Annotated in this window: 45 protein-coding genes and 6 pseudogenes (1 of these 51 running past the window's edge); 21 read left to right on the top strand and 30 right to left on the bottom strand. The window is 70.3% G+C overall.

Features of this window, described 5'->3' with window-relative positions; all coding sequences use genetic code 11:
• Positions 1–513, top strand: a pseudogene (locus tag ACFWBB_RS05930) (transposase); the annotation flags it as partial.
• A gap of 191 nt (positions 514–704) precedes the next feature.
• On the opposite strand, the gene ACFWBB_RS05935 reads toward ACFWBB_RS05930, so the two are convergent.
• From ACFWBB_RS05935 to chvE, 6 genes are all read right to left on the bottom strand, one after another.
• Positions 705–1175 (bottom strand): VOC family protein, encoded by a 471-nt coding sequence (locus ACFWBB_RS05935; RefSeq protein WP_385267502.1) that lies wholly within the window; start codon positions 1173–1175, stop codon positions 705–707.
• 62 nt (positions 1176–1237) lie between these two features.
• Positions 1238–1732 carry a helix-turn-helix domain-containing protein gene (locus ACFWBB_RS05940; protein ID WP_385267777.1) on the bottom strand — a complete coding sequence of 165 codons (495 nt, stop codon included), beginning with the start codon at positions 1730–1732 and terminating at the stop codon, positions 1238–1240.
• Positions 1716–3137, bottom strand: a complete 1422-nt coding sequence (locus tag ACFWBB_RS05945; RefSeq protein WP_385267779.1) for an MDR family MFS transporter — start codon at positions 3135–3137, stop codon at positions 1716–1718. The genes ACFWBB_RS05940 and ACFWBB_RS05945 overlap by 17 nt, the downstream gene beginning before the upstream one ends.
• A gap of 253 nt (positions 3138–3390) precedes the next feature.
• Entirely contained in the window at positions 3391–4311 is a 921-nt protein-coding gene (locus ACFWBB_RS05950; RefSeq protein WP_385267505.1) for an MBL fold metallo-hydrolase, read from the bottom strand.
• Positions 4312–4740: 429 nt separating this feature from the next.
• Positions 4741–5139, bottom strand: coding sequence for a hypothetical protein (locus ACFWBB_RS05955; protein WP_385267508.1), 399 nt, complete (start codon positions 5137–5139; stop codon positions 4741–4743).
• 762 nt (positions 5140–5901) lie between these two features.
• The gene (gene chvE / locus ACFWBB_RS05960; protein WP_385267510.1) at positions 5902–6999 is read right to left on the bottom strand and encodes a multiple monosaccharide ABC transporter substrate-binding protein; all 1098 of its coding nucleotides are present in this window, start codon (positions 6997–6999) and stop codon (positions 5902–5904) included.
• A 990-nt stretch (positions 7000–7989) separates the two neighbouring features.
• Here chvE and ACFWBB_RS05965 point away from each other — a divergent pair.
• Complete coding sequence (locus ACFWBB_RS05965) at positions 7990–9726, top strand: dolichyl-phosphate-mannose--protein mannosyltransferase (protein WP_385267513.1); 1737 nt, start codon at positions 7990–7992, stop codon at positions 9724–9726.
• Positions 9727–9906: 180 nt separating this feature from the next.
• On the opposite strand, the gene ACFWBB_RS05970 is transcribed toward ACFWBB_RS05965, so the two are convergent.
• The 4 genes and pseudogenes from ACFWBB_RS05970 to ACFWBB_RS05985 form a co-directional block, all read right to left on the bottom strand.
• Positions 9907–10803, bottom strand: coding sequence for an RNA polymerase sigma-70 factor (locus ACFWBB_RS05970; protein WP_385267516.1), 897 nt, complete (start codon positions 10801–10803; stop codon positions 9907–9909).
• A 132-nt stretch (positions 10804–10935) separates the two neighbouring features.
• Complete coding sequence (locus ACFWBB_RS05975) at positions 10936–12153, bottom strand: NAD(P)/FAD-dependent oxidoreductase (RefSeq protein WP_385267519.1); 1218 nt, start codon at positions 12151–12153, stop codon at positions 10936–10938.
• Between the two features lie 89 nt (positions 12154–12242).
• On the bottom strand, positions 12243–12953 hold the full coding sequence (locus ACFWBB_RS05980) for a response regulator (protein ID WP_385267522.1): 711 nt from the start codon (positions 12951–12953) through the stop codon (positions 12243–12245).
• Positions 12950–13654 (bottom strand): annotated as a pseudogene (locus ACFWBB_RS05985) (sensor histidine kinase); the annotation flags it as partial. The pseudogene ACFWBB_RS05985 and the gene ACFWBB_RS05980, both read right to left, overlap by 4 nt.
• Between ACFWBB_RS05985 and ACFWBB_RS05990 the strand changes: the two are divergent.
• The 4 genes and pseudogenes from ACFWBB_RS05990 to ACFWBB_RS06005 all read left to right on the top strand — a co-directional run.
• Positions 13649–14068, top strand: a pseudogene (locus tag ACFWBB_RS05990) (FtsX-like permease family protein); the annotation flags it as partial. The pseudogenes ACFWBB_RS05985 and ACFWBB_RS05990 sit on opposite strands and share 6 nt — an antisense overlap.
• Positions 14069–14210: 142 nt before the next feature.
• A complete protein-coding gene (locus tag ACFWBB_RS05995) occupies positions 14211–14726 on the top strand; it encodes a DUF4396 domain-containing protein (protein WP_385267524.1) in 516 nt (171 codons plus the stop codon).
• A gap of 102 nt (positions 14727–14828) precedes the next feature.
• Entirely contained in the window at positions 14829–15311 is a 483-nt protein-coding gene (locus ACFWBB_RS06000) for a MarR family transcriptional regulator (protein ID WP_385267526.1), read from the top strand.
• 30 nt (positions 15312–15341) lie between these two features.
• Positions 15342–16916: pseudogene (locus tag ACFWBB_RS06005) on the top strand (IS200/IS605 family accessory protein TnpB-related protein); the annotation flags it as partial.
• Between the two features lie 226 nt (positions 16917–17142).
• Here the strand turns inward: ACFWBB_RS06005 and ACFWBB_RS06010 are convergent.
• Positions 17143–18348 (bottom strand): MFS transporter, encoded by a 1206-nt coding sequence (locus ACFWBB_RS06010; RefSeq protein ID WP_385267529.1) that lies wholly within the window; start codon positions 18346–18348, stop codon positions 17143–17145.
• Between the two features lie 193 nt (positions 18349–18541).
• On the opposite strand from ACFWBB_RS06010, the gene ACFWBB_RS06015 reads away from it, so the two are divergent.
• The 3 genes from ACFWBB_RS06015 (at position 18542) to ACFWBB_RS06025 (ending at position 21245) form a co-directional block, all read left to right on the top strand.
• Positions 18542–19513, top strand: coding sequence for an ArsR/SmtB family transcription factor (locus ACFWBB_RS06015; protein WP_385267532.1), 972 nt, complete (start codon positions 18542–18544; stop codon positions 19511–19513).
• A 135-nt stretch (positions 19514–19648) separates the two neighbouring features.
• On the top strand, positions 19649–20152 hold the full coding sequence (locus ACFWBB_RS06020; protein WP_385267534.1) for a glutathione peroxidase: 504 nt from the start codon (positions 19649–19651) through the stop codon (positions 20150–20152).
• A gap of 220 nt (positions 20153–20372) precedes the next feature.
• Positions 20373–21245, top strand: coding sequence for a MerR family transcriptional regulator (locus ACFWBB_RS06025; RefSeq protein WP_385267781.1), 873 nt, complete (start codon positions 20373–20375; stop codon positions 21243–21245).
• 203 nt (positions 21246–21448) lie between these two features.
• Here ACFWBB_RS06025 and ACFWBB_RS06030 read toward each other — a convergent pair whose 3' ends face one another.
• From ACFWBB_RS06030 to ACFWBB_RS06040, 3 genes are all read right to left on the bottom strand, one after another.
• Complete coding sequence (locus ACFWBB_RS06030) at positions 21449–21640, bottom strand: DUF397 domain-containing protein (RefSeq protein ID WP_385267537.1); 192 nt, start codon at positions 21638–21640, stop codon at positions 21449–21451.
• Positions 21641–21850: 210 nt separating this feature from the next.
• Complete coding sequence (locus ACFWBB_RS06035; protein ID WP_385267540.1) at positions 21851–22720, bottom strand: helix-turn-helix domain-containing protein; 870 nt, start codon at positions 22718–22720, stop codon at positions 21851–21853.
• Between the two features lie 334 nt (positions 22721–23054).
• Positions 23055–23810: a GPP34 family phosphoprotein gene (locus tag ACFWBB_RS06040; RefSeq protein ID WP_351763262.1), complete on the bottom strand. Its 756-nt coding sequence runs from the start codon at positions 23808–23810 to the stop codon at positions 23055–23057.
• Positions 23811–24033: 223 nt separating this feature from the next.
• Between ACFWBB_RS06040 and ACFWBB_RS06045 the strand changes: the two genes are divergently transcribed.
• Together ACFWBB_RS06045 and ACFWBB_RS06050 are read left to right on the top strand one after the other, a co-directional pair.
• Positions 24034–26745 (top strand): D-alanyl-D-alanine carboxypeptidase, encoded by a 2712-nt coding sequence (locus ACFWBB_RS06045; protein WP_385267543.1) that lies wholly within the window; start codon positions 24034–24036, stop codon positions 26743–26745.
• Positions 26746–26915: 170 nt separating this feature from the next.
• Positions 26916–28922 carry an MFS transporter gene (locus ACFWBB_RS06050; RefSeq protein ID WP_385267546.1) on the top strand — a complete coding sequence of 669 codons (2007 nt, stop codon included), beginning with the start codon at positions 26916–26918 and terminating at the stop codon, positions 28920–28922.
• A gap of 128 nt (positions 28923–29050) precedes the next feature.
• Here the strand turns inward: ACFWBB_RS06050 and ACFWBB_RS06055 are convergent, their stop codons facing one another.
• Positions 29051–29974: a hypothetical protein gene (locus ACFWBB_RS06055; protein WP_385267548.1), complete on the bottom strand. Its 924-nt coding sequence runs from the start codon at positions 29972–29974 to the stop codon at positions 29051–29053.
• 77 nt (positions 29975–30051) lie between these two features.
• Between ACFWBB_RS06055 and ACFWBB_RS06060 the strand changes: the two genes are divergently transcribed.
• The 3 genes and pseudogenes from ACFWBB_RS06060 to ACFWBB_RS06070 all read left to right on the top strand — a co-directional run.
• Entirely contained in the window at positions 30052–30837 is a 786-nt protein-coding gene (locus ACFWBB_RS06060) for an SDR family oxidoreductase (protein ID WP_385267550.1), read from the top strand.
• 138 nt (positions 30838–30975) lie between these two features.
• A complete protein-coding gene (locus tag ACFWBB_RS06065; RefSeq protein WP_385267552.1) occupies positions 30976–32547 on the top strand; it encodes a sodium:solute symporter family protein in 1572 nt (523 codons plus the stop codon).
• A 164-nt stretch (positions 32548–32711) separates the two neighbouring features.
• Positions 32712–33584: pseudogene (locus tag ACFWBB_RS06070) on the top strand (IS200/IS605 family accessory protein TnpB-related protein); the annotation flags it as partial.
• Here the strand turns inward: ACFWBB_RS06070 and ACFWBB_RS06075 are convergent.
• Entirely contained in the window at positions 33581–34693 is a 1113-nt protein-coding gene (locus ACFWBB_RS06075) for an ADP-ribosylglycohydrolase family protein (protein ID WP_385267555.1), read from the bottom strand. The pseudogene ACFWBB_RS06070 and the gene ACFWBB_RS06075 sit on opposite strands and share 4 nt — an antisense overlap.
• 298 nt (positions 34694–34991) lie before the next feature.
• On the opposite strand from ACFWBB_RS06075, the gene ACFWBB_RS06080 reads away from it, so the two are divergent.
• On the top strand, positions 34992–35519 hold the full coding sequence (locus ACFWBB_RS06080; protein ID WP_385267558.1) for a DUF2165 domain-containing protein: 528 nt from the start codon (positions 34992–34994) through the stop codon (positions 35517–35519).
• A 168-nt stretch (positions 35520–35687) separates the two neighbouring features.
• Here ACFWBB_RS06080 and ACFWBB_RS06085 read toward each other — a convergent pair whose 3' ends face one another.
• From ACFWBB_RS06085 to ACFWBB_RS06110, 6 genes and pseudogenes are all read right to left on the bottom strand, one after another.
• A complete protein-coding gene (locus tag ACFWBB_RS06085; RefSeq protein ID WP_385267560.1) occupies positions 35688–36275 on the bottom strand; it encodes a hypothetical protein in 588 nt (195 codons plus the stop codon).
• 162 nt (positions 36276–36437) lie between these two features.
• Positions 36438–39032, bottom strand: coding sequence for a bifunctional FO biosynthesis protein CofGH (locus tag ACFWBB_RS06090; protein WP_385267563.1), 2595 nt, complete (start codon positions 39030–39032; stop codon positions 36438–36440).
• Between the two features lie 67 nt (positions 39033–39099).
• Entirely contained in the window at positions 39100–39966 is an 867-nt protein-coding gene (locus ACFWBB_RS06095) for an LLM class F420-dependent oxidoreductase (protein WP_385267566.1), read from the bottom strand.
• 430 nt (positions 39967–40396) lie between these two features.
• Positions 40397–41206 carry a hypothetical protein gene (locus tag ACFWBB_RS06100; RefSeq protein ID WP_385267569.1) on the bottom strand — a complete coding sequence of 270 codons (810 nt, stop codon included), beginning with the start codon at positions 41204–41206 and terminating at the stop codon, positions 40397–40399.
• 11 nt (positions 41207–41217) lie between these two features.
• The gene (locus ACFWBB_RS06105; RefSeq protein ID WP_385267572.1) at positions 41218–41751 is read right to left on the bottom strand and encodes an RNA polymerase sigma factor; all 534 of its coding nucleotides are present in this window, start codon (positions 41749–41751) and stop codon (positions 41218–41220) included.
• Between the two features lie 247 nt (positions 41752–41998).
• A pseudogene (locus ACFWBB_RS06110) lies at positions 41999–42145 on the bottom strand (endonuclease); the annotation flags it as partial.
• A gap of 64 nt (positions 42146–42209) precedes the next feature.
• On the opposite strand from ACFWBB_RS06110, the gene ACFWBB_RS06115 reads away from it, so the two are divergent.
• The 3 genes from ACFWBB_RS06115 to ACFWBB_RS06125 all read left to right on the top strand — a co-directional run bounded on the left by ACFWBB_RS06115 (position 42210) and on the right by ACFWBB_RS06125 (position 45018).
• The gene (locus ACFWBB_RS06115; RefSeq protein WP_385267575.1) at positions 42210–42620 is read left to right on the top strand and encodes a nitroreductase/quinone reductase family protein; all 411 of its coding nucleotides are present in this window, start codon (positions 42210–42212) and stop codon (positions 42618–42620) included.
• A 374-nt stretch (positions 42621–42994) separates the two neighbouring features.
• Positions 42995–43906 (top strand): hypothetical protein, encoded by a 912-nt coding sequence (locus ACFWBB_RS06120; protein WP_385267578.1) that lies wholly within the window; start codon positions 42995–42997, stop codon positions 43904–43906.
• A gap of 95 nt (positions 43907–44001) precedes the next feature.
• Positions 44002–45018, top strand: a complete 1017-nt coding sequence (locus tag ACFWBB_RS06125) for a hypothetical protein (RefSeq protein WP_385267581.1) — start codon at positions 44002–44004, stop codon at positions 45016–45018.
• A 160-nt stretch (positions 45019–45178) separates the two neighbouring features.
• On the opposite strand, the gene ACFWBB_RS06130 is transcribed toward ACFWBB_RS06125, so the two are convergent.
• From ACFWBB_RS06130 to ACFWBB_RS06150, 5 genes are all read right to left on the bottom strand, one after another.
• The gene (locus tag ACFWBB_RS06130; RefSeq protein WP_385267584.1) at positions 45179–45730 is read right to left on the bottom strand and encodes a DUF3455 domain-containing protein; all 552 of its coding nucleotides are present in this window, start codon (positions 45728–45730) and stop codon (positions 45179–45181) included.
• Between the two features lie 181 nt (positions 45731–45911).
• The gene (locus ACFWBB_RS06135) at positions 45912–47390 is read right to left on the bottom strand and encodes an aldehyde dehydrogenase family protein (protein WP_385267587.1); all 1479 of its coding nucleotides are present in this window, start codon (positions 47388–47390) and stop codon (positions 45912–45914) included.
• Positions 47387–49117 carry an amidohydrolase family protein gene (locus ACFWBB_RS06140; protein ID WP_385267590.1) on the bottom strand — a complete coding sequence of 577 codons (1731 nt, stop codon included), beginning with the start codon at positions 49115–49117 and terminating at the stop codon, positions 47387–47389. The genes ACFWBB_RS06135 and ACFWBB_RS06140 overlap by 4 nt, the downstream gene beginning before the upstream one ends.
• Positions 49118–49285: 168 nt before the next feature.
• The gene (locus tag ACFWBB_RS06145; protein ID WP_385267593.1) at positions 49286–50404 is read right to left on the bottom strand and encodes an LLM class flavin-dependent oxidoreductase; all 1119 of its coding nucleotides are present in this window, start codon (positions 50402–50404) and stop codon (positions 49286–49288) included.
• Between the two features lie 122 nt (positions 50405–50526).
• Positions 50527–51297: an SDR family NAD(P)-dependent oxidoreductase gene (locus ACFWBB_RS06150; protein ID WP_385267596.1), complete on the bottom strand. Its 771-nt coding sequence runs from the start codon at positions 51295–51297 to the stop codon at positions 50527–50529.
• A gap of 315 nt (positions 51298–51612) precedes the next feature.
• Here ACFWBB_RS06150 and ACFWBB_RS06155 point away from each other — a divergent pair, with 315 nt between their 5' ends.
• Positions 51613–52359, top strand: a complete 747-nt coding sequence (locus ACFWBB_RS06155) for a hypothetical protein (protein WP_385267598.1) — start codon at positions 51613–51615, stop codon at positions 52357–52359.
• A 44-nt stretch (positions 52360–52403) separates the two neighbouring features.
• Positions 52404–53249 carry a hypothetical protein gene (locus ACFWBB_RS06160; RefSeq protein ID WP_385267601.1) on the top strand — a complete coding sequence of 282 codons (846 nt, stop codon included), beginning with the start codon at positions 52404–52406 and terminating at the stop codon, positions 53247–53249.
• A 93-nt stretch (positions 53250–53342) separates the two neighbouring features.
• Here the strand turns inward: ACFWBB_RS06160 and ACFWBB_RS06165 are convergent, their stop codons facing one another.
• From ACFWBB_RS06165 to ACFWBB_RS06175, 3 genes are all read right to left on the bottom strand, one after another.
• Positions 53343–54011, bottom strand: a complete 669-nt coding sequence (locus ACFWBB_RS06165) for a LuxR C-terminal-related transcriptional regulator (protein WP_385267603.1) — start codon at positions 54009–54011, stop codon at positions 53343–53345.
• A gap of 77 nt (positions 54012–54088) precedes the next feature.
• The gene (locus ACFWBB_RS06170; RefSeq protein ID WP_385267606.1) at positions 54089–55012 is read right to left on the bottom strand and encodes a TIGR03619 family F420-dependent LLM class oxidoreductase; all 924 of its coding nucleotides are present in this window, start codon (positions 55010–55012) and stop codon (positions 54089–54091) included.
• A complete protein-coding gene (locus ACFWBB_RS06175) occupies positions 55009–56259 on the bottom strand; it encodes an amidohydrolase family protein (protein ID WP_385267608.1) in 1251 nt (416 codons plus the stop codon). The genes ACFWBB_RS06170 and ACFWBB_RS06175 overlap by 4 nt, the downstream gene beginning before the upstream one ends.
• 378 nt (positions 56260–56637) lie before the next feature.
• On the opposite strand from ACFWBB_RS06175, the gene ACFWBB_RS06180 reads away from it, so the two are divergent.
• Positions 56638–57671, top strand: partial view of a BTAD domain-containing putative transcriptional regulator gene (locus ACFWBB_RS06180; protein ID WP_385267610.1) — the beginning only. The gene runs 1945 nt beyond the window's last position; 1034 of the gene's 2979 nt are visible here — the first part of the coding sequence; it begins with the start codon at positions 56638–56640; the stop codon falls past the right edge of the window.

The following is a 57671-nucleotide window of genomic DNA, read 5'->3' on the forward strand; positions in this document are numbered from 1 at the left end:
GCGGCCTCACCAAAGGGGGAGCGCGCGAGGAACAAGGCGGACAGATCGACGAAAACGACCCCCTCCAAGCCGAGCGACGACGCATACGCCGCAGACGGCGGGCCCGGCTGAAGGCCGCCCTGCCCGGCCGCTCCCGCGGCGGCCTGACAGGCAAGATTCACCTGGCCGCCGACCGGCGCTGTCGCCCGATGGGGGGGGCCGTCCTGACCGCCGGGCAGGCCGCCGACAGCCCCCGGTTCATCCCGGTGCTGAACAAGGTACGGGTCCGCCTGCCGGTCGGCCGTCCCCGCACCCGGCCCGCAGCCGGCGACAAGGCCTACTCCTCCCGCACAAACCGCGCTCACCTGCGCAAACGCAGTGTCAAGGCCGTCATTCCGGAGAAGAGACCCGGCTGCCAACCGCAGGAAGAAGGGCAGCCGGGGCGGCAGGCCCGTCACCCACGACACCGGCCTCTACCGCGACCGCAACACAGTTGAGCGGGCCATCAACAAGATGAAGGACTGGCGGGGCATCGGTGAGGTCGAATCGGGGCGCCCTGCCGATGCCTCCACCAGTGGGTTTCCCCGAGCCGCCTCCCGACAACGGGCGGGGTTGCCTGTGGGTCGCAGCTGACGATCCGTCTCGGCAGTCAGCTGCTCATGAACGCAGGTGTACGCCCCCGCCCACAGCGCACCGCCCCACCAAGTGCCTTACGCGGTGGTGGGTCAGGCCGGGGTGTCGGCGTCCTGGGTGGAGGCCGCGAACGCCTCGGGGCCCTGCTCCACCGCCGCCGGGTCCATCCACATGACCTGCCAGCCGTGGCCGTCGAGGTCGAAGAAGCTGCGTGAGTACATGAAGCCGTAGTCCTCGGCGCCATCCGCCTCGGAGCCGCCCGCCGCGAGTGCAGTGGCGCTGACCGTATCGACCTCCTCACGGGATGACACGCTGAAGCAGTACAGCGCCAGCGTGTGCGTGGTGGGATCGGCCATCGGCAGTTTCGCGAACTGCGCGAACTTCTCATGGCTGAGCAGCATGACGAAGGCGTGCTCGCCGACCAGCATGCAGGCGGCGGTCTCGTCGGTGAAGTTCGGGTTGAAACTGAACCCGAGATCAGCGAAGAACGCCTTGCTGCGTTCCAGGTCCGCTACGGGGATGTTCACGAACAGCATGCGGCCGGGGTGTGCGGGATTCGTCATGGTGAGCTCCAGTCGGCGTCTCGATGGCGTACGTCCTGGTAGACCGGCCCGGCCGGTGGAACTCATCGGTGGCCGGTGCAGCCCACCTGCCCGGTGCCGGGGCCAAGGCGTCTGGAGGCGCGGGCAGCGTCTGTGCCGACGCCGTGCATCCGCCACCCGCCGCCGGTGGGGATGCGTCCGAGCTTCTTGATGTCGACGTGGACCATGTCGCCGACGCGGTCGTGTTCGTAGTGGATGACCTCGCGCAGTTGCTCGCCGGTGGGCGGATCGAGGTCGCGCAGCCGGTCGAGTCCCCGCCGGACGAGGATGCGGTGCACGGTGGCCGGCGCGACCGTGATGCCGTGCAGCCGTTGAAGATCGGCGGTCAGCCGGACAGGTCCGTACTTGGTCTGCCGTCGCAGTGCTTCCACCAGGTCCGCGATGTCCAGCGCGGACCGGGTCGGGCTCGTGACCGGTCGGGACGAGTGGTCGACCAGGCCGTTCTCCCCGTGCGCACGCCAGCGGCGTGTACCACTTGCCCAGGCAGTGCCACTGCTGTGCTCACTGTGCGTTCGAATCCGCCTTCTTGTCCGTCTTCATTGCTTTGCTGTCGGCGGGGGCCGCCGGTTCAGGGAGGCTGGGCAGGAGCAGGCAGAGCGGGACAGCGGCGGCGGTGAGGGCCACGCACCACCAGAACGCGTGGTCGAAGCCGTTGGCCAGGGCGCTGGGGGTGTGGGCGTCGCCGATGTTCTGCTGAAGGACGACGATGAGGATGGCGACACCCACTGCGCCGCCGATCTGCTGGGCGACGCGGGTAATGATGCTGGCGTCAGGGATCTCCTCGTGCTCCAGCCCTACGAAGGCGGAGCCCATGGGCGCGATCATGGCAGCGCCCGAGGCTGTGCCACGGATGAACAGCGCGGCCATGAGCAGGATTTCGCTGGTGTCGGCGGCGACGAAGGCGAACGGCACGGTGGATGCGGCGACGAAGGCGAAGGCCACGAGGGCCACCGCGCGGGGACCGACGCGGTCCATGTACTTGCCCGCCAGGCCGCGGGCGACGAGGGCGCCGAGTCCCTGGGGGATGAGCAGCAGTCCGGCGCCGAGTGGGGTCGCGCCGCGGACCTGCTGGAAGTACAGGGGCAGCAGCATCATCGACCCGAACAGGGAGATGCCACCGAGGAAGAGCAGGGTGGAGGACGAGGCCACCGAGCGGTGTCGGAACATCCGCACGTCAACCAGTGAGCCGGTGTCCCGGGCGAGCGCCCGGGCGATGAAGCTCCCGACCAGAGCGAGCCCGGCGAGCAGCGGGATGAGGACCTGGGCGCCGGCGAAGTCCGTGCTGCCGTCGACTTGGGAGAGGCCGTAGATGAGGGCTGCGGAACCCGGGCACAGCAGGAGCAGGCCGACACCGTCCAGGCGGGCGCGGGGGCTGTCGGGTGTGGGTCGGTCGTCGGGCAGGTTGTGCCGGGCGAGCCACATGCCGACGAGGCAGAAGGGGATGTTGACGAAGAACAGCCATCGCCAGTCGGCCAGATGGAGGATGAGACCGCCCAGGACCGGGCCGACGATCGGGCCGAGTGCCGTGGGCACCGTGATGATGGCCATGACCTTGCCGATGTTGCGGCCCTTGGCGGCCTGCATCAGCAGGGTGTACATAAGCGGCATCATGATGCCGCCTGCGAGGCCCTGGACGAGACGGAAGACGATCAAGCTCGTGGCACTCCAGGCCAGGGCGCTCAGGACCGAGCCGACCAAGAACCCGCCCAGGGCCGCGGTCCACAGGCGCCGACCGCCGATCCGTGACTGGGCCCATCCGGCGAGCGGGATGGTGATGAAGACGGCCAGCATGTAGGCAGTGCTGACCCATTGGATCGTCGACAGCGGGGCGTCGAAGTCTTTGGCCAGGTCGTTCAGGGCGACGCTGACGATGGTGGTGTCGAAGACGACGCCGAGGGCGCCGACGATGAGGGCGATCGCCATGCGCGACACAGCGGGGTCTACGCGGCCGGGATCGGCGGGGGCGGGCCCGGCCTCGTGGGAAGTGCTCACGGTCAGCGCCTTAAGATAGAGGAGTCATTCTTACTCTGCTGAAGGTAAGGCGATAGCGCAAGAAAGACAACTCTATCTACGACAGGGCGAGCGATGCCTCAGCGGCGCCGCGGTGCAGCACTGGAGAAGGCTCGGCCGGGCTGTCGACGTGCTCCGCGCGCCCCACGGGTTTGCGCGGTCCGGTTCACACAAGACCGGTGAGGGGGGCGCTGGGTTGCCAGGAGACGGGCAGGACGACGTCGACGCCGTCACGGCGGGCCAGGGGCAGCAGGCGGCTCATGGTGGTGTCGAGGTCGTCGAGCAGGTAGGGCATGGGGCGCAGTGGCCGGTCCAGGCCGGAGAAGAAGTCGTCCCAGTGCACCAGGATGACCCGCCTGGCCCCGGTCGTGACCACGACCTCGTCCCAGTAGGTGCGAAGGAACTCGACGGGCTGTTTACCCAGCATGCCGACGCCCAGGTAGATGACGTCGGCGCGGTGGCCGCGCAGCGCGCCGGGCCGGTAGTTGGCGCTGGCTTGCAGCAGCACGCGGCCGTGGGGGTGGGTGATGAGCACGGAGTAGGCGGTGCCGGTCTTCCAGGCGCCGGCGCGGGCCGGCGGGACCAGTGGCCGGTCGACGGTGCCGGGGTAGTGGTCGCCCGGGCTGTGCACGGAGTCCAGGAAGGTCAGCGTGAAGTTGCCGTAGGCCGCGGTGTCGCCGTCGCCGACCACCCGCAAGGACGATGCGGGGACTCCCAGGCCGCGCCCGATGTTGGCGGTGGAGTCCGACCCGACCAGTTCGGCGCCGGTCTCCAGCGCCCACACCGGTGCGTCGAGGGCGTGGTCGTAGTGGGAATGCGCGCACACCACAGCGGCGAGGGTGTCCACCCGCAGCCGCTCGATGGCGGCACGGACCAGCGCGCGGTTCGGGGCGATCCTGCCCATGCCCACACGCAGCATCCCTGGTCGGGTGACGAACCCGTCGCTGAGCACCGAGGTCCGCCCGTCCGACAGCAGTACCGAACTGGTGCCCAAGAAGTGAGCGCTCAGCCCCTCACCGTGCGCTGCGACGCGCTGCCGGTAAGGCAGGTAGGGCCGCAGACTGGGGCGACCGATCGGCACCTTCATACGAGCATCCTCGGACCCCGGGGGCAGGAGTGCCACCTCAGTGCCTCGTGTGCCCTCTCACGAACGGCCCATTCTGCGAAACCCGTTCGGCACGCGCTGGTGAGCCGCCGCGGGGGCCGGCCTTCTTCTCAGAGCACGCTCCCTACCCGTACTGGTGGTTTGCCATCGAGCCCCTGAACCACTCGGCCCACGCCCACGCCCACGCCCACCTCCACCTGCTGCGGCTCGGTGAACTTCGCCTGCGGACAGGCGCGTTCGTGGCAGCGGTACCGTCGGATGTGTGACAGACGGAACGTCCCGCCGGCTGCCAGCCGGCGGGACGTTCCCGCGCCCGATCCTCGACGGGCCGGTGACCGACCACTGTGAGGGCCGCGATGGCACGGAGTTCGCAGCGGGTCGTCTCGGTGCCGAAGCGCTCGGCGCCGGAGGCTACTTGAAATTGCGGACCAGTGGGGCGCCGTTCGCGGGCTTCGTGACCTTGAACGTCTTCTTGATCGTATGTTGATCGTTGTCACTGTCCACGCAGGTGACCACGGCGGTGGCGTTCGTGCCGTTCTTCGGGATCCCTGTGAGCACGACCGAGTACTCCTCGGTCTCGTCGTCACCGGGGAGTTCGTCCGAGCCGGCCTTCCCCTTGACGGGCGTCACCACGACGGTACTCGGTGTCGAATCACCGAACTTGGCGCAGCTCGCGGTTCCGCTGATGACCACCTTCACCCCTGCGGCGTGCGCAGTGCCGGACGCCACCAAGGGGACGGCGAGTGCCAGCGAGGCCACGACCGCGACGGAGCCGAGCGTCTTCCTTGTAGTGCTGCTGCAATTTCGCATTTCAGACTCCCACTGGTTGAAGACTGCTTTGCCGATGACGCCGGGCCGCGTAGGACGCAGGCCACGGCATCGACAAAGCGCATGTGCGGTGCGAACCGTCATGTGAGTTCATGCGCCTGCCACTGAGGGCCGCGCTCGACCCCGCGTGTCCGGGATGTGGGGGCCGGCTGCGCTTCGCGCCGGAGGGCGCCGAGCGCCATCGGGGAGACGGTTGACTCTGACTTCCGACGCCAACTCCCCTGCGTACTGAGTACTTCCAGAGGTCTGCCGTCCGTTAATCGACCCTAGCGAGCAGTGGGCGCAATGTCCACTTTTGACCTGCTGGGCGTAATTGACCCCTCAAGCACCGCGACAACACCGCGACAACACCGCGATGGCCAGGCAGATAGCTGAGTTCGAAAGTCGATGCCTATGGCAATCAAAGCAATTTCGTCCACAGAGGCCGATTCATCGGAAGCCACTCCCGTATCCCGCCGTCCCTGCGTGCACCGGCCCATGCCGGTCAACGTGACAGGGCCACCACACTGGGTAACCGCGTTTACGGCCTGCGCCTTGGCGACCGTGGCGGTCAACGTGAGGCAATACGAGCAGGGACCCTGTCGGGCGGCCGTGCTCGGGGCTGATGGGCCGCCGGCATTCATGGCCGGCATGAATTGCCGGGGGCTGGGCCGCCCGCACCCGGCCCCGGCACCATGAGGTGCCGGGGCCGGGTGTGCCGCTCGCCCACGGGGGTGCGGCGAGCGTTCCGTCCGGCTCGGGCGGCTACTTGAGTTCGGCGTCGGTGTAGTAGCCGCCCGCGACGAGTACGTACTCGTAGTTGGACTTGTCGACGGTGGTCGGTTGCAACAGGTAGGCGGGCACGGCCTTGACGCCGTTGTCGTAGGCCCTCCTGTTGTTCACCTTCGGCGTCTTGCCGTTGAGTATGTCGTCGGCCATCTCCGCGGCGACGCTGGCGAGTTGGCGGAGGTCCTTGTAGACGGTCTGGGACTGCTCGCCCGCGATGATCGACTTCACCGAGGCCAGCTCGGCGTCCTGGCCGGTGACGATGGGGAGGCGCTTGTTGCCGGAGCCGTAGCCGTCCTCCTTCAGCGCGTTCAGGACGCCGATGGAGATGCCGTCGTACGGCGACAGGACCGCGTCGACCTTCTTGCTGCCGTACGACTCGGAGAGGATGCCGGCCATGCGCTTCTTCGCGGTGGGTCCGTCCCAGCGCAGGGTGGTGACGTCCTTGAGCCCGGTCTGACCGGACCGGACCACCAGCTGCTTGGTGTCGATGTACGGCTGCAGCAGGTGCATCGCGCCGTCGAAGAAGTACTTGGTGTTGTTGTCGTCGGGGGAGCCGGCGAACAGCTCGATGTTGAAGGGGCCCGCGCCGTCCTCCAGGCCGAGCTTGTCGATGATGTAGCGGGCCTGGAACCGGCCGACCTGCTCGTTGTCGAAGGAGACGTAGTAGTTGACGTTCGCGGTGCCGAGGATGAGCCGGTCGTAGGAGATCACCGGGATGTCCGCGTCCGCGGCCTTCTGGAGCACGCCGTTCAGCGATCTGTTGTCGATGGCCGCGATGATCAGCGCGTCGACACCCTGCTTGATCAGGGCCTCGATCTGTGAGACCTGGGTCTTCGGGCTGTCCTGTCCGTAGACCAGCTTGGTCTGGTAGCCGTCGGCCTTCAGGTCGTTGACGACGCTCTTGCCGTCCGTGAGCCAGCGCTCGGAGGCCTGGGTCGGCATGGCGATGCCGATGGTGTCGCCCTTGGCGCTGCTCTCGGAACCGCCCCCGACGTTGTCACCGCAGGCGGACAGGGTGAGGGCGAGAGAGGCGGCTCCGGCCGTGGCGGCGAGGGCAGCTCTTCGGTTGCGCATGGGGATCGTTCCTCGTTCTTCTCGTCGTTGAGAGGACTGCGGCGTAGCGGTCGCCGGTGTCGGTGTGGGTGCCGGTGGGTAACCGGCGGGGCGGGGGGAGCAGTTGATGAGCGGGGCGGACGGCGAGCCGGGCGAGCCGTGTCCGCTTGTGGCCCCGCCGTCGGGTACCAGGACCGGACTCCGCGGAAGAGCAGGCGCCGTACGGGTGTTTCCCGGGAACCCTGGACGGACCGGAGTCGTGGTGGAGTGCGCGTCCCGTCGGAACGGAGTCGTGGTGGAGCGGTACGCCCCGCAGTGATCCGCTCGGCGACCTCGTGGATCCGCGGGCCGCTGTCAGGACCGTCGGGCCGTCGGGCCGTCGGAGCGTCGGAGCGCCTGGGCATCCCGCGCACGGCTTCAGGGGCGGTGAACAGGCGGCGGATCACGTGGAACTGACTGGCGGTCAGGTCGTTCGGCGCGTCGCACCCGTCGGTGCTCACACGCCCCGATGCCTCGTGAATCGCCGACCGGGGTGACGGTACGGCCCTGCGCCCGGGCCTCGGCGGCGCGCGGTATCGCGTCGTCGGCGCGCACCTGTACATACGCCGGGCCGCGCCGAGGCACTCCTGCCACGTATGTGCTGATTTCGGTGGCGCGCAGGGCACTTGCCTTTCAGCCGTTCGAAATACCGTCACGCGGTCGGAATAGTGGCGTGACAATAAGAGGGGGTGCGCGGGGTGTCAACGGTGCGAACGGAAACGGATCCAGAAGGTGATGGAGATCGCTTGCCCTCCCCGGCGGACCCTTTGCAGGCATGCCGGGAATTCACTCTGCAATTCCATGTTCCTGCTGGTCAATGGCGTTAACTGACCGCTTGGAGCAAAGCCGTGGCGCGTCGCTCCAAGCTGTGTGATTCCCATGGGAATCGTCCCGTCCAGGGAGCGCTTTCCAGCCAACTCAGCCGACACGCCGGTGTACTTGGTGAGAGAGGCCACCGTTTAGGGTCGTCCGGTGACGAGTAGCAGCGCGCCGCGCTCCCCTGTCCTCGACAGCGCATCCCCCGCTGCGGCACCCCGTGAGTGGCAGGACCGTCTGCGCCTGTTCGGATATGCCGGACGGCCCCGGGCCGGCATCCGCGAGCGCCTGGTTCCGCCCTTTCCTGAACCGTCGACCCGCGTATGGGAAATCACCGGCCTCGACCGCACCCGGGCGTATCCCGTCGCCAGGGCGGTCGCCAGGTCGATGGAATGGCTGGGGCCGGTACTTGTCGCCGTGCTGGCCGGGGTGATCCGCTTCTGGCGTCTCGGGCAGCCGCGGGACCTCGTCTTCGACGAGACCTACTACGCCAAGGACGCCTGGGCGCTGCTGCGGCTCGGCTACGAGGGCACCTGGCCGGACCGCAAGATCGCCGACCCGCAGCTGCTGGCGCACCCTCACGTGATCCCGCTCTCCGACACCGGGGCCTTCGTCGCGCACCCGCCGGCGGGCAAGTGGGTGATCGCCCTCGGCGAGTGGACGTTCGGTCTCACCCCGTTCGGCTGGCGCTTCATGACGGCGCTGCTGGGCACGCTGTCGGTCCTCATGCTGTGCCGGGCAGGACGCCGTCTGTTCCGGTCGACGGCGCTGGGCTGCCTGGCCGGGGCACTGATGGCGGTGGACGGACTGCACCTGGTGATGAGCCGCTTCGCGCTGCTGGACCTCGTCGTCATGTTCTTCGTGCTGGCGGCGTTCGGCTGCCTGCTGCTCGACCGCGACCACGCACGGGCCCGGCTCGCGGCAGCCCTTCCCGTGGACGCGGACGGCCACGCACGCCCCGACCGGGCCGCCGGCGCCCGCGCCGGGACGGGAGTACGTCCGTGGCGGCTCGCGGCCGGTCTCTGCCTGGGACTGGCGGCCGCGACCAAGTGGAACGGCCTGTACTTCCTCGCCTTCTTCGTGGTCCTCACCCTGCTGTGGGACGTCGGCGCCCGCCGCGTGGCGGGGGCCCGCCACCCGTACCGGGCGGTGCTGCGCAAGGACCTCGGCCCGTCGCTGCTGTCCGTCGTCCCGGTCGCCGTGGTGACCTATCTGACGACGTGGACGGGGTGGTTCCTGTCCGACAACGGCTACGGACGGCACTGGGCGGACGGCCGCGGTGGCACCTGGTCGTGGGTTCCGGCCGCGCTGCGCAGCCTGTGGCACTACGAGTACGGGGTGTACCGGTTCAACGTGGGGCTGCACACTCCGCACAAGTACGAGTCGAACCCGTGGAGTTGGCTGGTCCTCGGCCGCCCCGTGCTGTTCCACTACCAGTCGCCGAAGCCCGGGCAGGACGGGTGCGGCACGACGGGCGCCTGCTCGCAGGCGGTCCTCGCGCTGGGCACACCGCTCCTGTGGTGGACGGCGTGCTGCGCGCTCGTGTATCTGCTCTACCGGTGGGCACTGCGCCGCGACTGGCGCGCCGGCGCCGTGCTGTGCGCGGTGGCCGCCGGTTATCTGCCCTGGTTCCTGTACCAGGACCGTACGATCTTCTCCTTCTACGCGGTCGTCTTCGTGCCGTACCTGTGCCTGGCGGTGGCGATGCTGCTGGGCGCGCTGTTGGGTCCGCCGGGGGCGGGTGAGAGGCGGCGCACCCGTGGCTTGGTGGCCGCTGGTGCGCTGGTGCTGCTCATCGCCTGGAACTTCGTCTACTTCTTCCCGGTCTACACCGGGCAGACGATCCCGTACGACGACTGGCACGCGAGGATGTGGCTCGACACCTGGATCTGAGGCCGGCCCCGTTCCGGGGCAGGCCGCGCAGAGCACTTCACTTGCGCACGGTGAGGTACTGCCATACGCCCCAAGTGCCAGGTTGCCGGTGTCCTTGCCGCTGTGGACGTACTCGGCTCGCAGCGACTCGGACCCCCTGGCCTCCCGCGGCACCGCGACCGGGGTCCGTCCGCGCGGTGTTCAGCGCAGGGTGAGGGGGGTCTCGACCGCGACGCGGGTCAGCTTCTCGGGGTTGCGGACGTAGTAGATGCCGGTGATGCGGGAGTTCTCGACGCGGATCGCCATGACGCCGTCGTTCTCGCCGTCCTGGCGTACGAGGAGGGCCGGGTTGCCGTTGACCTGGGTGAGGTGAGCGGTGAGGGTCGTTTCGATCCTGCTGAGATTGCCGATGATGAAGCGGGCGACCTTGTCGGCGCCCGTGATCGGCCGTCGCGCGGCCTGTTTGATGCCGCCGCCGTCGCTCAGCATGACGACCTCGGGGGCGAGCACGTCGAGGAGGCTCTGCAGGTCGCCGGTGTCCATCGCGCGCCGGAACGACTCCAGGGCCTCCCGTGTCTCGTGCGGGGAGACCGCCTCGCGGGGACGGCGGGCATCGACGTGCTTGCGGGCGCGGTGCGCGATCTGGCGGACGGCCGCGGGGCTCTTGTCGACGGCGGCCGCGATCTCCTCGTAGCTGACGTCGAACGCCTCGCGCAGTACGAAGACGGCGCGCTCCGTCGGCGACAGCGTCTCGAGGACGAGCATCAGCGCCATCGACACGCTCTCGGCGAGCTCGGCGTCCTGGGCGACGTCCGGGACGGTGAGCAGCGGCTCGGGCAGCCAGGGGCCGACGTACGCCTCCCTGCGCCGCGCCATCGTGCGCAGCCGGTTGAGCGCCTGGCGGGTGGTGATCCGGACCAGGTAGGCGCGCGGTTCGCGTACCTGTGCCAGGTCGACGTCGATCCACCGCAGCCAGGTCTCCTGGAGGACGTCCTCGGCGTCCGCCGCCGATCCGAGCATCTCGTACGCGACCGTGAAGAGGAGGTTGCGGTGGGCGACGAACGTGTCGGTCGCCGGATCAGTGGCCTGGCCGCTCACAGTTCCCGTCCTCTCCCCCGTGATCGGCGCCGGTCGCCGGCGACCGTGCGCCTGTACGCGCGTGCGTGCGTGCGTCCACAGCGGCGTCCGTTCTTCCCCGTCACTACCGTCACTACCTCGTGGACCGGTCACTCATGCCTCACCGGGCGGACCGGGGGTCCGGGCGGCCGCGTCCGGCGTCTCGCCGTGCTTCGCCCGAAGCAGGTCCTGGCGCTTGCCGTCCTTGACCCACCCGGTGCGGACCCCGGGCCTGCGCGCCTCGTACGCCAGCTGCCGGACGGTGCTCCTGCACACGAGTTCCTTGAGCTTCGCGCCCAGCCGGCCCCCGACGTGGAGCCTGATCGCGACGTCGTTCCTGCGGGAGAACTGGAAGACGCCGACGCCACGCCCCAGGCTCAGGCACAGTCCGGCGAACCCGACCTCGACGGGCGCGGGCCGCTCACCCGCGATCCGGCTGAGCACCGTCTCGGCGGCCTGCGGGCCCAGTTGGACCGCGGCCTGGCAGCCGAACCGGAAGGGCAGGTCCGACGGCGTCACCGAATCCCCGGCCGCGACGATGCGCTCGTCGTCCACGCTGGTCAACGTCTCGTCCGTACGCAGACGGCCCAGGGCGTCGGTGCTCAGCCCGCTGCGCGCGGCCAGGTCGGGCACGCCGAAGCCGGCGGCCCAGACGGTCACCTCGCTCGGCAGCTCGCGGCCGTCGGCGAGCCGCACGGCATCGCGGGTCACCGCGGTCACCGTGGTGTCGGGGCCGTCGAGCACGCTCACGCCGAGCTCGGCCAGCCGCCGCGCGACCGTGCGCCGGCCCCGGGGGTGCAGGTACGGACCGAGCACCCCGCCGCAGACCAGGGTCACCGTACGGCCCGCCTCCGCCAGTTCGGCGGCGGTCTCGATGCCGGCCGGACCGGCGCCGACCACCGACACCGCGGCCGGTGCGGGCGCGGCGGCGAGGGCCTGCCGCAGCCGCTCCGCGTCCTCCAGGACGGCGATCGGGTAGGCGTGCTCCGCCACTCCCGGCACCCGCGGGTCGGCGCTGCCGCTGCCCACCGCGTAGATCAGGTGGTCGTAGCCGACGGAGCCGCCCGACGCGAGCTCGACGTGCCGTCCGGCCGCGTCGATCCGGGTCACGGTGTCGACGACCAGCCGGACGCCGTCGGCCAGCACCTTCGGGTAGTCGACGACCGCGTCGTCCGATCCGCCCACCAGTTGGTGCAGACGGATCCGCTCGACGAAGGTTTGGCGCGGATTGATCAGCGTCACGCTCACGTCGCCGCGCCGGGTGAGGCGATTGGCCGCCATGACGCCGGCGTATCCGCCGCCGATCACGACAACATCGGTGTTCTCGGCCATGCCGTCTCCTCGGTGGTGTCCAGAAGTACGGCCCTACGACACCGGGTCGCCGATCCGTGTGACAGCTGGGCGACGCGCTGTGGCACACGTCACTCCGGCCCGGCCGGGCGCCCCGCCGGGCCCGGCGCCGCCGGGGTGATCAGACCGGTCTCATAGGCCACGACGACGGCCTGGGCGCGGTCCCGCAGCCGGAGCTTGGCGAGGATGCGGGCCACGTGGGTCTTCACGGTGGCCTCGCTCAGACGGAAACGCGCGGCGAGTTCGGCGTTGCTCAGGCCGCTGCCGAGCGAGCGGAGGACTTCCAGCTCGCGGGGGGTGAGCACCGTCAGGTCGCGGTGCAGGGCGGCGGACGCCGCTGCCTCGCGCACGATGAAGCGTTCGACCAGGCGCCGGGTGATGGCCGGGGCGAGCAGCGCGTCCCCGGTGCGGGCGAGGCGGACGGCCGCGACCAGGTGCTCGGGGGTGACGTCCTTGAGGAGGAAGCCGCTCGCCCCGGCGGTGAGTGCCGCGTAGACGTAGCGGTCGAGATCGAAGGTGGTGAGCATGATGACGCGGGGCGGGTCGGGCAGCACCGCGCCGGAGAGGATGTGCCGGGTGGCTTCCAGGCCGTCGGTCCCGGGCATCCGGATGTCCATCAGGACCAGGTCGGGGCGGGTGCGGCGGACCGCTTCGACGGCCTGGTCCCCGTCGGCGGCCTCGGCGACGACGTCGATGCCGTCCGCCGCCAGGATCATGCTGAAGCCGGTGCGGACCAGCGCCTGGTCGTCGGCGATCACCACGCGCGGCGGCGGCTCGCTCACGTCAGCGCCTCGACCGGTATGACGGCGCGGACCTCGAAACCGCCGGTGGGGCGGCTCCCCGCGCGCAGGGTCGCCCCGTAGACGGCGAGACGTTCGTGGAGGCCGATCAGTCCTCGGCCGCCGCCGGGGCCGTCCGGCGCGGCGGACGTGCCGCCGGTGTCGGACACCTCGATGTGCACGGCGCCGGGAACGTGGTCGATGGCGACCCGCACCCGGCTGCCGACGGCGTGCTTGACCGTGTTGGTCAGCGACTCCTGCACCACGCGGTACGCGGCCAGGTCGGCGCCGACGGCGAGGGGGGCCGGGGTGCCGGTGACGGTCAGCTCGACGGGGACGCCGGTCTCGCGGATCCGGTCGGTGAGGGCGGGCACCTGGGCGAGACCGGGTTGTGGCGTCAGATCGGCCCGGGTGACCGGGCCGAGGCCCTCACCCGGCCGGTGACCGTCACCGGGGGCGCGCCCGAACCCGTCCGCTTCACCGGGCGCCTGCCCGTACCGGCGCCCCTCCGCGGGTCCGTACCCGTCACCGGGCGCATGCCCGTCACCCGGTCCGGCCCCGCCGTCGTAGCCGCCGTCGTCGTGGTCGTCGTGGTCGTCGTGGTCGTCGTGGTCGTCGTCGGTCATGGTGAGCAGGCCCATGACGTGGCGCAGTTCGGCCATCGCCGTGCGACCGCCCGCCTCGACGGCCAGCAGCGCCTGGCCATGGACGCGCTGATCGGGACGCTCACCCTCATGCTCGTCGTGGTCGCCGGCCTGGGAGTCCTCAACACGGTCGTCCTCGACACGCGCGACCGCGTCCACGACCTCGGCGTCCTCAAGGCCCTCGGCATGGCCCCCCGCCAGACGGTGACCATGGTCGTCACCTCGGTCGCCGGAATCGGCCTGGTGGCCGGCGCGGTGGCGGTCCCGGCCGGGGTGGCACTGCACCGGTACGTCACGCCGATGATGGGCGACGCCGTCGGCATGACCCTGCCCGCCTCGGACATCGCCGTCTACGAGCCGCCCGCGCTGGCTCTGCTCGCCCTGGGCGGGCTGGCCATCGCGGTCGCGGGTGCCCTGCTCCCGGCCGGCTGGGCCGCCAGGACGGCCACCGCGACCGCCCTGCGCACCGAGTGACCACGTGACCGCGTGAACAGGTCCTGTCCGCCCGCCGCGCCGCCGTTTCGCGCTCGCACCCGCTCGCGGGTGACGGCACCCTTGACCGGCAGCCGGGTCGGGCACCATTGCTTCAGGTACCCCCAGGGGGTATACAGGAGGCATGGACCACGACCAGAAACAGGACCAGCACCACAACCTGCACCACGAGCACGGCTCCCCGGCGGGGCACCACGGTGGGGGCGCCTCCTGGACGATGGCGGTGCGGGCGACGCTGCACTGTCTGACCGGCTGCGCCATCGGCGAGATCCTCGGGATGGCCGTCGGTACCGCCCTCGGCTGGGGCAATGTGCCGACGATGGTCGCCGCGATCGTTCTCGCGTTCCTGTTCGGCTACTCCCTCACCCTGTTCGGGGTGCGCCGGGCCGGACTGGACCTCCGGGCCGCCGTCAAGGTGGCGCTGGCCGCCGACACCGTGTCAATCGCCGTGATGGAACTGGTCGACAACGGCATCGTCGCTCTCACGCCGGGCGCGATGGAGGCCCAGTTGTCGGACGGTCTCTTCTGGGCGACCCTGCTGGGCGGCTTCGTGGTCGCCTTCCTGATCACCACGCCCGTGAACAAGTGGATGATCGGCCGCGGAAAGGGCCACGCCGTCGCCCACGCCGGGCACGCCTGACGTCCCTGGCCGCCGCCTGTCCCCCGGGCTCGGCGGACAGCCCGCCGGGCGCCAACTCCCGCACTGGTGTGTCCCCTCATGGGGAAAACCGCAGGTGGGCAGATGGCGGTCGTGACCCCGTTGGTGCGGTCGGCGTTCCTCGTGAACGCCGTGTACACCGAGTCGAGCCGCGCCCACGGCATCACTCCGCAACAGGGCCAACTGCTGTGCACTCGGACCGGACGCGACGAACGGCGCCGCGATGCTCCTCACCTCACCCACCCCGCCACCCCATCCCGACCTGAAGATCCCGTCGCCATGGGAAACGAGCACCACCCGCGAAGGTCACGCATTCGACGCAAGAACGTCAGTTCCCCACCGAGAACCAGCCCCACAGCCGAGGCGCGCGACACGACACCGACCATCGAACTCGTGGAGATGCTGGGGCTCGGCAGGTCGAGCCTGACGGGGCTCGTGGACCGGACGGCCCAGCGCGGACTGGTCCGGCGCGAGCCGGATCCGCGGGACGGGCGGGCCGTACGTGTCGGCCTCACCGAGGCGGGCGACCGGCTCCACGCTCACTCCCGCTCACCAGAACGCTCTTGAACGCACTCCAGCGGCAACAGCTCAGAACCCCTGCGCGAGGGTGTGGCCGTCCGTACCCGCCTCAAACACCTGACCGCGGACGATGAGAAGGTGCTGCGCCTGATGGGTGCGCATCTGGGGTCGTTGGCTTCGAGGGATCTCAAGGCGCGTTGCCGGGACGGTGTGTCGCATTCCGGGGAGGCGTGGGCGGTGCGTAAGCGGGAGCTGACGCCGCTGTCGTCGTCGCGCTGGGCGGGCAGCATCACCAAGGCCACGCATGACCAGTGGGCGCTGGCCCGACGCTGCCAGCTCGCGCACATCCAGAACCTGGAAGCCGGTATTCGCACTGTCGAGGACCGGCTGTCGCTGCCGGTCGGGCAGAAGGGGACGAAGAAGGCGCCCGGGGGTTACCGGTCCCAGCGGGAATGGCATGCCAAGTCCCGGCGGCTGCGGGTACTTCAGGACCGGGTGACTGCCGCGCGGGCCGACCGCGAGGCCGGCATCGTCCACGTCGTACGCGGCGGCAAACGTCTGGCCCGCACCCGCCACCACCTGGACGCCGCTCAGCTCACGGAGTCCGTGTGGCGCGGGCGGTGGGAGGCCGAGCGCTGGTTCTGCCAGGCCGACGGCGAGTCCGGCAAACGCTACGGCAACGAGACCATCCGTATCAGTCCCGACGGCGAGGTGAGCCTCAAGCTGCCCGCACCGCTCGCGTATCTGGCCAACGCCCCGCACGGGCGGTATGTCCTCGTCTGCAAGGTCACGTTCGCGCACCGGGGCGAGGAGTGGGCGGATCGTGTCGCGGCCAACCGGGTGGTCGCCTACCGCATCCACCTGGATACCGGCCGGGACCGCTGGTATGTGACCGCCTCCTGGCAGATCCCGCCCACCCCGACCCACCCCATCGAGGCCGCGCTCGCCCACGGTGTGATCGGCGTGGACATGAACGCCGATCACCTTGCCGCCTGGCACCTGGACGTCCACGGCAACCCGACCGGCAGCCCGCGCCGCTTCTTCTACGACCTCACCGGCACCGCCGAACACCGTGACGCGCAGGTCCGCCACGCCCTCACCCGCCTCCTGCACTGGGCCCGTACCTGCGAGGTGCGGGCGATCGCGGTCGAGGACCTGGACTTCACTGCCGAGAAAACCCGGGAGAAGCACGGCCGCAGGAAGCGTTTTAGGCAGCTGATCTCCGGCATGCCCACCGGGAAACTCCGTGCCCGATTGTCTTCGATGGCCGATCAGACAGGCATCGCGGTCATCGCCGTGGACCCGGCCTACACCAGCCGCTGGGGCGCCCAGCACTGGCAGAAACCACCACCAGCACCACCCGTAAGACCACTCGCCATGATGCTGCTGCCGTGGCGATCGGAAGGCGCGCCCAGCAACACCCGATCCGGCGACGGACGGCACCGCCCCCCACCACACCGGAGTGATGCGGTGGGGCATCGGACCGTCCAGGCCGGACTGGGGGTTGCTGGGCGTGAGGGAACCCGCCCCCGCATTCCCGGACCACGGACACGATCCGTCGGCGCCGGACGCGGAGCGAACGCGGGCAACCAGAACGCCCAACACCGTCCGGGGCGTTCGGCCGAGCATGAGACCTGGCAACAGGACTCACTCCCGCTCAGTCTTCAGGAACGGTTCTACGACGAGACGTGCCGCCGCGTCGAGAACCTGCCCTCGGGCTTGAACACGAACGAGCGCGACCGGCTCGCCGCGCTTCTGGCTCGCGTCGTCCTCGACAACAAGGTGCCCGAGGTCTTCACCGACCCGGACGTCCGACTTGGCCGGACGTCTGACCGGGCCGGACGTCTGACCGGGCCGGACCTCTGACCCGGCCCGGCCGTCAGCCCCCGCTCACCCGGCCGAGGTCGTGCGTTTCGCGTTCCTCGTCGGCCCGCGCGGCGACCTTCAACGTCAAGGTCACCGCGATCGACGTCAGCGCCATCATCGTCATCGCGGTCGCGGGCGAGGTGAGTTGGGCCAGCCCGCCGGCCAGGGCCGCGCTCACGCCCTGCATCGTGAGCATTCCGGCCGAGTGCAACCCCAGTGCGTGACCGCTGAGTTCGGGCGGGGTGAGGGCCATCAGCCGCTCCTGCTGGACCAGGCTCGCGCCGAAGCCGACGGAGGCGAGGGTGGCGCAGGCCGCGGCGAGCGGGAGCGCGGGGTGCAGGGCGAAGAAGGCGTAGGGAGTGGCCAGGAGCAGCAGGAGAGGTGTGGCCAGCCGGGGCCGCAGGGCCGCCGGGACGAGGCGGCCCACGGTCACGTCCCCGGCGAGCATGCCGAGCGCCCCGCACGCGAACAACGTGCCCGCCGCGTCGGGGTCGTAGGACACGTAAAGGGCCTCGCAACCGACGACCAGGCCGTTGGGGAGCCACAGGCCCAGATAGGTGAGGCGACGGGGGCGGGCGGACCACAGGACGGCGTTCGAGCGCCGGGTCGCCGCGACCGAGGGCCGGCCGGAGGCACGCGGCGGGCGGGCACTCAGGCCGAGCCGGGTGACCACGGCGGCGATCGTGTAGAGCAGGGTGGCGAGCAGCAGGACAGGGCGCGGGGAGAGCGCCGTCACGAGGGCGCCGCCGGTGGCGAATCCGACGATCTGCATGAGCCCGTTCAGCATGTTGAAGAGCGAACGCCCCGGCAGATAGCCGTCCTTGGTGAGGATCTCGTTCAGCAGGCCCCAGCGGACGCCCCCGCCGAGCGAGGCGACCAGACCCTGGAGGAGCACGACCGCGAAAACGCCCCACACCGGCAGTCCCGGCAGCGCCAGGACGGCCGTCGCTGCGGCGAAGGCGAGGGCGAGGCCGGTCAGCGCCGACCTCGGGGGCAGCCGGTCGGCGCCCGAGAGGAAGAAGGTCGCGCCCAGCACCTGCGCGAGCGACGGACCGAACATGCTCACCGCCGACAGCAGCGGGGAGCCGGTGGCCCGGTAGACGAGCGTGCCGAGGGCGAGCCCGCTCACCGTCCCGGCGGCGGTGTGGGCGGCGGCGGAGAGAAAGAGGGGCGTGAACTCGGGGACGCGGAACAGCTGGCGGTATGTGTGGCCGGTCATGGGCGGAGTCTGCGGCGGGCCGGAGAGAGGTGGTTATTGTTTCGCGCACCCGCGAAACGTCGTGGGTCGCGCGCAATGCGGTGTGCGGTGTGGCGGTGTGGGGCGTGGCGGCGTGGGACGCCCCTCGTACGGCGTGAGCTGCGGGTCGTGGGTCATACGGCGCATGTCGCACGGGACGAGGGGGTGCAGGGGCATGGGGTGGTGGCAGGTGAACGCGGACACCCTGGCCCGCAGCCGGTTCGTTCTCTCGCCGCTCGCCGAGACCTTCGCGAGCCTGAAACTGCTGCACGCGGGCGTGGGGACGCATCCCGGCGAGCGGGACTGGCTGCACGACCGGCTCCCCGGCTACCGCGCCGTCCTGGCGGCCGACCCGGTGACCGCGCTGCTGTTGCGGGCCGGACTCGGCCGGAGCTGGATCGCCGACTTCCTCACGCCCACGCCGAGGGACGGCGAGAGCTTCGAGGAGGGCGTCGCCCGGGTACGGGCGGCCTGCCCGGCACAGGCCCGCGCCCATCTGCGGATGTCCCTGGCCGGCCCGCTCCCCGCCGCCCTGGACCGGGACGACCTGCCGGAGCGGGCGGCCGGGCTGCTGGAGTACGTGTGGGAGACGGGCGTACGGCCGCACTGGCAGCGGCGAAGGCGTGTCCTGGAGGCCGATGTCGTCGCGCGGACCGCGCAGGTCAGCCGGGGTGGCTGGGCTGACGTACTGGACTCGCTGCGGCCGGGGACGCGGTGGCTCGGCGAGAGTCGGTTTCAGGTCAACCTGCACGAGTATCCGCCCCGCGAGATCTCCGGCGCCGAGCTGGTGTTCGTGCCGGTCACGCCGAAGTCCGGGTGGGTGTCGTGGGAGGGCCGGGAGCGGTACGCCGTCGTCTATCCCTGCGCCGGGGCGCTCGCCGAGGACCACCGGGACCGTGCCCGTGACGTACCGGCCGCGCTGGGCGCCCTGCTGGGACCCGCCCGGGCCACGGTGCTGATCCTCCTCTCGAGCCCCCTGAGCACCACCCAGCTGGTCGCCCTGACCGGCCAGGGCCTCGGCACGGTCGGCCGCCATCTCCGGGTCCTGCTCGACGCGGGGCTGGTGGAGCGACGGCGCGCGGGACGGTCGGTGCTGTACTCGCGGACCGCGGCGGGCGAGGTCGTGACCAGAGCCGCCGACCGGTAGGCGGCCCCGGAAGGACAGGACGGGCCAGGACGGGACAGGGGGCGGGCCGTGGAAGTGCCGGGCCGGAAGCGGAAGCGGAAGCGGGGAATGGCCCCGGAAGGGGTGGGTTCACAGTCCGGGGCTAGCATCCGGGGCATGACTACTGATACCGGTGCCTCTCCCCTCAACGTCCAGATCGATGCCCTCAAGGGCGGTTCCGCGGAGCTGTCGCAGTACGCGGGGAAGGCCGTGCTCGTGGTGAACGTGGCCTCCAAGTGCGGCCTGACCCCGCAGTACACGGGCCTGGAGAAGCTCCAGGAGCGGTACGCGGCTCAGGGCTTCACCGTGCTGGGCGTGCCCTGCAACCAGTTCCTCGGGCAGGAGCCCGGCACCGCCGAGGAGATCGCCGAGTTCTGCTCGGCCACGTACGGCGTGTCCTTCCCGCTGACCGAGAAGGTCGAGGTCAACGGTGTGGACCGGCACCCGCTGTACGAACGGCTCGTCGGGTTCGCGGACGGCGAGGGCCACGACGGCGACATCCGCTGGAACTTCGAGAAGTTCCTGATCGGACGGGACGGGACGGTCGTCGCCCGTTTCTCCCCGCAGACCGAGCCCGAGTCCGCCGAGGTCGTCGCGGCCATCGAAAGCCAGCTGGGCTAGCCGAACGGATCTGACCGACAGGACGGACCGGACGGACCGGACGGACCGGACGGACCTGATGGATCTGATGGATCTGATGGATCTGATGGATCTGACCCACCGGACGGATCCAAGGAATCGGCCGGATCGTCCGGCTTGACCTTGCCCCTGGGGCAGGGCGGAGCGTCCTCGGCGTCGGGCGGAACGGCCGCCCGGCGACGGAGGACGACGGGGGCGCGTGGTGGACTTGAAAGACGACGGCGAGCTGCTCACCATCGGCGCGTTCGCCGCACGGGCCCGCCTCTCGGCCAAGGCGCTGCGGCTGTACGACCGGCTCGGGCTGCTCGCCCCGGCGCACATCGACGAGGCCAGCGGTTACCGCTACTACCGCGCCGGCCAGGTGGAACGCGCCCGTCTTGTGGCCATGCTGCGCCAGCTCGACATGCCGCTGGCCCGCATCGCCGAGGTGGTGGAGACCACTGACGGGCCCGGGTCCGGGGACCTGCTCGCCGCCTACTGGGGCGATGTCGAGACCCGGTTCGCCGCCCAGCGCACCCTCGCCGCCTACCTCCGTGCACGGCTGTCGGGTAGGAGCTCCGAGATGTACGAGAAGTTCGAGGTCCAGTTGGTCGACGTGCCCGAGCGGGTGATCGTCACCGAGACACGGCACACCCTCGCGGACGAGTTGCCCATCTGGATCCCCGCCTCGCTGGGGCGACTGGAGGAGGCGGCCGGGCAGTGCGGGGGCGTGATCGGGTCGCCGTACGTCGTGTACTACTCCGCGGTGTCCATGGAGAGCGACGGGCCGGTCGAGTCGTGCGTGCCGGTCGCGGACGAGGCCGGAGCCAGGGCCTGGGCGGCCGCCGCACAGGGTCGGGGACGGCAGTTCCAGGCCCGGGTCGAGCCCGCCCGGCGGCTCGCGTACACGAGGATCACCAAGGCGCAGGTGGCGCATCCTCAGATCCTCGCCCCGTACGAGGCGGTGGAAGCGTGGATGAAGCGGGAGGGCTGGGACTACGACGGGCCCTGCCGGGAGGTCTACTTCGCCGACTGGGACGCGGCGGGGGCCGAGGACCCGGTGTGCGACGTGGCGTTCCCGGTGAAGCGGGGCTAGCGGCGCCGGGAGTCCGGCGGGGTGGACGGCCCGCGCCGGGGAAGTACTGAGGATATGCCGAGCCCCCTCGGCTAGGACGGCGATCTGGTCGAGGGGGCTCCAGGGTCGTGCTCGTGACGCTGGTCTTGCTCGTGACGCTGGTGGTACTGGTGTTGCTCGTGACGCTGATCGTACTGGTCGTGCTGTCTCAGGGGATCGTCCCCTTACGCCTTGACCGATGCCACGAAGGTGTTCCACGCGTCGGCGGGGAAGGCCAGGGTCGGGCCCTCGGTGACCTTGGAGTCACGGACGGCCATGGCCGCGCGGACGGGGGACTTGATCTCGACGCACGCGCCGTTGCCCTGGGAGTAGGAGGACTTGACCCACTCGTTCGCGGCGCCCTGGTGCATTGCCATGTTCGCTCCGGTAGTCAGTTGCTGAGTTGCTGTCACCGTCCGTGCGCAGGTCTCCGTCTGCACGGCACGGTTTGCGCCACCGTTGTTGCTTGATGGCGTGATCGACGCTACTCGCCAACATCGTCATGCGGAGCGACTACTCACCCGTTCGGATGGCATATTCCACAGGGACTTCCCTCCGTCTGGGTCGAAGGTGTATCTTGCCGCGTTTCATGAAGTGCCCTCCCTTGCATAGTCCTTCGCCACCTTCGCGATGAACTCCCGGGTCTGATCGGCGTTCAGGGCCTGGGCCCGCAGATGCTCGTACATCACGCTGTACTTCTGCACGTCCTGCGGCTTCTCCAGGTACAGGTCGCTGGTGACGCCCTCGATGTAGACCACACTGGAGTCGGCGGCGTCCGGGAACTCGAGGATCGCGTACTGTCCGCTCACCCCCGGATGCGCGCCCATCGTGAACGGGATCAACTGCACGGTGACGTGCGGCAGCTGGGACATCTCCAGCAGGTACTCCAGCTGCTCGATCATCACCTGGCGGTTGCCGACCTCGCGGCGCAGGGCCGCCTCGTCCAGAACCGCCCACAGACGCAACGGGTTGTCGGCGGTGGAAATACGTTCCTGTCGGCGCAGACGCACCTGGATCCGTTTCTCGATGTCCGCCGGCGGCGCCTCCGGCAGCGCGCCCGAGATCAGCGCCTCCGCGTACTGACGGGTCTGGAGCAGCCCGGGCACGACCTGCGGGTCGTACACGCGCAGGCTCGCCGCGTCGGTCTCGAGACCGATGTAGACGCTGTACGGGACATCGCCGAAGGCATGCCACCAGCCCTGCTGGCGGGAGTCCTTGGCCATCTCCATCAGCGAGTCGACCATCCGCTGGTCCTCGACCTCGTACACCCCGCACAGGTCGCGGACGTCGCGCTGGCTGATGCTGCGCCGGCCGTTCTCCAGTCGGCTGATCTTCGACTGGGACACCAGCAGGCGTTCGGCGACCTCTTCGGCCGTCATGCCCTTGAGCTCACGGAGCCGACGCAGCTCCTGACCCAGCCGGCGTCGCCTGACGGTGGGATTGACATTGGACGCCACTGGACGTGCACCTCCGGCTGCGTGCCTGTAACTGACACTTTGCGTATCTGCTGTTGAGCAGACTGCCACCAAGGTGCTTTCTACCGCTGGAAAACGGTGGATATGCGGCGGCTACACGCCAGTTCGGGTCGGTCCCCGACATGCGTCCGCGCGGGGCGGCGGGTCGATACGTCCCACCACCCCGCGCGGCCGCGGCGGCTCCCGAAAGGGTCCTGGTCCAACGAGTCTTGCGAATCCAACGGGCCAAACGGTCAAACAGGTCTTACGTCTTGCGTCTTGCGGCTTGCTTCTTGCGGTTACCGGCCCGGTCGGCGCGGCGTCGTGGGACTGCGGCTCAGTGCGCCACGACACGTGCCATGGGACCTCGGTGCGGCTGCGCCGGAACGCCACGGGCGGGTTCCGGAGCGGGCCTGGCACCGGGTCCGGCCTGGCGGCCGGGTGGTGCCTGGTTGCGGCGTGGCTGTGCCACCGCGCCGTTCTGGACGTCCATCACGGCGTGCGCCACGAGGCCGCCCATGGGGTCGTGCCTGATCAGGTCCCGCAACCGGGAGCGGGACGAGCGTCCCTCGTTGCCCGGGTACAGGTGCTTGCCGAGGCCGACCGCGTGCGCCAGTGCGGCGAGCGCCGCGGTCCGCGGGTCCGGCGGTACGCCGGTGCGGATCGCAGAGTCCAGCCGGGCCTTGATCTCCCGGCTGATGTCGGTGTCCGTCGCCTGGTAGCGAGTCGTCGGCAGCACTCCGCACATCTGGCCCGCCACGGCATGAACCATGCCGCACCGCTCCAGATGCGAGAGGTAAATCTGGCGCAGCCCGAGACGCGGCCCGCCGATCCAGTGGACAGCCCGTACAGGAGCGCCACGCCTTCGCAGCAACTCCAACGCGCAGTCCAGCGTTGGGTCTCCAGTCGGCCGTGGGGACACCACGGCGATACGATCCCCGTCAGGGGCTATCCGTCCGGCCAGCGCCAGCTCCACTAGCTGTGCTCCGGCCAGACCGAGGTCGAGCGACTGCGGCTGTGCGGTGGTACCCGTGGTCGGGTCCAGCGCCAGCAACAAAAGCTCTTCCGGAATTGTTCTGCGGCTCCTGCCCATCCATGCCTCCCCGCGTGGATGAATGACAGGGTGACCCCTCTCACAATGGTCTGTCGAGGGTGCGTGACCTGTTTGTAGTGGAACCAGTAGGTATGTCGTTCTCGTCTACCGCAGGAGCCAAGCCCTCTACACAGGACACTGGTACATGGTTCGGACACGCCGTGCGGCGGGTCCGAGGCGGGCGGTCACGGTTCGGCACTCGCGCGCGGTGGGCGTGCGGCACATGGAGGAGGCATCGGTGGCGGGCGAGTCCCCCGACAGGTCGAAGCAGCGCGAGTCGTCGGCAGAACCGACGTCGGGGAGCGCGGGCACGGTTCCCGAGGCACGTGAGTCACGCGATCCCCGCGATCCGCGGATCGCGGTGGCCCGCGAGGCCGAACCGACCGCAGCACGGGGCGGCGTGGACACGGCGACGCGCGTGTTCTCGGTGCGGGACATGAAAACCACGGAGTCCGAGAAGTCCGAGAAGTCCGAGGACGGCGAGAAGCCCGGGAACGGTGAGCAGTCCGAGAACGGCAAGAAGGGCGCGGACGGCAGGAAGGGCGCGGACGGCAGGAAGGGCGCGGAGGGCGGGGAGCCCACCGCGGCCGAGAAGCCGGCGGAGCCCCTGAAGACCGAGCCCGGCGCGAAGTCCACGGAAACGGGGACCGCCGAGGCAGGGTCCGAGTCCCCCGAGGCAGGGTCCGAGTCCGCCGAGTCTGAGTCCGCCGACGCCGGGACCGGCACCGCCGGGTCCGCGGTCAGGGACGCCGAGCGCGGCGAGGACGGCGAGAGCGCCTCCGTGACCGCTCAGGACGGCCCCGAGGGCGCCGTGGCGGGCGAGAACGCCTCCGGGAGCACCGAGGAGCCCTCCGGGGGCGGAGACGACCGTCTGCGGGAGGCTGTGGCCCAGTGGGTGGCCTCGGCGGACGACAAGAGCTCGGCGAAGGAGCCCGCGGCGGGCCCGGCGGCCGACGAAAGCTCCTCGGACCCGGAACCCGCGGACGCGGCACCCACGGATGCGAAGCCCACGGACGCGGCGCCGCAGGACGAGGACACCGAGGCCAAGGCCACCGACGCCGAGGCGGAGGCGGCGGCCGAGGCGGAGGCCGAGGCGGAGGAACGTTCCGGGAGCGACGCCGAGGAAGCCGACGAGCCCCACGACGCCGTGCCGGAGACCGAGACCGTCGCTGCGCCCGCAGCCGGACCCGCATCCAGGGCCGCCGCCAAGTCCACCTCCAAGCCCGCGCCGAAGTGGGCCTCGGACGCCGACAGGGCCGACGAGCCCAAGGCCGAGCCCGACGCCGGCGAGGAAGACGTCCCGGACGGCAAGGCCGGTCAGGCCGACGCCGTCTCAGACGCCGACAAGGCCGACGACTCGCCCGTCGACCAGCCCACCGCCGTCTTCAAGGCCCCCCGGCCCAAGCCCGCCGTCGACCAGCCGACCACCATGCTGAAGCTGGGCGGCGCCACCAAGCCCAAGCCGGGCGCGGACAAGGCCGATGAGAAGGCCGACGACAGGGCCGGTGGCCAGAAGGCCGAGGCGCCCGCCGAACGGACCAGCAAGTTCGTCGCGCTGAAGCCGCTCGACGAGCCCCGTCCGCTGAAGCCCGCGGCCGAGGTCACCGCACTCGTCCCGCAGGTCGGTCCCGAGCGCACCACCCAGCAGCCGCTGCCGCCGAAGCCGCCGCTGGACCTGCTGGCGGAGCTGACGAACACCCCGCCGCCCCCGCCGACCCCGATGCGCACGCTCGGACGGCGGGTCAAGATCTGGACGCCGCTGGTCATCCTGCTCCTGGTCGCGTTTGCGATCGCGCAGGCCGTACGGCCGCTTCCGGCGACCGCTCTCACCCTCACCGCGAAGGACACCTACACCTTCGACGGCGGCAAGTTGTCGCTCCCGTGGCCGAGCGAGGGCCAGGGCGCGATGGACGTCAACGGCATCGGCACGATGAACAGCTTCGGCGACGAGAAGTCCGTCGCCATCGGGTCCGTCGCCAAGGCGATGACCGCGTACATCGTCCTCAAGGACCACCCGCTGAAGTCGGGCGAGGAGGGCGCGAAGATCCCCGTCGACGCCACCGCCGAGACGGAGGGCGGCTATGACGCGGCCGGTGAGTCGACGCTCAACACCGTCAAGGCGGGCGACACCCTCACCGAGAAGCAGGCCCTCTCGGCGATCATGATCCCGTCGGCGAACAACATCGCGCGGCTACTGGCCCGCTGGGACGCGGGCACCGAGGCGAAGTTCATCGAGAAGATGAACGCGACCGCCAAGGAACTCGGCATGACGAACACGACGTACACCGACGCCTCCGGCCTGAAGGAGACCACCGTCTCCACCGCCGCGGACCAGGTGAAACTGGGCAACGAGCTGGTGAAGATCCAGGCGCTGATCGACATCACCCGGCTGCCGGAGTGGATCGACCCGTCGGGTCAGAAGTGGCGCAACTACAACACGCTCGTGCCGTACAACGACGCGATCGGCCTGAAGACCGGGTCCACCAGCAAGGCCGGCGGCAACCTGCTGTTCGCCGCGACGAAGGTGGTCGGCGGCGAGACCGTCACCGTCGTCGGCGCGGTCCTCGGCCAGCACAAGTCGCCGATCATCGACACGGTCAACGCGGTCAGCAAGACCGCGCTGCTCGCCGCCCAGGACGCGATCACCTCGGCGAAGATCATGAAGAAGGGCGATGTCGTCGGGTACGTGGACGACAAGATGGGCCACCACACGCCGATCGTGGTGACCAAGGACGTCGCCGCGGTCGGCTGGGCGGGGCTGACGGTGAAGCTGTCCTTCGCCACCGACGACGTTCCGCACACGGCGAAGGCCGGCACCCAGGTGGGCACGCTCACCGTCGGGGACGGCTCCGGCAGCGCGGTCAAGGTGCCGGTCGCCCTCCAGGCGGACCTGGTCGAGCCGGGCTTCTCGGACAAGCTGACGCGCATCGGCTGACCGGCGCACCCGCTCGCACGTCTCCGTCACCCCGTCGGGCAGCCGCCCGGCGGGGTGCGTGCTAGCGTCACGAAACGGGACAGGTCGCCGGGCGCAGGGACGCAGCCGTGAAGCGGACGCGAACGGCACGCGGCCGAGAGCAGAAGACGGGACACGGGGAGTGCCTTCAGGTGGCCACTGCGGAGCCGACACGCGCCGACGACACCGGTCCGGGCCCGGACGCCGGCCCGCGACCGAGGGTGCCCGCCCCACAGTCGGGCGACCACGACCGTGACGACCATGACCATCACCATCGCCGTGACGACCGTCACCGCGACGACCACGACGACCGTGACGCGGTGGTAGAGCTCGAGCACGGTCGGGCCCCGGACGGCTCGGCAGCGGCGGACGACCCCACGGACCGTACGGACGGCACGGGTCCCGCGGCTGAGCCGTCCCGGGTGAGGTCCGCGCTGGACCGGCTCGGCGAGTGGCTGCGACGCCATCCCGTGCTGTCCATGACGGGGCTGTCCGGCATCCTGCACCTCGTCTGGTTCTTCACGTTCGCGAACAGTGGCGGCGATCTCGCCGCGCAGGACGCCTGGGCCGAGTTCGTCGGCCGGCACCCCGACTCCGCGTACAACCTCGCCTGGTACGGCGGCATGCACCCGGTGTCGTACAGCATGGTGTCGCCGTATCTGATGTCCCTGCTCGGCGTCCGGACGACGATGATGATCGCCGGGACGCTCTCGGCGGGTCTGCTCACCCTGATCCTGCTGCGCTGCCGGCCCGTGAAGAACCCGGTGTGGCCGGCCCTGGCCGGGGTCTTCGCCCTGCTGTGCAACGCGGCCTCCGGGCGGGTGACGTTCGGTCTCGGCAACATGTTCGCGCTGGGCGCGGTCGCCGTCGTCTTCTGCTGGCCGCACCGCTGGCGCTACAAACGGTGGGCGAAGGCGCTGTGCGCCGCGCCGCTCGCCGCGCTCGCCACCATGGGCTCACCGGTGGCGGGACTCTTCGTGGGGCTGATCGCCGCCGCGCTGTTCCTCCAGAAGCGGCGGCCGGGCGCATGGGCCCTGGGGCTCGCCCCGACGGTCGTGGTCGCCCTGTCCGCGTGGCTGTTCCCGTTCTCCGGCACCCAGCCGATGTCCTTCGGCTCGGCGTCCCTGCCGCTGCTGTGCTCGGTGGTCGTCTTCGCGGTCGTCCCGCGCGACTGGCGGACCGTGCGGATCACGTCGGCGGTGTACGGGCTCGGTGTGCTGCTGGTGTGGCTGATCAGCTCGCAGATCGGGTCCAACATCACGCGGCTCGCGATGCTGTTCACGGGCGTGGTGCTGATGGCCGCGCTGCCGTTCGCCGTGCCGCGCAGCCGCAAGTGGTACGTGATCGTCGCGGCTTTCCTCGGGTTCGTGGGCTGGATCGGCTTCAAGTCGGTCGACGACGTCGTCCGGACGACCCCGGCGGCCTCCTGGGCCCGCGAGCTGGCGCCGCTCGTCAACGAGCTCCAGGGGGTCGGCGCGGAGAAGGGGCGGGTGGAGGTCGTGCCGGCCCGCTCGCACCGCGAGGCGTCAGCGCTCGCGCCGTACGTCAACCTCGCCCGGGGCTGGAACCGCCAGGCCGACATGGAGCGCAACCCGCTCTTCTACGACGACACCCTGAACTCCGCGAACTACCACGAGTGGCTCCAGCGGTGGGCCGTGCACTTCGTCGTCGTCCCGAAGGAGGCGCTGGACGGGGACGGGGGCGAACGGGAGCGGGAGCTGGTGCAGCGCGGGCTGCCCTATCTGGAGCAGATCTGGGGCGACGCCAACTGGCAGCTGTTCAAGGTCACCGACCCGGCCTCGCTCGCGGAGCCGAACGCGGTGGTGCAGCGGGCCGAGCAGGGTGAGATGACGATCGACGTGCGCAAGGCGGGCCGGATCCTGATCCGGATCCCCTACTCGCCGTGGCTGAGCGTCGTCGACGCGCAGGGCAAGAGCCTGAAGCCGCCGCAGGAGACGGAGGCATCCAAGGACCGGGCCGAGGGGGAGCCGAAGACGTACGAGAACGTCAACGGGTGCCTGTTCGAGACGGAGGAGGACGCGGAGGGCGACAAGTGGACGGTCCTGCTCGCGCCGAAGGCGGGGACCTACCGGCTGGCCGCGCCCTATCAGCTGCCCCGGGGCACGCCTTGCCCCGACGAGCTCAAGAAGCAGCCATGAGCCTCGGGGCGGCCGTCGGACGGTCGCGGGACGGCCGTCGGACGGTCGCGGGACGGCCGTCGGACGGTCGCGGGACGGCCGTCGGACGGTCGCGGGACGGCTGTCGGACGGTCGCGGGGCAGTTGTGATCAACGGAGTCGGTCCACGTACCGGTCTGTGCCCGGCACCGTCGGGATGAACGGCGCGACCAGTTCCACGCGCCCCAGGCCCGACTCCGCCACCGCGTCCCCCAGGCCCGTGAAGTGCTGGTCCCAGCAGTCCCTCGGGTCGGCCTCCAGGAACCAGAGCAGGGTCAGGCGGGTGTCGACGCCCTCGACCTGCCTCACGTAGGTCATGCGGTCGCCGGGCAGGGGCGTGGGGCGGAAGACGGTGACCATGGCCGTCGGGGAGCCGGCCACCCGCCTGGGGAGGTGGCGGGCGCGCAGCCACTCCAGCAGTTCGGCGCGCTGCTGCGCCGAGTCGGTGTCGATGACCTCGGTCACCAGGCCCGCGTACGGGTGGTCCAGGGCGTGGAAGTCACGGGGACCGGCGGCGCCGTCCCGGTACACGGTGGCCTCGTGGTCCTGGAACGCCGTGAAGACGTGAGTGCGGTCCTGGTAGACGCGTGCGTCCCGGTTGAGGCGTCTGTTGATGGCGACCGTCCACTTCATGTGCTCGTCGTAGCGCCCGGCGGTGATCCAGTAGGTGGAGAGGTAGCAGCCGGCGGTGACCGGCTGGGCGATCGCCGACTTCTCCGGGTGGCGCAGGAGCTGGAGGTCGCGGGTCGCCACCCATCTGCGGCCCGCGTACATCCATGGCATCGCCATCGCGCCGGCGTAGTAGTGGTCGTCCTCGTACCAGCGGTTGTAGGCGTACTCGTGGCCGGGGTGCGGTTCGACCATGGTGATCAGGGCGTGGCCGGGGTGCACCCCGTAGGGGCCGACGGCCGCGAGTTCGGCGTACGTGCCGCCGCGTGTGTCGTTGCCCGTGGCACTGCGCGCCCCGCTGCGTGTGTCGTTGTCCGTGGCACTGCGCGTCCCGGCGTGTGTGTCGCTGTGCGTCTCCTCGCTCATTTCTCTTCCCCATCCTCGGCGGCTGGCCCATACTCTGACGCTCCGTCAGGTAATCCGCCAGAGGCAAGGGGGCCCCGATGTCACTGCTCAACGGCAAGACCGTCGTCGTCTCGGGAGTCGGCGCCGGGCTCGGTCACCAGGTCGCCGCCGCGGTCGTACGGGACGGCGGGAACGCCGTGCTGGGGGCGCGGACCGAGGCGAACCTCGCGAAGAGCGCGGCCGAGATCGACCCCACCGGGGCGCGTACGGCGTACCGGGTCACCGACATCACCGACGAGCGGAGTTGCGAGGCGCTGGCGGAGCTGGCGCGGGAGCGGTTCGGGGGGATCGACGCGGTGGTGAACGTGGCGGCCTGGGACTCCTACTTCGGCGGGGTCGAGGACGCCGACTTCACGACATGGCAGTCGGTGATCGACGTGAACCTGCTGGGGACGCTGCGGATGACACGGGCGTGTCTGGCCGGGCTGAAGGCGGTGGGCGGGTCGGTGGTGTTCATCGGGACACAGTCCGCCGTGGCGGCTCCCTCACAGGTGCGGCAGGCGGCGTACGCGGCCTCCAAGGGCGCGCTGACCAGCGCCATGTACTCACTCGCGCGGGAGTGGGGGTCGCACCGGATCCGGGTGAACACCGTGCTGCCGGGCTGGATGTGGGGGCCACCGGTGCAGGCCTACGTCCAGTTCACCGCACAGACGGAGGGGGTGGCGGAGGAGGAGGTACTGGGGAGACTCACCGGACGGATGGCGTTGCCCGAGCTGGCGACTGACGGGGATGTGGCGGACGCGGCGGTGTTCCTGGCGTCGGACCGGGCACGGGCGATCACCGGGCAGTCGTTGCTGGTCAACGCGGGGGAGCTGATGCACTGAGTTCATATAGATGAACGCGGACCACCATACCGAATAGCTTTACCCTCCCTTGACCTTACGGTTACTTGTCGTGTTCACGCGGCAGCGCCCACGATGAGCGCCGGGCTGAACGCCGGGCTGAACCATGGGAGGGCTCACATGAACGGTCTCGACTGGACCGTACTCATCGCTTATTTCGGCGTGATGGTCGCCATCGGCGTCTGGTCGCACCAGCGCGTCGACAACGTGAGCGACTTCTTCACCGCCGGCGGCAAGATGCCCTGGTGGCTGTCCGGCATCTCGCACCACATGTCGGGCTACAGCGCGGTGATGTTCACCGGGTACGCGGGCATCGCCTACACCTACGGCGTGACCTCCTTCGTCACCTGGTCCTTCCCCATCGCGCTGGGTATCGCCATCGGCTCGAAACTGTTCGCGCCGCGCGTCAACCGGCTGCGGTCGCGGCTCCACGTGGCTTCGCCGCTGGAGTATCTGAAGAACCGCTACGACCTGAAGACACAGCAGGCACTCGCCTGGTCCGGGATGCTGCTGAAGATCGTGGACGTCGGCGCCAAGTGGGCCGCCATCGCCACCCTGTTGTCCGTCTTCACCGGGATCTCCCTCAACCAGGGCATCCTCATCACCGGCGCGATCACCGCCGTCTACTGCACGATCGGCGGGCTGTGGGCGGACGCGCTGACCGAACTCGGCCAGTTCGTCATCCAGTTGATGGCCGGCGTCGCGATGTTCGTGGCCGTCGTACTGAAGTTGAACGACAAGGGCATCGGCTTCCTCGACGTCTGGGACCAGCCGGCCCTCCAGGGCCACGACAAGCCTCTGGTCGCCCAGTACGGCACGGTGTTCCTGCTCGCGTTCCTCTTCATCAAGCTCTTCGAGTACAACGGCGGCATGCTCAACCAGGCCCAGCGGTACATGGCCACGGCCGGCCCGAAGGAGGCCGAGCGCTCCGCGCGGCTGTCGGCGGTGCTGTGGCTCGTCTGGCCGGTGGTGCTGTTCTTCCCGATGTGGATGTCACCGCTGCTGGTCACCGCCAAGAAGCCGGACGGCTCCGACTCCTACGGCCTGATGACCGAACAGCTTCTGCCGCACGGCCTGTTGGGACTGGTCGTCGTCGGCTTCTTCTCCCACACGATGGCCATGTGCTCCTCCGACGCCAACGCCATCGCCTCCGTCTTCACCCGGGACTGCGCGCCCGTGATCTGGTCCAGGGCGCGGGAGTGGAACCAGCGGTCGGGGCTGATCGCGGCGCGCGTGACGACCGTCGTCTTCCTCGGCCTCTCCATGGCGGCGGCCACGCAGGTCAACTCCCCCGCCTTCAAGGACATCATCACGGTCGTCATCAAGTGGGTGGCCGGACTGATGGGCCCGATGGCGATCCCGATGATGCTGGGCCTGCTGCGCCCGTTCCGCCGCTCAGGTCCGACAGCCGCGCTGACCAGCTGGTCGATGGGTCTGCTGGCCTTCTGGCTGGTCAACTACCCGATCAACTGGAACGTCGACGGCGGAGTACCCCTCCAGTACCAGGTGTCGATCCCGCTGGCCGTGTCGCTGTTCCTCTACATCGTCATCGGCTTCATCAAGCCGGAGGACACCCCGGAACGGCTCGCGATCATCGAGCGGATCAACACGGACGGAGACGGGGACTCGGCGGGAGTGGCTGCGGTGCCGGAGCCGCGGGACACGGTCGGTGGGCAGCCCACCAACGTCTGATCCCGACGCCGGTCGCGCATCCCGGCCCGTCCGGGGCACCCCCTCCGGGGCACCTCCTCCGGGGGCGATCCAGGACGAGGCCCGTGCCGGGCCGAAGCCGGGGGTCGGGGGCGGCAGCCCCCGCCCCCGCGCCTCAACCCGGCAACCCTCCGGGGTTTGGAGCTGCGCACCGGGGCACCGAGTGGGCCGACCGTGTCGCGGCCGACCGGGCGATCGCCTACCGCATCCACCTGGATACCGGCCGGGACCGCTGGTATGTGACCGCGTCCTGGCAACTCCCGATTACACAGACCGTCCCGATGGACGCCGCGCTCGCCGACGGGGTGATCGGCGTCGACATGAACGCCGATCACCTCGCCGCCTGGCGCCTCGACACCCACGGCAACCCCACCGCCGGCCCGCGCCGCTTCTCCTACGACCTCACCGGCACCACCCACCACCGCGACGCCCAGGTCCGTCACGCTCTGACCCGCCTCCTGCACTGGGCCCAAGCCTGTGGTGTGAAGGCGATCGCGGTGGAGGACCTGGACTTCACCGCGGAGAAGACCCGGGAGAAACACGGCCGCCGCAAACGCTTCCGGCAGTTGGTCTCCGGCATGCCCACCGGCAAGTTCCGTGCCCGGCTGGCCTCGATGACCGACCAGACAGGCATCGCCGTCATCGCCGTCGACCCGGCCTACACCAGCCGCTGGGGCGCCCAGCACTGGCAGAAACCCCTCACCACCACCACCCGCACGACCACTCGTCACGATGCTGCTGCCGTGGCGATCGGAAGGCGCGCCCAGCAACACCCGATCCGGCGACGGACGGCACCGCCCCCACACGACCGGAGTGATCGTGCGGGGCATCGGACCGTCCAGGCCGGACCAGGAGTCCCTGGGCGTGAGGGAACCCGCCCCCGCATCCCCGGACCACGGACACGATCCGTCGGCGCCGGACGCGGAGCGAACGCGGGCAACCAGAACGCCCAACACCGTTCGGGGCGTTCGGCTGAGCACGAGACCTGGCAACAGGACTCACTCCCGCTCAGTCCCTAGGAACGGTACCTGACCATCCATCCGGGCGACGCCCCGGCAGGACCGTGCAACGCCGGTCCCTGGGTCATCTCCATGGCGAAGTCGTCGGCCAGTTCGAGGATCGTGGGGCGGCCCTCCAGCTCGGCCAGCCAGGCCGGCGGGAGGGCCGTCTCGCCGTGCAGGGCCCCGAGCAGACCGCCGGCGAGGGCTGCGGTCGCCCCCGACGGCGCGCCGTGGTTCACGGCGAGCCGAAGCCCGTGCCGGACGTCCTCCGCGACGAGGGCGCAGTAGACGGCACCGGACAGCACGGCTTCCGCCGTCCCCGCCCCCGCGAGTTCCTCCACCCTCGCCGGGCCCGGCAGCCCCTGCCGTACGGCGCCCAGCGCGCGCTGCAACGCCTCCGACACCGCCTCGTGCCCCGGCAGCGCGGCCAGCAGGGCGAGCGCCCGCTGCACCGCGCCGTCGAGACTCTCGCCGCAGGCCAGCGCGTGCACGATGACGGCGGACGCGCCCGCCGAGAGATACGCCGTGGGGTGGCCGTGGGTCTGGGCGGCGCACTCGACGGCGAGCTGCGCGACGAGTTGCGGCTCCCAGCCGACGAGCAGCCCGAAGGGCACCGAACGGGGAACCACCTCGGGCCCCGCCGCGCCGGGGCTCTTGGGCGAGTCCAGGGTGCCCATCACCTCGTCGCCGAGCCCGAGCAGCAACGTCCGGGTCGGGTCGCGCCGGGCGTACAGCCACTCCTCCCGGGCCAGCCAGCCGTCGTCCTTGCGGCGCAGGTCGGGCCCCCAGTCACGCTGGGTGGCGGCCCATCTCAGATAGGCCCGGTGCAGATCGGTCGGCGGGTGCCAGGCGCCGGTGTCCCGCCGTACCTGGGCGCGGATCAGCCCGTCCACGGTGAACAGGGTCAGCTGGGTGAGATGCGTGACCGCGCCGCGCCGCCCGTGGGCGGGGGCCAGGTCGACGACCCCCTCGGGGCCGTGGCCCTGCCGGATCTCCTCGATCCCGAGCAGGTCGACGGGCGCCCCGAGCGCGTCCCCGACCGCCGCGCCGAGCAGCGTGCCACGCACCCGGCTGCGGAAGTCCTGCTGTTCGGCACGGCCCCAGACGGGCCCGGCAGTCGCACCCACCCAGTCCTCCCGTACCGTCCGTACGCACGATGTTCGTCACTGTAATCGAACAGGGGCGAGGGGACAGGGGCCGAGCGCCGGGAGTACCGGGACGGGCGGGGCATATGCCCGGACTGCACCCGCTCTGTTCCCGCTCCGGGCCCGGACCGTGCGGTGGAGGGGTGCCGGGCCGGATCGTCGTCCGGCACGAGCCGGTGCGAGCCGGTGTGAGCCGGTCGAACCGGTGCGAGCCCGGCCGTCACCATTCCGACTCGAAGTGGAGGGGACGCGCCGCACTTGGCGGGGTAAGGACACCGGCATGACCACCCCCAACTCACAAGTCCCACACGCCTCACGCGTGCTGCCCCTCACCGCCACCCTCCTCACCGGGACGGTCGCGCTCTACATGCTTCTCGTCGCCTTCGGGAACATCACCGACTTCGGCACCAACCAGCAGTTCGTGCGGCATGTGCTGGCGATGGACACGACGTTCAAGGACGACGACCTGATGTGGCGGGCGGTGACGAGCAAGGGGCTCCAGGACGCCGCCTATGTCGCGATCATCGCGTGGGAGACGGTCGCGGGGCTGGTGCTGGCCGCCGGGACGTGGTTCTGGGCGCGCCGGGACCACATACGCGGCCGCGCGCTGTCGACCTACGGGCTGCTCATGCTGATGCTGCTGTTCGGCGCCGGGTTCATCGCGATCGGCGGGGAGTGGTTCTCGATGTGGCAGTCGGAGAACTGGAACGGGCTGGACGCGGCGACCCGGGCGTTCCTGTTCGGCGGGGTGGTGCTGATCGTCAACCATCTGCCGCTCGGACAGGCGCGGGACGACTCCCGGACGTGACTCCCGGACTTCCGTAGCGCGGGCCGACGGCTTCCGCGCCCGCCGGCCGACGGGCATCCGCGCCTGCCGGCCGACGGGCGTCCGGGTGTCCGGGCATCCGGGCATCCGGGCATCCGGGCATCCGGGCATCCGGGCATCCGGGCATCCGGGCATCCGGGCATCCGGAACCTAGTCGACGACCCTGACCTTCGTCCCCGTCTCGCCGAACGCCCACAGTGCCGTGCCGTCAGCCTTGGCCATCCGGATGCCGCCGGTCTGGGTGCCGGCGGCGGCCGGGGGCGGGGAGGAGCCGTCGACGGCGTTGGAGAAGGCGATGTTGACGCCCGAGGTGGCGGAGAAGTAGATGATGTGCTCGATCGCCACGCCGTCGGAGCCCGTGGTGGCGTCCTTGCGGAGCGACACCGTGAAGCTGCCGACGGCCGGGTTCACCGTGCCGGGCCAGACCGTGAAGGTGCGGCGGGCGGTGTTGTCCGCGTCGACCAGCCAGACCCGGTGCTGCCCCAGGGAGTAGACGATCCGGCGGCCGGTGCCCGAACTGCCGGGCACCTCGGCCACCTTGGGGGTGGCCGACGGTTTCGGCGAGGCCGAGGGGCGCGCGCCCGCCGACGCCGAGGCGCTCGGGCGGTTCGCCGCCGACGCCGTCGGGTGCGGGCCCTGCTCGGCCTGCGCCGTCAGGAAGACGACCGCGGCGATCGCGCCGGCTGTCAGGCTTGTGACCCAGACCCAGGAGGGAAGCCGTCGGGCAGGCACGGGCACACATCTCCTCGGTTGTGGGACCCCTCCGATCGGGGCCCGATCATCGTACTGCGAGGGGCCCGCTCCCCGGTCCCACAGTCGGTCCCACAGTCCGGTCCCGCAGTCCGGTCCCGCAGTCCGGTCCCCCGGCCGGTCCCGCAGTCCGGTCCCGCAGGCGGTCCCTCAGTCCAGTACCGGCAGCAGTTCCGGCAGATGCCCGTCCGACGCCGCGGCCGCCCGCTGCCGCTCCTCGGGCACCTCGCCGTACAGCGTCGTACGCGGCCTGGCCGGGCGGCCCGCCGCGTCCGCGACCGCGATCAGGTCCTTGACCGACTTGTAGGAGCCGTACGACGAGCCCGCCATCCGCGAGATCGTCTCCTCCATCAGCGTGCCGCCCAGGTCGTTGGCCCCGGAGCGGAGCATCTCCGCGGCGCCCTCCGTGCCCAGCTTCACCCAGCTGGTCTGGATGTTGGGGATGTGCGGGTGCAGCAGCAGCCGGGCCATCGCCGTCACCGCCCGGTTGTCCCGCATCGTCGGACCGGGGCGCGAGATGCCCGCCAGGTACACCGGCGCGTTCGTGTGGATGAAGGGGAGGGTGACGAACTCCGTGAAGCCGCCGGTCCGCTGCTGGATCCCGGCAAGGGTCCGCAGATGGCCCAGCCAGTGCCTCGGCTGGTCGACATGGCCGTACATCATCGTCGAGGACGACCGGATTCCGACCTCGTGCGCCGTCGTGACGACCTCGATCCAGGTCGCCGTCGGCAGCTTGCCCTTGGTCAGGACCCAGCGGACCTCGTCGTCCAGGATCTCGGCCGCCGTGCCGGGGATGGAGTCGAGCCCCGCCTCCTTCGCCGCCGTCAGCCACTCGCGGATCGACAGGCCGGTGCGGGTCGCGCCGTTGACCACCTCCATCGGCGAGAAAGCGTGCACATGCATGCCGGGGACCCGTTCCTTCACCGCCTTCGCGATGTCGAAGTACGCCGTGCCGGGCAGGTCCGGGTGGATGCCGCCCTGCATGCAGACCTCCACCGCGCCCAGCTCCCAGGCCTGCTGGGCACGGTCGGCGACCTGGTCGAGGGAGAGCGTGTACGCGTCGGCGTCGGTGCGCCGCTGCGCGAAGGCGCAGAAGCGGCAGCCCGTGTAGCAGACGTTGGTGAAGTTGATGTTCCTGGTGACGATGTAGGTGACGTCGTCGCCGACGGCCGAGCGGCGGACGTCGTCCGCGATGCGGGTCAGGGCGTCCAGGGCCGGGCCGTCCGCGTGGAGCAGGGCGAGGGCCTCGTCGTCGGTGAGCTTCGCCGGGTCGTCGGCGGCCGTCGCGAGGGCCTGCCGTACGTCCGTGTCGATGCGCTCCGGTGCCATGCCGGGGGCGGCCGCCTCGCGCAGGGCGGCCCAGTCGCCGTACACCTCGTCGAAGTCGTCGCGGCGGTCGGAGGTACGTCCTTCGGTGTCGATGGTGCGGTGCAGGTCGGTACGGCCGGACGGCACGAACACCTCCTCCGGCTCCTGCCAGGGACGTCCCTCGACGACGGCGTCCGGCACGGCCAGTCCCGTCTCCGGGTCGGCCAGCGCGCGGACGTGCGGGAGCAGCCGCGGGTCGAGCCAGGGCTCGCCGCGTCCCACGAACTCCGGGTACACGCACAGCCGTTCGCGCAGCTCGAAGCCGACCGCGGCGGACTTCTCGGCGAGCTCGTCGATCTGCGGCCAGGGGCGCTCGGGGTTGACGTGGTCGATGGTGAGCGGGGACACCCCGCCCCAGTCGTCGATGCCGGCCCCGATCAGCCGCTCGTACTCGCTGTCGACGAGGTTGGGCGGGGCCTGGAGGCAGGCGGACGGGCCCATGATGTGGCGGGCGACGGCCACGGTCGCGACCAGTTCGTCCAGTTCCGCGTCCGGCATGCCGCGCATCGCGGTGTCCGGCTTGGCGCGGAAGTTCTGGATGATCAGTTCCTGGATGCCGTGGTAGGCGCGGGAGACCTTGCGCAGGGCGAACAGCGACTCGGCCCGCTCCTCGTGCGTCTCGCCGATGCCGATCAGCAGCCCGGAGGTGAAGGGGACGGAGGAGCGGCCCGCGTCCTCCAGGACTCGCAGACGGACGGCGGGTTCCTTGTCCGGGGAGCCGTGGTGCGGGCCGCCGGGCTCGGACCACAACCGGGTGGCGGTGGTCTCCAGCATCATGCCCATGCTGGGCGCGACGGGCTTCAGCCGCTGGAAGTCGGTCCACGACATGACACCCGGGTTGAGGTGCGGCAGCAGCCCCGTCTCCTCCAGGATGCGGATGGAGATGGCGCGGACGTAGGCGATGGTGTCGTCGTAGCCGTGCGCGTCGAGCCATTCCCTGGCCTCGGGCCACCGCTCCTCCGGCTTGTCGCCGAGGGTGATGAGGGCTTCCTTGCAGCCGAGGGCGGCGCCGCGCCGGGCGATGTCGAGGACCTCGTCGGGGGACATGAACATCCCGTGTCCGGCCCGGCGCAGTTTGCCGGGGACGGTGACGAAGGTGCAGTAGTGGCACTTGTCCCGGCAAAGCCGGGTGAGGGGGATGAAGACGCTCTTCGAGTAGGTGATGACGCCGGGCCGGCCGGCCGCTTCCAGGCCGGCGTCCCGCACCCGGGCGGCGGAGGCGGCGAGGTCCACCAGCGCCTCGCCTCGCGCCTGGAGCAGCACGGCCGCCTCGCCGACGTCCAGGGCGACGCCGTCACGGGCCCGTTTGAGAGCGCGACGCATGGAGTTCTCGGTGGGGCCGGGGATCGGGCCGGGGCCGGTTCCGGAGGTCGTCATCCTTTGAGCATACGTTCGTGCTGATCAGAGCCGACGGGACGCCCGATTCGTCCCTCCCGCGAGGTCGTTACACGCTGTCAGTGGCGCCGGTCAGGTACTCGCTGTACCCGTCGAGCAGGCCGAGCACCTCCGCCTCACCGGCCGGCGGCAGCTGCACCACGACCTCCTCGATGCCCAGTCCGGCGTAGTGCGCGAGCTTGCCGGGGGACGGCTGGACGGCGTACGGCACGATCTGGAGGGCGTCCGGCTCGCGGCCGGCGTCCGCCCACGCGGAGCGCAGCACGGGGAGCGCCTCGGTAAGGCCTCGGCCGCCGATCGGCAGCCAGCCGTCGGCGTACTCGCAGATGTGCGAGAACAGCTTCGGCCCGGCGGCACCGCCGACGAGCGTGCGGGGGCCGGTGACCGGCCCGCGCGGCTTCTGGACGGGCTTGGGGTACGCCGTGCTGGCCCGCACACTCCCGTACTCGCCCTCGTACGCCGTCGGCTCCTCCGCCCACAGGGCCTGCATCAGCCGCATGCGGTCCCGGACCAGCTCGCGGCGGGTGCGCCACTCGACGCCGTGGTCGGCGGCCTCCTCCACGTTCCAGCCGTAGCCGAGACCGAGGGTGAGGCGGCCGCCCGACAGGTGATCGACGGTGGCGACCTGCTTGGCGAGGTCGATCGGGTCGTGCTGGGCGACGAGCGTGATGCCGGTGCCGAGGCCCAGCGTCTCCGTCACGGCCGCCGCCTGCCCCAGGGCGACGAAGGGGTCGAGGGTGCGGCCGTACTCGCGGGGCAGGTCGCCGCCGGCGGGGTAGGGGCTCGTCCGCTCGACCGGGATGTGCGTGTGCTCGGGCAGATAGAGCCCGGCGAACCCGCGCTGCTCCAGCTCACGGGCGAGGCGGGTGGGGGTGATCGTCTCGTCGGTGAGGAAGATCGTGACGGCGATGCGCATGGCGGGCCTTTCGATGCCGGTCCTCTGTGATTCGTCTCTGCCCGCTCATCTGTACCGAAAGAAGAGACCGGTGTCGATACCGACCGGTCGGCACACCCGAGGGTGCCGCCGCTCCCGGACCCCTCCCGACCCGTCGTCAGAACGCACCAGCGGTGCACGGGGTCTCATTCCTCTGAACATCTCAAACGCCCGTTGAGCGTTGGAGGTGTCGTGGCTGGCTGGTGCGCGGAGGACGGTTTGGACTCCGCGCGGGCGCCGCTGCCGGATTGGGGCCAAGGGTGCCCGGGACCAGGGCATGCCGCGGCACCCCCGCCCGACCAACAAACGCAACTTGCCCGAGCGGTGAAGATCGCCTTGGCCACGTCCCGCAGCCCGGTGTGGCGCTGTGCACTCCTGCCTTGAGCCGTGACCTCTACGGCGTATCTGGTCACTACTTCGTCAGTGAGTCTGCGTCGACGGTCCGAGTCGTGCCGTCAACGAGGGTCAGGGTGAGGGTGCCGGTCAGCAGGTCGCGGTAGTCGCTGTCCGGCCACCAGGCGGTCCACCGGCCATACGGCAGTGTGCGGATTTGCCGCACGGTGGCGTGGACGGTGCGTCCGTGGTCGCGCACGGTGATCTCCTTCACGTCGGAGCCCATCGAGCCGACCGCGTAATGAAACCGGGCCGAGCCGCTGCCCCGGGCGCCCTGCGCGTCCAGCGTGATGCCGTCCGCGGGTACCTCGACCGCCGGGCCGATGGCCACCGCCACGCCCGAGCCGTCCGAACCGGCCAGGCAGTAAGCCGCGTGACTGTGTCGCGTGACGATCATGGATGCGACAGTTCCACGGATGTCCACATTGCCGAGTTCACCCGGCCCTCCTTCCCCAGAAGCCCCCTTGGTCTCTTTGACGCACCAAACCAGAGGTGAGGAACCAGTACTGCTGGCATCGATCAAGTCGCCGGCGGTGCGGGTCCAGGTGGCCACTTCCGGCGCCGACAGCGGTCCGGAGCCGCCCTGCCTCGGCGGATCGGCCGCCACGGCCAGCAGGGCGGCGCTCGCGGCGAGTGCGCCGGCCATCGTGAACGCAACGCGTCGCACGAGCGGGCGGCGGAGCGCGGTGACGACCGAGCGGCTGGGCTGTTCGGTGTCGCTCAGAACCGTGTGCAGCAGCCGCTCCCTACGGTCCAGTTCGGCGGTGGAGAGTTCGGTGTGCGGGGCGGTGTCGAGCTCGGCAAGACGGAAGAGCAGGTCGTGCTTCATGAGGGCTCCTGTCAGTTCGTCAGGGAGAGGGCGGGCGATGCCTGGGCGGCGGGGCTGAGGAGACCGGCAAGGCGCCGCTTGGCGCGCGTCAGACGCATGGCGTAGGCGGCGCGGGTGCAGCCAAGGACTGTGGCAGCGTCCCGGGCTTCGAGGCCCTCCCAGACGTGCAGCGCGAGCACTTCCTGGTCGGCCGGGATGAGGCACTGCCAGGCGGCAACGAGGTCTATGCGACTGTCCACCTGGTCCGTCGCGTCGGCCGCCGGTTCGTGACAACCAATCAAGGTGGCTTGCTGGATGTGCACCACGAGTGCGGACTGCCGGCGCATACCGCGGTCCGCGTTGAGCATCACGTTGCGTGCCGCGCCGAACAGCCACGCCCGCGGGTTTTCGGGAAGCTCGCGTCGACGGCGCCACGCAGCGAGGAACGTCTCTCCCACGATGTCGTCGACGTTCATCGGGTGGGCGCGACGGCGCACGAACCGCAGCACGTCCTCGTAGTGAGCCCGGTACACGTCCGTGAACTGAGCGTCGGTGTCGATGGACATGGCTTCCTTTCCGTAGCGCCTGCCTCTACATGTCCATCACCGGCACAAGTGCAACAGCCCCAAGTACGGGTCCTCTGCGCCGCCCTGTGACTTCGAAGCCGGTCCGGCCGATCGGCCGACTCACGCAGCAGCGCAGCAGTGGGGACCTCGCGTCCTCAGCCCGCGCGGCAAGCCTGGACGAACGAGCTCCATTCCCAATCCGGTCAGAAAGGGGTGAATCCGTCCACCACCCGTGCATCACGGAAGTAGCCGGGAGCAGCAGCGTCACCTGCTCGGTGACCGGCCACCGGCTCAGGATCGCGTTGCCCACATCGACCACGTCCGCGTCGGGGACCCGCCGCCGCCAGCGCTCCGGGGACGGACGGGCCCAGGCCCAGTGCAGGCCGAGCTCGCCCACCCAAGGCGTCGGGGACCATTGACGAAGTAACAGCGCCTGGTGTGAAGGAGCCCAACGGACGATGTCCCGCCCCGCCGAGTCCCGCCCCGCCGACCTCCGTTTCCGCGCGACGACCGCCTTCCAGCGGTACGCCGCCAACCCGCTCATGCGCCGTCTGCCGTTCCACACGCTCCTGGAGACCACCGGCCGCGTCTCCGGCCGGCCCCGGCGCACCCCGCTGGGCGGCCGCCGGGTCGGCGACACGTTCTGGCTGGTCTCGGAGTTCGGGGAGCGGTCGCAGTACGTCCGCAACATCCAGGCCGATCCGCGGGTGCGGGTGCGGATCGGGGGACGGTGGCACTCCGGTACGGCCCACCTGATGCCCGACGACGACCCGGTCGCCCGTCTGCGCACCCTGCCCCGGGGCAACAGCGCGGCGGTGCGCGTGCTGGGCACGCAACTGCTCACGGTGCGGGTGGACCTGGCCGACTGACGGGGCCGCCGCCTCGGTCAACCGGTCGGCGGCGTCACTTGGCGGGCTTGCAGAAGGCGTACGTCGCGGGGCACGGGACGCCGAGGTCCTGGATGAGGATGCCGATTCGGCAGGGCATCCTCATCCACCGCCTTCGCCGCCTTCGCCGCTCTGCTCGACGCGCTCAGCGGCCACCGACCCGGCACGTGACCCGCTCCCGCTCGATCGTCGGGGCCTGTGACGCGGCGGCGCCGCCGCAGGCCGTCATCTCGGCCGCGAAGAACGTGCGGGGCAATGCCGCGTGATTTACCCAGGACGCGCGAGGACTATTCCTCCAGGGGGCTGGTGCGCTACAGTTTCCCGACGCTCAGTATGGGTGGCCGACTTAAAAAAACATGAACTTGAAGCTGTTTTCCGGGGGGAATGTTCATGCAAATCGCAGACCGCTTACCGACTGTCCCGGCTGCGTGCTCCGACATAACCGATACCGCCGGGTCTTCGACAGCTTCGCGGACCACGAGCAGCGCGCCGCACACGACGGCTCAGCGATGATCCTCGCGGTCGCACTCAGCATTCTGTCCGCAGCCACCACGATCGCCGCCGCGCTTCTGCAGCGCTCTTGGAGCCAGTCCCGCACCCGCATGCCGAGACACGAGTCGATCGAATTCAGGGACGTGCACGAGAGTGCCGCCTTCTCGGTACAGGACGTGGTCAAGATCCTGGATCTCTCCGAAAGCGGTACGGGCGATCCGACACATCCCGGTACAGCGGTCCTGTCGGATTCATATCTGATTCGCCGAGAATCAGACAGTGGCAATGGAATGGTATTCCGGTATGCTTCGAGTGGCGTGCTCGACGGCCGATGTACCAGCCACACCGACAATCACGTCGTTACCAACTACGATTCGACACACCGCCCGGCATGCAAGGTCATCGCCATTCTGCTCGACCACCTGGCGGTCCGCAGCGCCACCAGAATTACGAATGAAATGACCTTCCGAGGGGCCTTTGACGGCGCCGATGGCGAGGATTTCGAGACTCATATCGAGCGACCCACGCGATCATTGACGGTCATCGTGATCTTCCCCCAAGAGAAGCCCTGCCGCTCGGTGTCGGGCACGGTTCGAATCGGGGAACGCGGTCCCGACACGGAGACGAACCGGAGCAATGGACCGTTGTTTGTCGACAACGGCAGGCTTCTGTACTGGCGGGTCCTGCCCAAGACCGGCTCATGGCTGCCCATAGGTACTACGTACCGTCTCCAATGGACGTGGCCGCGTACCGGTGCTGGTTCGCCGCCGACGTAGTCCTCACGTCCGGAAATCTGGCGCAGATCGAGCCGCGCACCGCCGCGGGAGCGCCACCCCCCGCCGGCCCGCAGGCTGATCATTAGGAGTCGCCCGTGCCCAGCAACTCGCGTAGGACCGCCCTGGCCCCTTCCCGATCCGACGGCCGACAGCAGCCTTCGTCGTCCAAAGACTGGATTCCGGCCCGGCGGTTTCCTGAGAGCTATCCCGGCGATTGCCCCCTCAGCCACTACCTTTATTTCGACGGCGCGGTACTTCCGGTTATCGAGTCAGGGTCGGATGCGGGGTACGAGGTCGTATGCGATGGCAGCACAGTGCCGATCGACCGATTCCTCGCGGACGTTGGACTTCCATCACTCTCCGAGCGTTTTCCGGTGTTGGCCTACGGTGCCAATCGGAATCCGGCCACTCTTGAGATGAAGCTCCTCAACTACGGATACAGAGCACATGTGAGCCAAAGTATTCCTGTGCTGTCCGCGAAGCTCGCCGATGCCGATGTCGTCGCCTGCGGACTTCACGGGCAGGGCTATATGTACGGTGAACTACTTATGGGCAGCCCGTTCAGCGAGGGCGTTGAGATCGATGTCCGGGTGCTCTTCGTGGATGAGGACAGCCTGCGGGTGCTGAATGAGAGCGAAGGCGTCACCGAAGGCATGTATTCAGTAGCACGCATTCCGGGCGTACGCGTGTCGGGCGCCATAGGCGAAATCAGCCCCATGGGCTACGTTGCGGGTGCACGGGTATGGTCCTCGCCTCGCTACGACAGCCCGATCGGCTATTCGACGATCAACGCGACCGGTAGGCGGATACCTGCCATGGCACCGCGGGAGATGATGGAGCACGCGCTGGACGTGCTCGAATTGCGAGACACGGCGTGCCGTCTTTCCGGGCTGGACCGGGATGACACACTGGCCGGTGAACTCGCCAAATACTTGAATGGTCAATGGTGGTACGCATTCAACACCGGCGATGATCCGATCCCTGGATATTCACGTATCCTGGATGCATTCAGGATCTCGATGGCGAACAGTGCGTTGGCGAGCAGGACGCACGACCATCTCGAACAACTCGGGTGCCTCCTGCCTCCCGGCACGGAGTATCTGCGCTGGTAGCGCCGGTACGGCCCACCTGATGCCCGACGGCTGAGGGACGGGCCCTCGGTCTCCCGGGCGCCGCGGCGACCGCGGTGACCACCGTGACCGCGCGGCACGGCGGCGATCGCCCCGGGATCGTCCGGGGGCCGCCGCCGTGCCGGCTACCGCTCCGCTCCGCTCACTTCCCGGGCTTGTAGAAGGCGTACGTCGCGGAGTACGGGACGCTGACCTGGTCGGTGCCGGTGCACGCCGTGGTGGGCGCGACGCCGCCGGAGGTGTTCAGGCGCTGGATGTAGGAGACGTCCGCGAAGACGCCGGCGCCGCGGGTGGCGGTGGCCTTCAGGAGGAGCTCGGGGATGGTGCCGGTCTTCGGCGAGCTGACGAGCGCGGCGGCGTTCACCGCGCTGCCGTCCACCGTGGAGACCCAGACCGGGCCGCGGGAGTGCAGGGCGACGGGACGGTGGGCCCGGTCTCTCTTGTAGGACAGGGTGGCGGCGGGCTCCAGGAGCTTCCAGGCACCGTCGGTGCAGAGGTAGGTCTGGACGCCACGGGCGTCGAAGACGCCGGTGAGCCGGTTGCCCTCGGGCACCTTGAGGGTGGCGGGCGCGTCGACGTGGGCGGTGGCCGACTGGGCCTGCGCGGCGTGGCCGACCGTCGTGGTCAGGAGGGTGCCGGCGGCGGCGGTGGCGAGGGCCGCCGTGGTGAGGACGAGACGCTTGGCGAGCTTCAAGTTGGTCTCCAGAACGTTTTCCGAATGTCTTTCGCGGGTAGACACCAGCGCTGTCCGTGTCTCCCTGCGTCGGGACGCTACGGGCCGTCCCGGGCGTTGCAAGCCCGGCGGACCGATGTTGGGCCTCCCGCACCGCACTGTCTGCACGCCGAGGGCAGCGCCCGTGGCGCCAAAGGGCACTTCACCCCGGCCACACGATCGCCTGCACCTCGCTGTAGGCGTGCAGGGCGTACGAGCCGACGTCCCGCCCGACTCCGCTCCGCTTGAACCCGCCGAACGGCGCCTCCATGTTGCGGCCGACGGTGTTGATCCCGACGCCGCCGGCCCGCAGCCGCCGTGCCACCCGGAACGCCTTCGCCACGTCCGCGGACCACACGTAGTCGATCAGGCCGTAGTCGCTGTCGTTGGCGAGGGCGATTCCCTCTTCCTCGTCGTCGAAGGGAATGACCGTCACCACCGGGCCGAAGATCTCCTCCCGCGCCACCCGCATGTCGTTCGTGCAGTCGGTGAGGAGCGTGGGGGCTACATAGAAACCCCGGTCCAGGGGAGGGCGTTCACCGCCCGCCAACACCACCGCCCCCTCCTTCCGGCCGAGTTCGACGTACGACTCCACCCGGTCCCGGTGGGCGGACGAGATCACCGGACCGACCACCGTGTCCGGCTCCCGGGGGTCGCCCACCTTCAACCGGCGTGCGTAGGACGCCAGTTGCTCCACCAGCCGTTCGTACACCCCACGCTGCGCCAGCACCCGTGTCGGGGCCGTGCAGATCTGGCCGCTGTAGAAGGAGAAGGTGGTGCCGATGCCGGCCACCGCCGAGGCGATGTCCGCGTCGTCGAGGACGATCGCCGCGCCCTTGCCGCCCAGCTCCATCAGCTGGCGCCGCATGTCCCGGCCGCACACCTCGGCGATGCGCTGTCCGACCGCCGTCGAGCCGGTGAAGCTCACCATGTCGACGTCCGGCGACGACACCGCCGCCTCGCCGATCTCGACGGCCCGCCCGGAGACGACGTTCACCACCCCGCGCGGCACGCCCGCCGCCTCCAGGGCCTGCGCCATCCGGTAGACGGACAGGGGGTCCTGCGGGGCCGGTTTCACGACCACGGTATTGCCCATGGCGAGGGCGGGGGCGACCTTTCCGGCCGGGTTCGCCCACGGGTTGTTGTAGGAGGTGACGCAGGTGACGACCCCGACGGGCTGCCGTACGGCGACCGCGCCCATCACCCCCGCCCTCCCCATCGGTCCGGCCTCGTTGACCTGCGGCGCGATCGGCCACTCGGCGGGCTCCACGCGCGCGTAGCGCCGGAAGCGGGCCACTCCCACGCCGACCTGCATTCCGCGCGCGGTGCCGGTCGTGGCGCCGGTCTCGGCCTGGGCCAGCTCGGCGTACGGCAGCAGCCGGGCGCGCATGATGTCGGCCGCCCGGGCGAGTGTCGCCGCCCGCTCCTCCGGCGGAGTGCGCGACCACGGCCCGAAGGCCTCCCGGGCCGCCGCGCAGGCCGCCCGTACCTGATCCCGCGAGGCCTCCGGCGCCCAGCCGACGGTCCCCTCGGTCGCCGGGTCGACGACCTCGTAGTGCCCGCCGTCGGGCTCCACCCAGGCGCCGCCGACGAACAGCTTCTGACCGTCGGACCCGTCGGACCCGTCGGTCCCGTCGGTCACCTGGTGCTCACTGTCCTGGTGTCCCGGCCCGAGCGCAGTACGCGGCCCGGCACGGCGCCGGTGACCACGTCGTCCCGGATGGCCGCCACCCCGTTGACCCAGACCGCCCGGACCCCGATCGCCTTCGAGTCCAGCCGCGGACTGTCACCCGGCAGGTCGTGCACCAGGGTGGCCTTGCCCGCGTCGATCCGCTCCGGGTCGAACAGCACCAGATCCGCATGCCATCCCTCCCGGACCCGGCCCCGCTCCCGGAGTCCGAACAGCCGCGCCGGGTCGTCCGTCAGCATCTTCACCGCCTGCTCCAGGCCCGCCAGCCTCCGGCCGCGCAGACAGTCGCCGAGGAAGCGCGTGGTGTACGGCGCCCCGCACATCCGGTCCAGGTGCGCGCCGGCGTCGGAACCGCCGAGCAGGACGTCCTCGTGGCTCCAGGTGTCCGCCCGCAGGGCCCAGGAGTCCGGGTCGTTGTCCGTCGGCATCGGCCACAGCACCGTACGCAGTTGGTCCGCCGCGCAGATCTCGACCAGGCAGGCGAAAGGGTCCAGGCCGCGTTCGGCGGCGATGTCGCGGACGACCCGCCCGGTGAGGCCCTCGTTCGCCGGGCTGTAGGTGTCGCCGATGACGTACCGCCCGAAGTTGGTCAGCCGCCGGAAGACGCCCGCCTCCTTCGAGTGCGCCCGCAGCAGCAGCTCGGCCCGCACCTCCGCGTCCCGCAGCCGCTCGATCCGCTCGGGAACCGGCAGGCCGAGGACCGGCCCCCACCCCGGGATCAGGTTCAGCGCGCAGAAGGTGCCCAGGGACATGTTCATCGGCGTGAGGATCGGCATGGTCAGCGCGACCACCCTGCCGCCGGCCTTCCGCGCCCGTTCGCTCGCCATGAGCTGCCGGGGCACGCGTTCCGGGACGGCCGCGTCGATGGTGAGGACGTTCCAGTTCAGGGGGCGTCCGGCGGCCGCGCTCATCTCCGCGAACAGGTCGATCTCGGCGTCGCTGAACTGGTCCAGGCAGCCCGCCACGATCGCCTCGATCTGGGTGCCCTCGTGCTCGCCGACGGCGCGGGCCAGCGCGAGCAGTTCCTCCGGCCGGGCATGCCGGGAGGCGACGGGCTGCCCGTCCCCGTCGGAGTGCGTCGAGGACTGTGTGGTGGAGAATCCCCACGCGCCGGCGTCCATGGCCTCGTGCAGCAGCCGGACGATGTCGGCCAGTTGCTCCGCGCTCGGCCGGCCGCCCACCGCGTCCGGACCCATCACGTACCGCCGCAGCGCGCAATGCCCCACCATGAAGCCCGCGTTGACGGCGATCCGCCCCTCCAGCGCGTCCAGGTACTCCCCGAACCCGTGCCAGCTCCAGGGCGCTCCCTCCTCCAACGCGACCAGGGACATGCCCTCCACCTTGGACATCATCCGACGGGTGTAGTCGGCGTCCTCGGGCCGGGCCGGGTTCAGCGGCGCGAGCGTGAACCCGCAGTTCCCGCCCGCGACCGTGGTCACCCCGTGGTTCAGCGACGGCGTGGCATACGGATCCCAGAACAGCTGGGCGTCGTAGTGCGTGTGCGGATCGACGAACCCGGGCGCGAGCACGAGCCCGGAGGCGTCCTCGGCGGTACGGGACTCCTCGGTGACCGTGCCGACGACGGCTATCCGTCCGTCGCGTATCCCGACGTCGGCGACGAACCCGGGCGCCCCCGTCCCGTCTACGACAGTCGCCCCTTTGATGACGTGATCGAGCATGAGGGCCCCTCCTCAAGTACCGATGCGTAGTAGCGCGCCCCAGAGGTGCGCGGGGCTGTATCGATATGCGGCTCCGCCGCGTGGGCGCGACAAGTCACGACGGACCCGCGGTCGCCGGACGGCCCGCACCCCTACGGCGATCACGCGCCCGCAAGTCCGCGACAGCGACTACGCGCCCTGGCGGAACCGAGTCGTGCGATGCACAGGATCCGTGTCGATCTTCGGGATCACATGCTCACCGATCAGCCGGATCGTCTGCAGCGTCTCCTCCTTCGGCACCCCCACCGGCAGTCCGAAGGACAGCTGATCCGCCCCCGCCTGCTCCCACCGCTTGCACTGCCGCGTCACCTCGTCCGGATCGCCGCAGATCAGCAGCTCCTCCTCGACGAGGAGTTCGACGAACTCGGCGTTGTACTCGGGCAGTGTCTCCGGCCAGACCGGGAAGCCCTCGGGCCGCGGGAAGGTGTCGTGGTACCGGAACACCAGTGACGGCAGATAGTGCAGCCCGCCCTCGACGGCGATCCGGATCGCCTCGTCGTGCGTCGGCGCGCAGATCGCCGTCGTCGTCACCATCACGTTGTCGTTGACGAAGTCCCCGATCGGCTCGGCGTTCACCACCGCCGTCTTGTACTGCTCCAGCACCCACTCCATGTCGGACACCTTCTGGATGCTGAAGCCCAGCACCCCGAGGCCCTTGCGGGCGGCCATCGCGTACGAGGGCGGCGATCCGGCCGCGTACCACATCGCCGGGTGCGACTTCCCGTACGGCTTCGGCAGGATCTTGCGCGGCGGCAGCTGCCAGTGCTTGCCCTGGAAGCCGACGTACTCGTCCTGGAGCCACATCTTCGGGAACTCGGCGATGGTCTCCTCCCAGATCTCCTTCGTGAAGTTCATGTCGGTGATGCCGGGGAGGAAACCGAGGATCTCGTGCGAGCCGGCGCCGCGTCCGCTGCCGAACTCGAAGCGGTTCTCGGTGAGATGGTCGAGCATGGCGACCTTCTCGGCGACCTTCACCGGGTGGTTGACCTGGGCGAGCGGGTTGAAGATGCCCGAGCCGAGATGGATGCGGTCGGTCGCGTGGGCGAGGTAGCCGAGGAAGACGTCGTTGGCGGAGAGGTGGGAGTACTCCTCCAGGAAGTGGTGCTCGGACGCCCAGGCGTACTTGAAGCCGGACTTGTCCGCCTGGATGACGTACTCGGTCTCCTCCATCAGCGCCTTGTGCTCGGCGAGCGGGTCGGTCTCGCCGCGCTTGCCCACGTATCCCTGTACAAAGAGCCCGAATTCCACGGAGGTTCACCGTCCCGGTTCTGGGTCGCGGTTAATTGACGGATCGTCAGATTGAGCGGATGCCGCCGACTGTGGCACCGGGTACCTGGATGGTCAATAGCTGACGGGCAGTCAGACATCGGTCAGATGACCGAGACGCCCGCCAGCCAGCCCCCGTCGATCACGAACGGCTGCCCGGTGATGTACGACGAGTCCTGCGAGGTGAGGAAGAGGGCCAGCCGGGCCACCTCGTCCGCGCGGCCGATCCGGCCCAGCGGGACGAGCTTGCGGTAGAGGGAGTCGAGGGCGCGGGTCGTCTCCTCGGGGTCGGTGTCCGGATCCAGCCGGGCCGGGTTGGACATCGCGGTGTCGATGGCCCCGGGACACACCGCGTTGACCCGGATACGGCGGGGCGCCAGCTCCAGGGCGGCGACCCGGGTGAGACCGAGTACGGCGTGCTTGGTCGCCGCGTAGGCGCCGACGGCCGCCATGCCGGTGAGGCCGGTGTAGGAGGCGGTGTTGACTATGGTGCCACCGTCGGACAGCTGTGGCGCGGCGGTCCTGATCCCCAGGAAGCAGCCGACCTGGTTGACCTGCACGACCTGCATGAACTCGTCGAGCGGGGTGTCGACGAGGGCGTTGAAGCGCAGGATGCCGGCGTTGTTGACGAGGCCGTCGAGATGGCCGTACGCCTCCTTGGCGGCGCGGACGGCCGCCGTCCACTCCGCCTCCACCCCCACGTCCAGGTGGACGTACAGCGCGCCGATCTCCTCGGCGAGGGCCCGCCCCTGCTCGTCGAGCACATCGGCCACGACGACCTGCGCGCCCTCCTCCCGGAACAGCCGCGCCTCCTGCTCGCCCTGGCCCCGCGCGGCCCCGGTGACGAGGACGACCCGTCCGTCAAGCTTGCCCATACCGGCCTCCCTTGCGATCCATGGGACGGGCATCGTAACGCCGTATCTGACGATGCATCAGATGCGTGTCGGATGTACGTCGGGGCGGACGTCGCGCAGCTGTCACGGCGCGGGCATGGCGGAAGGAGCGGCAACGGGCATGGCAACAGGTACGGCGGCGGCGTGGCGGCAGCCGCTGCCGCAGCCATCGGACCATTGCGCAAGCACACAGCAAGTGACTCGCCGGTAGGGATATTTGACTCTGTCCACAGCCTTTGGGCGACCCCAATAATCCACAGCGGAAAGGCAAAGACCCTCCCAAGAGCGGATCACGGCATGGCCAGAAGAAGCAGGAAGTCCAAGAACCGGAAAGTCCGGATCGTCGCGATCGGTGCGGCGCTGGCGACCGGCGGCGTCGTCGTCGCGCTGCTGCCCTCGGCCAACGCGGCCGAAGCGAAGACCCCGGCGCAGATCATGGACCTGTGCAAGCGGGCCGAGGTGCTCAACGGAAAGCAGCAGTCCATCGAAGACTTCGGCGGTCACCCCATCGCGGGACCGAGTTTCGGCTCCGACAACTGCGATTTCGTCGAGACGAAGTTCGAGACATTCAACGGCCCCACCGAAAAGGCCTCGATCGACTTCCCCAACTGCGAACCGAACGCCACCGAACCGGCCAAGGTCTCGATCGCCTGGGAGTCCGAGGTGGCCCAGGGCAAGGGCAAGCAGATCGCCATCGTGCAGGGTGGATCGGGTGGTCTGTTCGGCGTGCTGACAGGCGCCTGGTCGGTTCACAAGAGCTCGCTCGACATGACGACGAACACGGTCAAGGCCGGCAGCAAGGACACCGTCGAGGTGCCCGTCGGAAAGGTCGTGCACATGGAGTTCACGCCGAAGTTGCAGCGCATGACGGGTGAATGGCGGGTGCGGATCGACGCGAATCCCGGCAGCTTCGCCGTGAACCCCAGCCCCGAGCAGAACTTCGTCCTCGAGGACGTCGTCGAGGGCCCCTCGATGCTGGCGGGCGCCGCCGGCGCCCCGGGCGTGGTGGACGGCGTCGCCAAGCCCGTCTTCGAAGACTGCTGACCCGAACCCCGGACCTGCCCCACCCCCCACCAGGAGAAACCCTCATGCCCCGCACCAGCCGTCCCGGAAGCCACGGCCACCGCAGCCGCAAGAAGCGCCTCACCCTGATGATCGTCGCCCCCGTGGCCGCCGTCGCGGCCGGCGTCACCCTGCTGAACCCGGCCGGCGCCGCCACGCCGTCGGAGGTCTCGGCCGACTGCCGCTCCGACTCCGACAGACTGGAGAACTGCCAGTTCGTCGACGTCCAGTTCAAACGGAACAGCCTGGGACCGAACGAGCGGGTCTCCGGCGTCTCCGACAACTGCGGCAACGCGTCGACCTCCACCAAGACCTTCGGCGTCAGCGCCTCGGTGACCCGGACCGTTCAGCTGGAGGAGGGGTTCATCAGCGACAGCGGCATCAAACTGGGGAATTCCTTCTTCGAGATCGGCGCGAAGTTCCAGACCAAGGACGTGAACATCACACGGGACGACAAGAAGACCACACTGGCCTTCGAACGGACCGACACCGTGAAGGCGGACCATGTCGCCTACTTCATGTGGTCCCACAAGCGCACCGACGTGAGCGGATTCATCAAAGCCACGTACAAGGAGGCGCAGAACGGCCAGAAGGTGTTCTTCTCGCCGAGCGAGGGCGCCGCCACCATCCACGTCTTCTATCCGCAGATCCTGAACAACGGGACTCCCGACGGCCGCCTCTGGCTGCGCAATGTGCAGTGCGGCACGCCCGAGGCGGACTCGGTACTGAATTCCTCCGGCGGCGGTGCGGGCACCGACAGCGTGGACGGCGGCGGCAGCGTCGCGGAGCTCCGTGCGGAGCCCGGATTCGGCGCGGGCGGCGACGCGGTCACCGACGTGGAAATTCCGCTCACGGACATCCCCGCGCCGTAGAGCGGAACCGAGTCCGTGAAGCGGAATCGAGTCCGTGAAGCGGAATCGAGTCCGGAAAGCGGAACGAGGCCGCAGAGCGGAACCGAGGTCTTCTCAGGTGCGAAGCACGGGCGTGGCCGGGGTGGCCCCGAGCCACCGCAGGACCGCGTCCGTGCTGCCCCTGGCGTCGAGCTTGGAGTAGATGTTGCTCAGGTTGTTGCGGACGGTCTTCTCGCTCAGCCGTAATCGCAGCCCGATCTCCTGCGCGCCCAGGCCGGTCGACAGCAGTTCCATGACCTGCCGCTCACGCGGCGAGAGCAGTGCGCGCAGCCGCTCGATCGCGTCGTGTTCACGCGGTCCTGCCGGCATCCGCCGGGCCCCCTCCCGCAGGGCGGCGCACGCGGCCGGGGAGAGGTAGGTGTGGCCGACGGTGGCCGCCATCACCGCCGAGGACAGCATGTGGGTGCAGTAGTCGCCCTCGGCGAGATAGCCCGCCCCGCTCCGGAAGACCTCGACGACCGTCTCGGTGTCCGTGCGGGCACTGACGACGATCACCGGGACGTCCCGGCCGCCCAGCGCCCCCCGCAGGCCCGGTAAGGACTTCGCCGGCTCCGCGCAGCGCAGCACGACGACGTCCGGGCCGCCCCTGCGCAGGGCGTCGTAGGGCGGGGCGACACGCACCGTCCGGTCCACGTACGGATCGTCGGGGGCGGGCCAGCCGTCGTGCGGCCAGTCGCCCTCGGCGCAAGCGAGAGCGACGGAGAGTCGCTGGGAGGATCGCACTTACGGGGTCCTTCCGCCGGAGCCATCACGTCCGTACGTCCGTACATACGCGGCTCGGCGTGGACATGTTCAAACGTTCAAGAACCGCTGCCGAGCAGGGGCCCCACCTCGGCTCCGAACAGGCTCATCTGGTCGGTGAGTTCGGTGCGGCTCCGGCAGCGGAAGCGCACCTGGATCTGGTCGACGCCCATCGCCCCGTAGGCGCGCAGCGACTCGGCGAGGGCCTCCGGCGGCCCGGTGAGGGTGCGGCGGCCCACCTCCCAGCCGGGGGCGCCGACGTACAGCGGCTCGGTGATGGCGCCGACGGTGAGCGGTGTGCCGTCCCCCCGCAGCCGCCGCAGCGTCTCGATCTGCGCGGGCAGCCGCTCCCTCGGGTCGCCCTGGGGCAGCCAGCCGTCGCCCTTGAGGGCGGCCCGGCGGACGGCGGCCGGGGAGGAGCCGCCGACCCAGAGCGGCACCCGCGCCTGGGCCGGTCTGGGCCGTTGCCCGAGCTCCTCGAAGTCGAAGGACTTGCCGTGGTGGGAGGGGAACTCGTCCGGCCCGAGCGCCGCCCGCAGCGCGTCGAGCGTCTCGTCCAGGACCGCTCCCCGCCGCTCGAAGTCCACCCCCAGCGCCTCGAACTCCTCCCGTACGTGCCCGGCGCCGACCCCGAGGATCAGCCGGCCGCCGCTGAGGTGGTCGAGGGTGGCGTACTGCTTTGCGGTGAGGAGGGGGTGGCGCAGGCCGACGACGGCGACGTGCGCGAGCAGCCGGACGTGTTCGGTCACGGAGGCGAGGTGGGCGAGGGTGGCCACGGGGTCGTACCAGACGGTGCTCATGGCGTCCGCCAGCCGGCGCGGGATCGCCACGTGGTCGCAGGCGGCGACATAGGCGAATCCGGCGCGGTCGGCGGCGCGGGCCACCGCGACGAGGTCGGCGGGGCCCGCGTCCGCCTCCCAGGCTTCGGCGTAGATCGTGGACTGGGACTGGACCGGGAGCTGGATGCCGTAGTCGAGGCTCACCGCGGGCTCCACAGGCCGTCCGGCGTCAGCCCCAGGAGCTCGATCGCGTTGCCCCGTACGATCCGCTCCACCACGTCCGGTGCCAGATGGCCCATCTGTGCCTCGCCGACCTCGCGCGACTTCGGCCAGGTGGAGTCGGAGTGCGGGTAGTCGGTCTCGTAGAGGACGTTCCCGACGCCTATGGAGTCGAGGTTGCGCAGGCCGAAGGCGTCGTCGAAGAAGCAGCCGTAGACGTGGCCGGCGAACAGCTCCGACGGGGGACGGTGGACCTTGTCCGCGACCCCGCCCCAGCCCCGGTTCTCCTCCCACACCACGTCGGCGCGCTCCAGGATGTACGGGATCCAGCCGATCTGGCCCTCCGCGTACATCACCTTGAGGTTCGGGAAGCGCTCGAACTTGCCGCTCATCAGCCAGTCGACCATCGAGAAGCAGCAGTTGGCGAAGGTGATGGTGGAGCCGACGGCGGGCGGGGCGTCGGCGGAGGTGGAGGGCATCCGGCTCGACGAGCCGATGTGCATGGCCACCACCGTGCCGGTCTCGTCGCAGGCGGCGAGGAAGGGGTCCCAGTAGTCGGTGTGGACGGAGGGCAGGCCCAGGTGCGGGGGTATCTCGGAGAAGGCGACCGCGCGCACCCCGCGGGCCGCGTTGCGCCGGACCTCCGCCGCCGCCAGTTCGGCGTCCCAGAGCGGGATCAGGGTGAGCGGGATCAGCCGGCCCCGCGCCTGCGGGCCGCACCACTCCTCCACCATCCAGTCGTTGTAGGCGCGCACGCACAGCAGGCCCAGTTCGTGGTCCCCGGCCTCGGTGAAGGTCTGGCCGCAGAAGCGCGGGAAGGTGGGGAAGCAGACGGCGGACTGGACGTGGTTGACGTCCATGTCGGCGAGACGGGACGGGACGTCGTAGGAGCCGGGGCGCATCTGCTCGTAGGTGATGACCTCCAGCTTGATCTCGTCCCGGCTGAAGCCGACGGCGGTGTCCAGGCGGGTGAGGGGGCGGCGCAGGTCCTCGTAGATCCACCAGTCGCCGACGGGTCCCTCGTCGCCTGGCTCGCCCATGACGGGCTTGAAGCGGCCGCCGAGGAAGGTCATCTCCTTCAGCGGGGCGCGGACGATACGGGGTCCGGTGTCGAGGTGCTTCTTCGGGAGGCGGTCCTGCCAGACGGTGCTCGGCTCCACGGTGTGGTCGTCGACGGAGATGATCAGCGGGAGGTTCTCTGTGGCCTTCGCGGTCTCCAATGCGTTCTCCATGGGGGCACGGTAGCGCCGATCTGACGGATCGTCAGCTAGCGGGTGCGAGCCGGGGCCGTTCGGCTCCGCGGGGAAGTGTGCGCATCGGATGGGCGGGACGTGTGGACTCCCGCGCACCTCCCGGGCAGGCTGACGGTTCCGGCACGGACAGGGCAAACTGGGCTTGGACCTTTCCGGCCGATCACGCCGCAGGAGAGTGCCGGTGCCGAAGCAGTGCCGGTGAGCGGGATCCGGCGCGTGCGGTTGCAAGGCGGAGGAGGGCGTCGACGCGGAGCGTCGGCAACCGACGACAACGCCGCGGACGTGCGTGCCGACTCCCGCGTCTGCGGCGTGATCGGCTGGACAGGTCCTTGATACGGATGCCTAAGGGGAGCCCTGATGGACGACCGGGTAGGACACCGCGACCCGCGTGTGCCGGAGCAGAGACGTCCCGGCTCCCCCGAGGAGCCGGCGACGCTGCGCTTCGACGTGCTCGGGCCGGTGCGCGCATGTCGCGGCGACGAGCGGCTGGCCACCGGTTCACCTCAGCAACGAGCCCTGCTGGCAGCCCTGTTGCTGCGGGAGGGCCGCACGGCGACGGCCGCCGAGCTGATCGACGCGCTGTGGGGCGACGACCCTCCCTCGCAGGCGCTGGCAGCGGTACGGACGTACGCCTCGCGGCTGCGCAAGGTGCTGGACCCGGGTGTCCTGGTGAGCGAGTCGGGCGGCTACGCGGTGCGCGTGCCGGCCGAGGGCGCGCTGGACCTGGCGGTGGCGCAGGAGTGGGCGGCGAAGGCGGAGAAGGCACGGACCGCCGGGGACCTGTCCCACGCCCGTGAGGTACTGAACCGCACGCTGGCGCTGTGGAACGGGGAGGCTCTGGCCGGCGTCCCCGGACCGTACGCGGAGGCGCAGCGCGTCCGGCTTGAGGAGTGGCGGCTGGGGCTGCTCGAATCCCGGCTGGACATGGACCTGGAGCAGGGCTGCCACGCGGAGGCGGTCTCCGAACTCACCGCGCTCACCGCGGCGTACCCGCTGCGCGAGCGGCTGCGCGAACTGCTGATGCTGGCGCTGTACCGCAGCGGCCGGCAGGCGGAGGCGCTCGCGGTGTACGCCGACACCCGGCGGCTGCTGGCCGAGGAGCTGGGGGTGGATCCGCGGGCCGGGCTGCGCCAGTTGCAGCGCCGCATCCTGCAGGCCGACCCGGAGCTGGCGGAGCCGTCGGCACCGGCGGCGGAACCGGCGATGGTGCGGGTGAGACCCGCTCAACTCCCGGCCACGGTGCCTGACTTCACCGGCCGCTCCGCCTTCGTGCGCGAACTGGGCGAGGTGCTGGCGCGGGCCGGTGACGGCGCCGGCGGGGGCGGCCGGGTGATGGCGGTGTCCGCGCTCGCCGGCATCGGGGGCGTGGGCAAGACGACCCTCGCCGTGCA

This window comes from Streptomyces sp. NPDC060000 (assembly GCF_042737375.1).
GTDB lineage: Bacteria > Actinomycetota > Actinomycetes > Streptomycetales > Streptomycetaceae > Streptomyces.

What these genes read in the sequence shown, in the direction of transcription:
- ACFWBB_RS06000 (WP_385267526.1), top strand. Translation starts at nt 14,829, where the DNA reads ATGGCGGTCGTGACCCCGTTGGTGCGGTCGGCGTTCCTCGTGAACGCC.
- ACFWBB_RS06175 (WP_385267608.1), bottom strand. Translation starts at nt 56,259, where the DNA reads ATGGAGAACGCATTGGAGACCGCGAAGGCCACAGAGAACCTCCCGCTG.
- ACFWBB_RS06105 (WP_385267572.1), bottom strand. Translation starts at nt 41,751, where the DNA reads ATGTCCATCGACACCGACGCTCAGTTCACGGACGTGTACCGGGCTCAC.
- ACFWBB_RS06065 (WP_385267552.1), top strand. Translation starts at nt 30,976, where the DNA reads ATGAACGGTCTCGACTGGACCGTACTCATCGCTTATTTCGGCGTGATG.
- ACFWBB_RS06160 (WP_385267601.1), top strand. Translation starts at nt 52,404, where the DNA reads ATGCCCCGCACCAGCCGTCCCGGAAGCCACGGCCACCGCAGCCGCAAG.
- ACFWBB_RS06100 (WP_385267569.1), bottom strand. Translation starts at nt 41,206, where the DNA reads ATGAAGCACGACCTGCTCTTCCGTCTTGCCGAGCTCGACACCGCCCCG.
- ACFWBB_RS06090 (WP_385267563.1), bottom strand. Translation starts at nt 39,032, where the DNA reads ATGACGACCTCCGGAACCGGCCCCGGCCCGATCCCCGGCCCCACCGAG.
- ACFWBB_RS06040 (WP_351763262.1), bottom strand. Translation starts at nt 23,810, where the DNA reads ATGGGCAGGAGCCGCAGAACAATTCCGGAAGAGCTTTTGTTGCTGGCG.
- ACFWBB_RS06020 (WP_385267534.1), top strand. Translation starts at nt 19,649, where the DNA reads ATGACTACTGATACCGGTGCCTCTCCCCTCAACGTCCAGATCGATGCC.
- ACFWBB_RS05955 (WP_385267508.1), bottom strand. Translation starts at nt 5,139, where the DNA reads ATGCGAAATTGCAGCAGCACTACAAGGAAGACGCTCGGCTCCGTCGCG.
- ACFWBB_RS05945 (WP_385267779.1), bottom strand. Translation starts at nt 3,137, where the DNA reads ATGGCGATCGCCCTCATCGTCGGCGCCCTCGGCGTCGTCTTCGACACC.
- ACFWBB_RS06140 (WP_385267590.1), bottom strand. Translation starts at nt 49,117, where the DNA reads ATGCTCGATCACGTCATCAAAGGGGCGACTGTCGTAGACGGGACGGGG.
- ACFWBB_RS06045 (WP_385267543.1), top strand. Translation starts at nt 24,034, where the DNA reads ATGGAGGAGGCATCGGTGGCGGGCGAGTCCCCCGACAGGTCGAAGCAG.
- ACFWBB_RS06060 (WP_385267550.1), top strand. Translation starts at nt 30,052, where the DNA reads ATGTCACTGCTCAACGGCAAGACCGTCGTCGTCTCGGGAGTCGGCGCC.
- ACFWBB_RS06150 (WP_385267596.1), bottom strand. Translation starts at nt 51,297, where the DNA reads ATGGGCAAGCTTGACGGACGGGTCGTCCTCGTCACCGGGGCCGCGCGG.
- ACFWBB_RS06010 (WP_385267529.1), bottom strand. Translation starts at nt 18,348, where the DNA reads ATGACCGGCCACACATACCGCCAGCTGTTCCGCGTCCCCGAGTTCACG.
- ACFWBB_RS06030 (WP_385267537.1), bottom strand. Translation starts at nt 21,640, where the DNA reads ATGGCAATGCACCAGGGCGCCGCGAACGAGTGGGTCAAGTCCTCCTAC.
- ACFWBB_RS06055 (WP_385267548.1), bottom strand. Translation starts at nt 29,974, where the DNA reads ATGAGCGAGGAGACGCACAGCGACACACACGCCGGGACGCGCAGTGCC.
- ACFWBB_RS05975 (WP_385267519.1), bottom strand. Translation starts at nt 12,153, where the DNA reads ATGGCCGAGAACACCGATGTTGTCGTGATCGGCGGCGGATACGCCGGC.
- ACFWBB_RS05950 (WP_385267505.1), bottom strand. Translation starts at nt 4,311, where the DNA reads ATGAAGGTGCCGATCGGTCGCCCCAGTCTGCGGCCCTACCTGCCTTAC.
- ACFWBB_RS06015 (WP_385267532.1), top strand. Translation starts at nt 18,542, where the DNA reads ATGGGGTGGTGGCAGGTGAACGCGGACACCCTGGCCCGCAGCCGGTTC.
- ACFWBB_RS06120 (WP_385267578.1), top strand. Translation starts at nt 42,995, where the DNA reads ATGAACTTGAAGCTGTTTTCCGGGGGGAATGTTCATGCAAATCGCAGA.
- ACFWBB_RS06095 (WP_385267566.1), bottom strand. Translation starts at nt 39,966, where the DNA reads ATGCGCATCGCCGTCACGATCTTCCTCACCGACGAGACGATCACCCCC.
- ACFWBB_RS06080 (WP_385267558.1), top strand. Translation starts at nt 34,992, where the DNA reads ATGACCACCCCCAACTCACAAGTCCCACACGCCTCACGCGTGCTGCCC.
- ACFWBB_RS06115 (WP_385267575.1), top strand. Translation starts at nt 42,210, where the DNA reads ATGTCCCGCCCCGCCGAGTCCCGCCCCGCCGACCTCCGTTTCCGCGCG.
- chvE (WP_385267510.1), bottom strand. Translation starts at nt 6,999, where the DNA reads ATGCGCAACCGAAGAGCTGCCCTCGCCGCCACGGCCGGAGCCGCCTCT.
- ACFWBB_RS06155 (WP_385267598.1), top strand. Translation starts at nt 51,613, where the DNA reads ATGGCCAGAAGAAGCAGGAAGTCCAAGAACCGGAAAGTCCGGATCGTC.
- ACFWBB_RS05935 (WP_385267502.1), bottom strand. Translation starts at nt 1,175, where the DNA reads ATGACGAATCCCGCACACCCCGGCCGCATGCTGTTCGTGAACATCCCC.
- ACFWBB_RS05995 (WP_385267524.1), top strand. Translation starts at nt 14,211, where the DNA reads ATGGACCACGACCAGAAACAGGACCAGCACCACAACCTGCACCACGAG.